The 57,671-nt window shown below is 48.3% G+C and carries 33 protein-coding genes (2 of these 33 running past the window's edge); 13 read left to right on the top strand and 20 right to left on the bottom strand.

What is annotated here, in order from left to right; all coding sequences use genetic code 11:
* The 18 genes from ADIS_RS05585 to ADIS_RS05505 form a co-directional block, all read right to left on the bottom strand.
* On the bottom strand, positions 1–240 hold the 5' end (the start) of the coding sequence (locus tag ADIS_RS05585; RefSeq protein WP_010853395.1) for a glycoside hydrolase family 95 protein. The gene continues 2,178 nt to the left of window position 1, outside the view; only the first 240 of its 2,418 coding nucleotides appear in the window; the start codon lies at positions 238–240; its stop codon lies off the left edge, out of view.
* 197 nt (positions 241–437) lie between these two features.
* Positions 438–3,377: a sugar-binding domain-containing protein gene (locus tag ADIS_RS05580; protein WP_155907151.1), complete on the bottom strand. Its 2,940-nt coding sequence runs from the start codon at positions 3,375–3,377 to the stop codon at positions 438–440.
* 30 nt (positions 3,378–3,407) lie between these two features.
* Complete coding sequence (locus ADIS_RS05575) at positions 3,408–4,874, bottom strand: RagB/SusD family nutrient uptake outer membrane protein (RefSeq protein WP_010853393.1); 1,467 nt, start codon at positions 4,872–4,874, stop codon at positions 3,408–3,410.
* 130 nt (positions 4,875–5,004) lie between these two features.
* On the bottom strand, positions 5,005–8,298 hold the full coding sequence (locus tag ADIS_RS05570; RefSeq protein ID WP_010853392.1) for a SusC/RagA family TonB-linked outer membrane protein: 3,294 nt from the start codon (positions 8,296–8,298) through the stop codon (positions 5,005–5,007).
* 237 nt (positions 8,299–8,535) lie between these two features.
* Positions 8,536–11,124 carry a glycoside hydrolase family protein gene (locus ADIS_RS05565; RefSeq protein WP_010853391.1) on the bottom strand — a complete coding sequence of 863 codons (2,589 nt, stop codon included), beginning with the start codon at positions 11,122–11,124 and terminating at the stop codon, positions 8,536–8,538.
* A 2-nt stretch (positions 11,125–11,126) separates the two neighbouring features.
* Complete coding sequence (locus tag ADIS_RS05560; protein ID WP_155907149.1) at positions 11,127–12,758, bottom strand: arylsulfatase; 1,632 nt, start codon at positions 12,756–12,758, stop codon at positions 11,127–11,129.
* A gap of 86 nt (positions 12,759–12,844) precedes the next feature.
* Positions 12,845–14,266 (bottom strand): sulfatase family protein, encoded by a 1,422-nt coding sequence (locus ADIS_RS05555; protein ID WP_155907147.1) that lies wholly within the window; start codon positions 14,264–14,266, stop codon positions 12,845–12,847.
* Between the two features lie 249 nt (positions 14,267–14,515).
* Complete coding sequence (locus tag ADIS_RS05550) at positions 14,516–16,048, bottom strand: glycoside hydrolase family 88 protein (RefSeq protein WP_010853388.1); 1,533 nt, start codon at positions 16,046–16,048, stop codon at positions 14,516–14,518.
* Between the two features lie 123 nt (positions 16,049–16,171).
* Complete coding sequence (locus tag ADIS_RS05545; protein WP_162141559.1) at positions 16,172–16,849, bottom strand: SGNH/GDSL hydrolase family protein; 678 nt, start codon at positions 16,847–16,849, stop codon at positions 16,172–16,174.
* Between the two features lie 279 nt (positions 16,850–17,128).
* Positions 17,129–18,532: a sulfatase-like hydrolase/transferase gene (locus ADIS_RS05540; RefSeq protein WP_010853386.1), complete on the bottom strand. Its 1,404-nt coding sequence runs from the start codon at positions 18,530–18,532 to the stop codon at positions 17,129–17,131.
* 101 nt (positions 18,533–18,633) lie between these two features.
* Positions 18,634–18,783 carry a hypothetical protein gene (locus tag ADIS_RS22900; RefSeq protein ID WP_010853385.1) on the bottom strand — a complete coding sequence of 50 codons (150 nt, stop codon included), beginning with the start codon at positions 18,781–18,783 and terminating at the stop codon, positions 18,634–18,636.
* A gap of 59 nt (positions 18,784–18,842) precedes the next feature.
* A complete protein-coding gene (locus tag ADIS_RS05535) occupies positions 18,843–19,697 on the bottom strand; it encodes a sulfatase-like hydrolase/transferase (protein ID WP_162141558.1) in 855 nt (284 codons plus the stop codon).
* Between the two features lie 35 nt (positions 19,698–19,732).
* The gene (locus ADIS_RS05530) at positions 19,733–21,289 is read right to left on the bottom strand and encodes a hypothetical protein (protein WP_202900554.1); all 1,557 of its coding nucleotides are present in this window, start codon (positions 21,287–21,289) and stop codon (positions 19,733–19,735) included.
* Between the two features lie 146 nt (positions 21,290–21,435).
* On the bottom strand, positions 21,436–23,463 hold the full coding sequence (locus ADIS_RS05525) for a hypothetical protein (RefSeq protein ID WP_010853382.1): 2,028 nt from the start codon (positions 23,461–23,463) through the stop codon (positions 21,436–21,438).
* A 361-nt stretch (positions 23,464–23,824) separates the two neighbouring features.
* Complete coding sequence (locus ADIS_RS05520) at positions 23,825–27,328, bottom strand: sulfatase-like hydrolase/transferase (protein ID WP_010853380.1); 3,504 nt, start codon at positions 27,326–27,328, stop codon at positions 23,825–23,827.
* A 225-nt stretch (positions 27,329–27,553) separates the two neighbouring features.
* The gene (locus ADIS_RS05515; protein WP_010853379.1) at positions 27,554–28,627 is read right to left on the bottom strand and encodes a methyltransferase domain-containing protein; all 1,074 of its coding nucleotides are present in this window, start codon (positions 28,625–28,627) and stop codon (positions 27,554–27,556) included.
* 1 nt (position 28,628) lies between these two features.
* On the bottom strand, positions 28,629–29,153 hold the full coding sequence (locus ADIS_RS05510) for a hypothetical protein (RefSeq protein WP_010853378.1): 525 nt from the start codon (positions 29,151–29,153) through the stop codon (positions 28,629–28,631).
* 60 nt (positions 29,154–29,213) lie between these two features.
* Positions 29,214–29,642, bottom strand: coding sequence for a hemerythrin domain-containing protein (locus tag ADIS_RS05505; protein WP_035804790.1), 429 nt, complete (start codon positions 29,640–29,642; stop codon positions 29,214–29,216).
* Between the two features lie 250 nt (positions 29,643–29,892).
* On the opposite strand from ADIS_RS05505, the gene ADIS_RS23615 reads away from it, so the two are divergent.
* From ADIS_RS23615 to ADIS_RS05440, 13 genes are all read left to right on the top strand, one after another.
* Positions 29,893–30,078 (top strand): cyclic nucleotide-binding domain-containing protein, encoded by a 186-nt coding sequence (locus ADIS_RS23615; RefSeq protein ID WP_010853376.1) that lies wholly within the window; start codon positions 29,893–29,895, stop codon positions 30,076–30,078.
* A 72-nt stretch (positions 30,079–30,150) separates the two neighbouring features.
* Positions 30,151–30,471, top strand: a complete 321-nt coding sequence (locus tag ADIS_RS23610) for a Crp/Fnr family transcriptional regulator (protein ID WP_010853375.1) — start codon at positions 30,151–30,153, stop codon at positions 30,469–30,471.
* Positions 30,472–30,629: 158 nt separating this feature from the next.
* Positions 30,630–31,613: a DUF4345 family protein gene (locus tag ADIS_RS22635; protein ID WP_081634870.1), complete on the top strand. Its 984-nt coding sequence runs from the start codon at positions 30,630–30,632 to the stop codon at positions 31,611–31,613.
* Between the two features lie 239 nt (positions 31,614–31,852).
* Positions 31,853–32,974, top strand: coding sequence for a hypothetical protein (locus tag ADIS_RS05485; RefSeq protein WP_035804788.1), 1,122 nt, complete (start codon positions 31,853–31,855; stop codon positions 32,972–32,974).
* A gap of 145 nt (positions 32,975–33,119) precedes the next feature.
* Positions 33,120–36,128, top strand: coding sequence for a ligand-binding sensor domain-containing protein (locus tag ADIS_RS05480; protein WP_081634869.1), 3,009 nt, complete (start codon positions 33,120–33,122; stop codon positions 36,126–36,128).
* 105 nt (positions 36,129–36,233) lie between these two features.
* Positions 36,234–36,866: a response regulator gene (locus tag ADIS_RS05475; RefSeq protein ID WP_010853370.1), complete on the top strand. Its 633-nt coding sequence runs from the start codon at positions 36,234–36,236 to the stop codon at positions 36,864–36,866.
* A gap of 39 nt (positions 36,867–36,905) precedes the next feature.
* Entirely contained in the window at positions 36,906–37,916 is a 1,011-nt protein-coding gene (locus tag ADIS_RS05470) for an FAD:protein FMN transferase (RefSeq protein WP_010853369.1), read from the top strand.
* Positions 37,917–38,121: 205 nt separating this feature from the next.
* Positions 38,122–40,902: a helix-turn-helix domain-containing protein gene (locus tag ADIS_RS05465; protein ID WP_155907145.1), complete on the top strand. Its 2,781-nt coding sequence runs from the start codon at positions 38,122–38,124 to the stop codon at positions 40,900–40,902.
* A gap of 110 nt (positions 40,903–41,012) precedes the next feature.
* Positions 41,013–41,888: a tail fiber protein gene (locus ADIS_RS05460; protein ID WP_010853367.1), complete on the top strand. Its 876-nt coding sequence runs from the start codon at positions 41,013–41,015 to the stop codon at positions 41,886–41,888.
* A gap of 10 nt (positions 41,889–41,898) precedes the next feature.
* Positions 41,899–50,487 (top strand): LamG-like jellyroll fold domain-containing protein, encoded by an 8,589-nt coding sequence (locus ADIS_RS05455; RefSeq protein WP_010853366.1) that lies wholly within the window; start codon positions 41,899–41,901, stop codon positions 50,485–50,487.
* 70 nt (positions 50,488–50,557) lie between these two features.
* A complete protein-coding gene (locus ADIS_RS05450; protein ID WP_010853365.1) occupies positions 50,558–51,457 on the top strand; it encodes a hypothetical protein in 900 nt (299 codons plus the stop codon).
* A 7-nt stretch (positions 51,458–51,464) separates the two neighbouring features.
* Positions 51,465–51,851 (top strand): hypothetical protein, encoded by a 387-nt coding sequence (locus ADIS_RS05445; RefSeq protein WP_010853364.1) that lies wholly within the window; start codon positions 51,465–51,467, stop codon positions 51,849–51,851.
* 246 nt (positions 51,852–52,097) lie between these two features.
* Complete coding sequence (locus ADIS_RS05440) at positions 52,098–54,512, top strand: TonB-dependent receptor plug domain-containing protein (protein WP_162141557.1); 2,415 nt, start codon at positions 52,098–52,100, stop codon at positions 54,510–54,512.
* A gap of 208 nt (positions 54,513–54,720) precedes the next feature.
* On the opposite strand, the gene ADIS_RS05435 is transcribed toward ADIS_RS05440, so the two are convergent.
* Both ADIS_RS05435 and ADIS_RS05430 read right to left on the bottom strand, forming a co-directional pair.
* Positions 54,721–56,913 carry a c-type cytochrome domain-containing protein gene (locus ADIS_RS05435; RefSeq protein ID WP_010853362.1) on the bottom strand — a complete coding sequence of 731 codons (2,193 nt, stop codon included), beginning with the start codon at positions 56,911–56,913 and terminating at the stop codon, positions 54,721–54,723.
* A 16-nt stretch (positions 56,914–56,929) separates the two neighbouring features.
* Positions 56,930–57,671, bottom strand: the 3' portion of a protein-coding gene (locus ADIS_RS05430; protein ID WP_010853361.1) for a DUF1501 domain-containing protein. Its footprint extends 713 nt past the window's final position; 742 of the gene's 1,455 nt are visible here — the last part of the coding sequence; the start codon falls outside the window, past its right edge; it ends in the stop codon at positions 56,930–56,932.

The raw sequence follows: 57,671 nt of genomic DNA, 5'->3' as shown, positions 1-57,671 counted from the left end.
TATCCTCTCCAAATTAACATCTCCAAATACCATCGCCCCCAAAGAACCGTTGCCGAGGGGAAGAGCCTTTAGCCATTCCCTTTGATGGGAAAATTTTTCGTTTTCAATTACCTTGGCTGGACTGCTATACCACAACTTTACGTGGTCCTTTGGGCTTTCTTCAGGAGAACAAGAAGAAAAAACGATCCCTGCTAGCGTAAACAAGCCTAGCAGCGTTAGCTTTTTTACTGAATTCTTCATGGTCGCGTTATAGCTGGTTACACTTTGGTTAGTTTATTCATACAATCAATCATGTCCTGTTATCATCTTGTAATCGACAGGTTTTTATTAGCTTAGGATTGCAAGTAGGCACTTACTATTTGCAGTCCCTCGGACCAGATTACGAAAGGGTACCCCGACGGCTAATCAGAGACTTTTTCCATTATCCCGCACACAAATCAGGGCAAAAGCTGTGCGATCAGCGATGTGTCAAGTGCGAATTGAGGTGAAAACGCCGGAGAATCCACATAATGTATTAAACTGTAATACAACTGCCTGGCCTCAGGGAGATGTAGTAGGTTCGGTATATCCACTGCACAGACCAGAACACTGCCTTTCCCCATTTTCATCTCGAATATCATTCCCAGCTTATGGTTTCGGGCAAAATTGTCAATGGTCTGAACCAACGGTCTGTAGTCAGCCGGCGTATCGTCCAGAATTATCGGCCGGGCATTTTTTACCAAATGCCACCACTGCCAATTGCTGTGAAACTCTGTTGGAAAATGGGCAAGCAATGGCGAATCCGGATCACACAAAAAACCTAATGACCCCGGAGCCGGCTCCTTTCCTTGATTGAGCGCAGAACGCAAAAACATGGGATAACTCCAATAGTCGGTTTGAAAGGCACCCCTGATAGAATGGGGCAATCGGTCATGTTCAGGAAACAGGATTACCTTTCCGCCACCTTCCAAATGTTGCATGGCATTTGCATCCAACCTTCTGGAAACCAATGTCTCAGCAGGTACCTTCAAGTCAACCGACTCGGGATACACCCACAGGTCATACGCATTGCTATAGGATGTTCCCTCAATGGAAAGAGTTAGCGTCAATTTCTCGGCCCGGGAAATTTCATTCAGCGGAAAACTGATTTTGCCAACTTCCTGAAGCATTCCCTTTCGGATGTCCCCATTTTGAAGTTTGCCTTTTTTGAATATTCTTCCCGTGCTGCCTATTAGTTCCCAACTTAGGGTGGGGTTGGAAAAATCCGTCTTCCCATAATGGGCTACATCCACTTGGGCGGAGAATGTCTCTGCATTGGTCCATGTATACTTTTCCATTTTCAGCAAAGGCACCACTTCGCTGCAAAATCTCCTCCATTCTTCCGGTTCTATTAGACCTTTGGATTCCATAAATACATTCAGAATACCCACGGGAGCGGTTCCCTGTCCTGGAAAATCCATGATATCCAGCAATTGAAATCCAGCAAGATCGGAAGTACGAAGGGCTGCCTCTACTTCCTCCCGATAGCAAATGGCCGCCAGTTTTCCCGAAGCAGCTACAAACGCAGGGTACTGATCATACATTTTGGCATCTTTTAAACGCTGCTCAAAAAGTTCATAATTCCTCGCTCGGGTGACGCCCGTGAATTTGGGTATTTCCGAAAAATCAGGCGACACCTGATAGGCACCTGTTTCGTGGGCAATCACGGGAACCTCTACGTGTTCGATCGAATGGTCGTAGTCAACCAGTGTAGATGGCGGTAGGTTATCCACATGCCCACTGGAAACGGCTCCGTGAAAATTAGCCCCCCGAACGTGGAGGTTGGTGTCCGTTCGACTGATAACCCAAAAATCATCTCCTTCCGCAAACGACGGCTCCCAATGCATGTTATTGCTTCCCTGGGCGTACAGCCTCCTGTTGTCCATCGTTTTAAATCCTGCCACCAATTCGAACATACCTTGGTTACGCCCCAACTCATTTCCAAGCGTAAAAAGCGTAAAGGAGGGATGATTGCCGAAGTAGCGAAATATCAATTCCGCCTCCTTTTGTAGATAGTCCTTAAGTGTCATGTTGAACTTGGATCCGCTCATCGCGAGGTAATCCGGGTTGTGTACTTTCATGGCTTCCTCATCGTCCATACTCCTGAGATCCATTCCACTTCGCTTGTTTGGCAGTTCTGGTTGTAAATAAACCCCTACCATATCTGCTGCCACCAAAGCTTCCTTTGGGGGAAACCAGGTATGAAAGCGCCAGTGATTGATCCCATAGGCCTTTAACATACGAAACATTTCCAGCCAACTTTCCCGGTCCATTGGGGCGTATCCGGTAAGTGGATAATTCGCACAGTCGATCCGACCACGAAGAAAGACCCGATCACCATTGATAAGCAGGTGCTTGCCCTTCTGGACAAATTCTCTCATGCCGAAATCCGTAAAAGTGGCGTGCTGATACGAGGGTCCGCCGTCATCAACGGACAGCTTAAGGGCCAAGCGGATCAATGCCGGATCAAATTCATCCCAAAGGGGGGCCTCCTCATCAAAATCATAAAAAAACTCCACCTCTTGTCCATCCACAAGCTGTAAATATGCTTGTTCATGTCCTTGAAAAGTAACCGGATTACGGACGTTCCAGCTTGCTGCTTGGACTTGCATCCTGCCGTTGACGGGTATTGAGGTAATGTTTCCAATCTTGGCGACCACCTTTACGCGGTTGTTGGCTACATCCGGATAGGTTTGTACCTGATCTATCCACACCGGATCAGTGGCCTGTAGCTCCAGCCGACCCACAATCCCATTCCAGTTGGTCTGGGTTCGTTCGTCGATGGCATGGGCCGGGCCAACGGGTGGCAAAACGGAATTATCGACCAAAATGGCTATCCGGTTTGTTCCCTCTTTGACGGCGGCAGTCAGGTCAAAAAACTGGGGGCCACTTAAGGTGTTTTCATATCCCACATAGCTATCGTTCACCCACACATGTGTGTCCTTGCTTCGCTCCAGAAGAAGTTGTATTCGCTTACCAATCCATTCCGAGGGTATCTCCACTTCCTTATGGTACCAAGCGGCACCTTTCCAATACCACACACGGGACAGACGGTCATCTACCCGCTCGTCGATGAATTGGCCTTTTTTATTTTCATCCGTCGTGCCCGGGAGTGTAACTGTATCGGCTAGCTTTTTTGAATACCATCGCTCTTTGACACCTACATGATCCGGGTCGAGTGCGAAATCCCAGGTACCGGCCAGTGGTATGACCTCCGTTTGCCCTTGGAAAAAATGAGGCTGGATCGGCGCCTCGGAAACGTCTACGTTTCGCTGACAAGCCGATCCAGCCAATAGAGCAACTAGAGCACCTCCCAATAGAAGGGATTGAGGTATAGAAAACCCTATCCTTTTTATCATATCAAGTATATTGCCAATGGATTTATCCAATTAATAGCCCTGATTTTGACGCATGTTGGTGTTTACGTCGATTACGTTCTGGGGAATTGGGAAATGAATCCGCCAAGGCTCCAGTGTCCTGCCAAGTTCTTTTCCTTTGACCTCCAAGAATCTGCCCGTTCGCCTCAGGTCGAATCCTCTCTGAAACTCGAAACTGAACTCAACCCTTCTTTCGTGTTCGATGGCTTCGGCCAACGTATTGATGTGCGAAGGATAGCCCGGCTCCCCGTAGCCTGGTAAACCAGCCCTTGCCCTGACCATATTGAGGTACTGTGCATCGTTGGTAAGTTCGGCATAGTTCAGCAAAACCTCCGAATAGCGGATGATCGGCACATTGGAACCATTATTAAAGAGATCTCTGAACCCATGGTAGTATTTTGCGGTGTGGGGAGCGAAAAAGGGGCTACCGTTTGAGGGGTTAGTAATGAACATAACCGCTGATATAGATCTCCTAGTGTTGTCATTCGGCTCAAAGGCATCAAACAATCGTTCCTCCACAGCGCCAAGGCCCCAGGTACCGACCGGCTGGGTTTGTCCGGGAAAGGTAAAGAAGGGAACAGTGGGGGTATAGTTTTCTACGTAGTTATGCCAACGGCCTGTAATGCCGTGGATAAACTGAAGCTCCAAGACGCATTCCGGTGAATGCTTGGTGTAGGCATCAAAAACATGGGCATAATCTTCCGGACCAACGACACCATCCTGGTTGCTGTCCAATGAAAATCGCCCACTGTTGATAACCTGTGCCAGTAGTTCTCTAGCCTCGTTGTTTTTTCCATAGGACATATATACTCTAGCAAGCATGGCACGCGCGGCATGACTGGTCACTCGTCCCCTATCTTGGGCCGGATAGGTGGCAGGAAGATTATTTACAGCAAAGCGTAAATCCTCCTCCACTTTTGCGATAATTTCAGCTTCGGTATTTTGTGCAAGTACGATTGCTTGTGTTGGCGTAAGCACGCTCGTTACCAAGGGTACACCACCAAAGCATTGGGCCAGGTAGTAATAAAAACTAGCCCTCACAAATACCGCTTCTGCCTGCAATCGCTCTTTCAAGCCTGGTGTAGTGATCACATTCGACGCAGCCTCAAGCTCTTCCAGAAAGTCATTGACTCTGAAAATGCCATTGTAATAGCTATTCCAAGCACTCTCGATGGGACCACTGGCAGAAAACACATTCATGTCATTGGCCAGATCAAACCAATCCCCGGAAGTACCTACTGTCAGATAAATATAGGAATCCCCACCATAGGCATCCCCATATACATAGGGCAAGGATAAGGGACCCCAAACCGTATATAACTGGTTATATACAGAGTTGGCAGCCATGATGAGCTGGTTTTCATTTTGGTAAAAATTACCAGCTGTGATTAGATGCGGAGGATATTCGTCCAGAAAATCCTGGCTACAGGAACCAAACATGCATAAGGAACCTATTGCTAATATCAATATCTTTTTCATGTGTCTATAGTTTTTTCCTTGATGACCCCATGGAATCCCTGCCTACCGGTAGGCAGGTCGCATAGTGTATACTAACGCCAGTGTTTAACCGGTTAATTGCGATCGATTTCATGAATGTCTAAGCTATTGATTAAAACGATACATTAACCCCCAATGAATATACTCTCGGTATAGGGTATTCAGTATGGGTGAAGCCTCTACGGATATGGTTATTGCCACTACCACCTTGCTCGGGATCATACCCTATGAAATTGTCCCAAGAGAACAGGTTGTTTCCATTGAAGAACACCCTTGCGGTGGCTAACCCGATACGATTTGCAAAATTGCGGGGAAGGTTATACCCTAGTGTTATATCCTTCAGCTTGACATAAGTCGCGCTCTCTATCCAATAACTGGAAGGCTGATTGTTCATACCGGTAAGATCGGTACTGAGCTTATAGTAGTAGGAATCCGGATTTTCCGGTGTCCATGCATCGGCCATAAAGTCAAGAAAATTACGTCCCCCGTGAAACCAAACAGAACGCCGTCTCATCAGATTGACTTTTTCTCCTCCTACCACTGAAACTACCAATACGCTTAGATCAAAGCCTTTCCAGGTCACACGGTTGTTCATAGACCAGATGAAATCCGGCTGGGCGTTTCCTATAAGGGTTCGGTCCTCAGTCGTTATTACACCATCTCCATCCACGTCCCTATACCTGGCATCTCCAGGTTCTGCGCCGGGAAAGGATGGAGTTGCGTCGATATGCGCTTGGTCACGATAGGTTCCAAGGTAGTCGTATCCGAAAAACTGAAACAATGGCTGTCCTACATAGGTACGCACCTGCAATCCAAATGACTGGGCGGGTATCAGGTATTCCTCACCTCCCAGATCCAGTACCTTTCCTCTGTTCAACGAGAAATTCGTGTTGGTAGTCCACGTCACTTTACCCACCGTATTCCTCGTGGTCAAAGCAAGTTCCATCCCTTTATTTTCAACCGTTCCCGTATTTTGCATCAATGAGGTAAATCCTGTCAACGATGAAATGGGGAGGTTTAACAAAAGGTCGGCGGTACGTGAATTGTAAAAATCAGCTACCAAGTTCACCCGGTTGTTAAATAGTTCAACATCAAACCCAACGTTGAACTGCCCGGTCCGCTCCCATCGCAGTTCGGGGTTGGGAAGCGCTGCCTTTTGGAAAAAGGCTGTCATCTGATCACCGATAGGGGCAAATCCCTGGGCCAACGAGGGCACCCACAAATAATCGCTGAAGTTGTCGTTACCTACAAGGCCGTAGCTGGCTCGCAGCTTGAAAAATTCCAGGAAGCTTGTCCCCTTCATAAAGTCTTCGTCACTTACAATCCAACCCGCACCCACAGAGGGGAAGTAGCCAAACTTGTAATCTGTTCCAAAGCGTGAAGAACCATCCTGACGGATCGTAGCCGTAAGTAAATATTTGTCTTTCAATCCGTAATTTACTCTAGCGAGAGATGACAAAAAACTGGTGGTCATCTCAAAATCATTGGCAACGGTAACATCCCTTCCTTGGCTCAAGAAAGGTGTAATGTCGTTTTCATAGTCCCTTCTAGCCGCATTGAATCCGAACCGATTGCGTTTTTCAGCGATATATCCCCCCGTAAAGTTCAGGCTATGATCACCAAAGACTTTGTTATAGGTAAGCAAATTTTCGAAATACCAACCGTCATTTCGATTCATATTTCTTGCCATATTACCTGCCCTCCAGAAATTCTCAGGAAGGTTATTGTCAACGGTAGTAAAAAAGGAACTGCGTCCCCACTCCTGGTTATAGGTAAAACTTGATCTGAAGTTCAACCCTTCCATCAGCGTGAGTTCACCCCAAATATTACCTTGTACAAAGTTGTTTTCACTTCTCTTTATGTCCCTCATGTGAGCATAAGGATTCGCTGCAGTATTAAAGTAAAGCCCTTCAAAATTGCTCATCGCAGGCGTAGTTGAAGGATACCTTGAATCATTGACGATGGTCAGCGGACCACCTGCATACCCTTGCTCGGTAACCTGCGGAAATATGGGAGGAAACTCAATACCATGCTGTACGATCGACCAGTCTTCCGGATCATTTCTTATGTAAGTCAAGCGGTTGTTTATGTTCATTCCCGCTTTAAACCATTTACTGAACCTGTTTTCGATTTTTGCGTTGAGGTGTACCATTTTATGGTTGTGGTCATTGTCCACGATACCATCCTGATCGGTATAGCTTCCCGCAAAATAATAGGTGAGTGTTTCGGTGCCTCCCGACCCGGTCAGGTTGATCTTATGCATGGGTGCATTTCTAAAGGTTACGTCCTGCCAATCGGTGTCGGGCCAACTGGCACGTACATTGGGATCATCCCACTCCTGAGGCCAGGTATACCGAATATGTCCCCGGGCAGCAACCGTATTGGGTGCGTTGGGGTCACCTCCCCTACGAACCACCCATGCATTTTGGGCAGCGGTCATTACAGACTCCATGTATTGCTGTGCGTTCATCATTGGAACTCTCCGAGGCAACTGTTGAACCGACGTCGTATGGTTCACCGTAAAGTTGCTGGATCCGGATTTAGCCCGCTTTGTGGTAACCAAAACCACACCTGCACCACCTCTGGAACCATAAATCGCAGCAGCAGAAGCATCCTTTAACACTTCAATGGACTCGATTACCATCGGATCGATGACCCCAAGATCTGCCATATCAGCCTGCGGCACACCATCGATAACCAATAATGGCAACTGTCCCGCGGAGATTGAATTCAGCCCCCGTACCTGAATTGACGGCCCGGCACCTGGTCGTCCAGACCCTTGCACAATCTGTACACCCGAAATTTGACCTTGAAGGGCATCCCCCAAGTTGGACATAGGCCGGCTTAACACATCGTCCGCATTCAGTGAAGATACCGCTCCAGTGAGGTCTCTCTTTTTGACCGTACCAAACCCAACGACTACCACTTCGTCCAGAGCGGACAATTCCGACTTGAGGGTGACGTTGATCTGGGCACGGTTATCCACCCTGATTCTCACCGGATCAAACCCTATGTATGAAAAAATCAGGGTGCTACCCACAGGTGCTGAGATCGTATAATTTCCGTCCAAATCTGTCACGGTTCCCATGGTAGTCCCCTCCAGCGCAACCGAGGCTCCCGGTAGCGGCTCTCCCGATTCATCGGTTACGGTTCCTCTAACTTGATTATCACTCTGGAACTCGAAAAAATCGGCTTCGATTCCCAGATTTTCAAGTGTATACAGTCCTGCATTCGTATATACAAGACCATAACCCATAGGCGCATTCACCCTTGCAAAAGATGAATTAACAGCAACCAACTGCGCTAAAAACAGTAGAATAAAGGTGAAATATACACCTCGTTTCCCACCATCTACCAATTCCTCAAGCGACAATTCCTCGTCGCCATATTTAGTATTTTTTTTCATGGGGTTATAAGTTAGGTTTTAAATAACACCCGAAAGATAGACCCAATTAAATACATAGTCATCCATTATCTTAACTGATACATATACTATCTTAACCAGGATAAAGCCCAGTTTTTATCCAGAATACACATAGAAGATAACTTAGATAAAAAATTTTAATAATTACTATTAATTCTTTTAAAAAAGAATTGAAGTACCTTTGCATAAAAAAATGCGGCATAGCATGTACATGAAAAATCAATGCCCCGATATCTCCAAAACCCTCATTGAATATGGTGGAAAATCAATTTCTACTTCACCGTGATTAAACGGAATATCGATCGACTTCCCTGTTGCATCATAGTTCCTTAGTGAAAAGGGTTTACTTTTGACCGACTCGTGAGGAAGATTGACCTTTAGTTGTTCCGTACGCCCGTGGGCACTGTTGTTCAATAGAATTATATAGTATACCTCTTCCTCCTCTGCACGAGCTCCTAAATAATCTAAATAGGGACTGGAACCGGAGACCAACTCCTTTTGAAAAAACAGAGAAGCGGATTTGCCAAAAATCTCACCCTTTTGGAAGCCTACTGTCTTGTGCGGCCCTACCTTGGGTGTAAAAAATCCCATCGGAAACGATAGTGCACCAGCACTACGGTAGGCAACTTCAGCTACCAAATAGTCGGTGAGCATGCCTATTTGCCACCACGCATGGTGTGGAAATTTACCTGCTCCGGCATTCATGCTTGCCCAGTAATACGATGCTACCTTATTTTCCGGATGTAAAAAAGCGTCTCGACCCCAGATGGCCGTACGTGCCAACATGGCAAAGTAGGGATCACCTGTAAGTTGGGAAACACGTAAAAACAGCCCGGCATGACTGGCCAGTAAAATGGGGCCTCTCCCGGTCGCTGAACCCAAATTACCACCATGTTCGAACCCCAAACCTACCTGACTGATCGCCCAATCAGGCACCTCACGACCATTGACTACCTTACTTCTTTTATCTGGGATGGGGTGGGTATAGATCGAGGAAGTATAAATGCGGGCTGTGAATACCGCAGCCTCTTTGTAGGTCTCGTTTCCGGTGATTTCCCATAAATCCAACAGGGCCTGGGCAACCTGAGCGGTCGCAAAGTCATTCACAAACCGGGTGTCCCCACAAACACCGGTAAAGTAGCCGTTTTGCACGCCTTCCTCTAACAGCCAATTCGCACCCTTAATGGCAGCTTCGAGGTACCGCTGATCTCCCAAGATACGGTAGGCTACCAGCAACCCGTAGAAGGTAGGCCGGTAATCCTTTAAGTCCTGGTAAACCTCTGTCTTTCCGTCTTTAAGGTAACCGGCTGCCCAGCTGCCATCGGATTTCTGCCAATTCAGCAGGCGCTCCGCTCCCAAACTCAGAACCTCCCTTAGCTCTTCGTCATGGGGGTCAAAAAGCAAAATGTTTCCGAGGTCCAGCATATTATAATAGGTTAACGCTATGGGTTCGGTATGATCTCCCCATTCTTCCACCCACTTATCGCTTTTGCTGAGATAATATTGGCCCTTGATCGCTCCACTGATCTTGCTGCCCTCTCCTTCGATCTGTTGCAGCTTGAAATTCCGAATTAGCGGCAGTCGCTTTGTTTTCAAGTCGGTCAAGTTGGTCAGGTTTGCCATCATCCACATGGCACCGATATCTGAATTCTTGGTAGCATCCCCTGAGGAACTCTCTACACCTCCCAAATAAGATTGCGCGCCAATCTTCATGCCCCCACTTTGCATCTCATTCCACATAGAAGTTTCATCGTCCAAGGAGTAGTCAAGTAGATTGAAAATTCGATGCGTAAGTGAAAGGGACGATTCCTTTAGGGACAAAAAATTCTCCAACTGATAGTCCTGTGTTGCTGTTTGCTTGAGAAGGGAGAACCAATCTTGGTCGGTTACGGTATATTTACAGGTAAAGGAAACCCGATCGCCCGGTGCCAGCTTTGCCGAAGAATGGTTTAGTAAAGGGTAATAGGCCGTTGGGGTCAGCCTCCCATTCCGGTTCATATGGGAAAGCCCCAAGCGGGTATCTAGGTGGGTCGATTGATCGGTTGCCCAGGGATCACGACCGTAACCAGGCAGTACCGAGACGGAATAGCTGACTCCCTGTCGATTACTTAGAATGGAGGTGAGGGTGGTGAGGGTATTTTCCCTTGCTATATAAGGTATAGCGGGCAAACCCTGCGCGTATACCAAGGAAGAAGGAAGATCATCGGTGATTTGGCGACCTTGGTAATGTCCCGGTACAATGCCCCATGCCAATTCGTCAGGTTCGGTATAGAACAAATCCGGAGAGGCCAAACTGTAATAACCGGGTTGAGAAGCTTCCAACGAAATGGTAACGATAAATGCCCCTTCCCTATCCCTGTCGATTTCCCAAGCAGCTTCAACTCGGCCTATTTCCAACTCACGGCTGAAAACCAACGCATTCCCCTCCGACCTTACATTTTCTGGAAAAAAGGAAAATGCTGTGCCCGCCGTATTCAATCGTACCGGATCCAATACCTGCCTCCAGGAAGACTGAATATAGGTGAACTCCTTATCGGGAAAGGGCTTGCCTTGGTTGTTGTAGATAACGGTATCAACCGGGCCTGCGGGTAAGTCCGGACTGAACAATACGGTCATCATTCCAGACGGTGCATTCACGGCAACCTTTCCCCCCGAAGGTTTGGAAAAAAGAACTTCACTGATTTTCCAACCGCTGGAACTCTCCTCCCAAGATAGTCTAACCGGCCCATTTTGGAGCGAGGGGTCGGTGGTACAGGAAACCAAGCATGCTATCAGATAGATGAGAACAAATACAGATCGTTTTTCCATCGCTATCTCCTTACCGGCCATTTTACCACTCCTACCCGATCGGCCCAAGCCTCATATTGGCCCACCATTTTCTCCAGCAGGTCGGGATGCTTTGTGGCAAGATCATCTTGTTCGGTGCGGTCGTTCTCCATGTCATACAGCTCCCAAGCCCCATCAGAACCGCGCCGTTCTACTATCTTCCATTTGCCGTCTCTGAAGCCTCTATTTCCTTCATGTTCCCAACCTATGGGGCTCCGGTTAAAAGTTTGATTATTAAAAATCGGCACCAAACTCTGTCCTTCCATTGGGGTGATATTTTCCCCCTTATACACGGTAGGGTACACACCACCGGCCACCTCCAGCAATGTAGGCATGATATCCACAATATGCCCGAGGTGATCGGACGCCCTCGATGCATCTTTGATACCTGCGGGCCAAAAAGCAATGAGTGGCGTAGAAATCCCCCCCTCGTGTATATAGTGCTTATACAGCTTAAAAGGGGTATTGCTTACGCTGGCCCATTCAGCGGCGTAACTCATATAAGTGCTTTCAGGGCCGGGAAAAGCACTGACGTCGTTGCCCCGTAGGAGCGGTGATCCATCCCGTTGGGTGTCCGGAAAATGCAAAGAACGGGGCCACTTATCGGTAAGTACCTCGTGGCAGCCTCCATTGTCATGCAGAAACAATATCAAGGTGTTTTCCAATTGATCAGTTTCTTCCAACGCGTTCAAAAGGCGACCTATTCCCTGATCCATGCGATCAACCATGGCTGCATACACCTCCATACAGGCTGCCCACCAGTCTTTGTGTTCGGTGTCTTCCCATTCCAATAGGTCAGGGTCTCTGCCTTCTAGGCTCCATTCAGGATGAATCAGTCCCAGTTCCTTCATTCTACGCATTCGCTCAGCCCGAATGCCTTCCCATCCCACGTCATACCTGCCTTTGTATTTTTGGATATCTACCGGAAGCGCGTGAAGCGGCCAATGAGGCGCTGTATAGGATATATAGCCAAAGAAAGGCGACTCGGTGCCCTTTTCGGCATGGTTTCGAATAGCCGAAACAGCGTAGTCACTGATCGCATCCGTGTAGTAAAAAACCTCCGGTGCTTCTACAGGTGTATTGTTCAAGGTAAGCGTGGAGGGGTTATAGTAGCTTCCAGCCCCGTGTATGGTTCCAAAAAATTGGTCAAAGCCCCGTTGGAGCGGCCAGTTGTGCTTCGACGTATGAATACGTTGATCTTCCGTCAGCCATGTTCGCCAGGTGTCCACATGCTTGGTTACATGCCATTTACCTGACACAAAAGTTTCATAACCAGACGCTTTTAAGGCCTCCCCAAGCGTGACACATTGCGCATTTAAATCCCCCCGGTAACCTGGCAAGCCTAGGTCATTGGTCATATCGCCAATTCCAGCTTGGTGGGGGTACAGGCCAGTAAGTAGCGAAGCCCGTGTAGGGCAGCAGCGTGCCGCATTGTAAAACTGCGTGAACCTGATCCCTTCCGCTGCCATTCGATCTAGATGAGGGGTTTCTATCTCTCCGCCAAAGCTTCCCAGATCGGAATACCCCATGTCATCTGCCATGATCAACAGTATATTGGGCCGCTGCTGTGCGATTACCGAAGTGGCTCCAAAAAGCAAAGCTAATACCAACCACATACCTCTGCCAATTATACCCATAACAAATATCCGTTTTTCACAACTGATTTACATAAATCAAAAAGATGCCCTGCATTCCACTCCAATCAGAATCCCTCAAACCAATCGTTTTCGAACAACTGCCGCATTTCTTCCAGTCCCTGCTGATACAGGGGATCGTTGGTGAAATGGGTCGTCTCATACCTATCCTTGTTCAAATCCATGAGGCGTTCTTCAAAGCCCGCCGCATCGTAGCGAATATATTTGAGGCCGTTGGCATGCAAAACCGCCCGGCTTATCTCCCCCTCTATGCCCAAGGATTCACGCCAAGTCGTCTTCTTTCCCTCGAACAGCGGGCGTAGGCTTTTGCCCCTAGCATCTGCCACCGCCGCTACGCCCGCATAATCCCCCACCGTGGGTAACAGATCCAGACCGAGGGAGACCAAATGCAAACTATCCACCTGTCCAGGCTTAATTTGGCCCTTCCACATGGCGGCAAAGGGAATTTTAACGGATTCCTCGTAGAGTACATTTTTATGTTCCAAGCGGTGGGAGCCATCGTTTTCACCATGATCGCTGGAGAAAATCACCAGCGTATTTTTTTCCTGTCCTGACTCGCGAAGGGCATCCAGTATCACCTGCACCTGCCGATCTGCCATTTCGGTCAGGCGGGCATAGGCCCAGCGGTGCATTCTCCATTGCTCCTCGGTATATTCCTCGCGGGCCCTGCGTCTGAAGGATCTCGGATCCCTATCCAAGAACACCGAAATTGCCTTTGCCTCGTCTTCCTGTATGTCGAAATTTGGAGGTAAAGGCGGGCAATAGGTATTGAAAAACGTGTCCCTATCAATCCCCTCGGGGATTCGTAGGGCGTTGTCCAAATTCTCCAGCGCCGCACTGGCGTTTTGTTGAAGGCGCAGAAGGGAAAGTGAATCCGCAAAATCACGGATGGCCATGTAACAGATGTCATGGGGGTTTACTATCGACACCATCAAAAAATAGGGTTTTGATTGGGGTTGCCGGATAAATTGCGCCGCCTTTTCGGCTAACTCGTCCCTTCCGTCTTCCGTCAATATCCTAAAACCCAACCGTTCCGGATGCAGCGGGGCAGGAAAATGCTGCTTACCACCAAGTACCAATTCATAGCCGGCCTCTTTGAGATAAGCCGGTAAACTGGTTTCGTATACCAGGTCCGAAACCTCTGCGATGTTTACCGAAGTTGCATTATTTCGCGCCTGTCTTCTATTCTTGTCGTAAAAATATCCTGGAAACCGTCCCGTTATCATACTGACTCGAGAGGGAGAACAAACAGGATTTGTCGCGTAGACCCTAGTAAACCGGATGCCGTTATTTGCAATGTAATCCATGGCCGGTGTATGGACATACGGGTTACCGGAACTACTCATCATCGACTCGCGTTGCTGGTCTGTAACAATAAAAATGATATTGGGTGCGGTCCTTTGCTCATGGCAGGCCGACAAAACCAAAACCATACACACTCCACACAACAGAAATTTTCTAAACCTCATCGCATTTTGTTTTCGACAAGAGGACTGGGCACCCCCTCAAAACCATAACCAAATTAGAAATTCCTGGGATAGACCTATCATCTATCACAACGTGTTGGATTTTCTGACCTAAAAATACAGGGTAATGGTGGAGAAGGGTTGCATCATGTTAGCCAAAAAATGTACTATTTTACCCCGATGCAAAATTCCATCGACCCAGCATCACCCCATGAATGAAAAAAAGCTTGCCTGCGGCCGGTCATTGTTGCTTCATAACGGATCGGGTAAGGATGCAATCAGCTGGGCATAGAGTCCCGAAGCATAGGAAGAGATGACCCGGTAGCCGCTTTTTTGGAGCTCTTCCCCTCCCTTATTGGACTGCGCCGTGCCCGAAATCATTCCATCCGGGGTCAAATAAGATTTCACTGCATTCTTTGTCTTTATTAGCTGCTTGGTCACATCAGTGGGGAGTATCCCATTCTTTTGCCCCAAAGCGATCGCCGCGGCAATGCCCAAGGAACCGGAAGTATCATAGCCGGTCTCAGGCTGTGCCAAGTAACAATACCAAAGCCCATTCTTTTGCTGGTAGTGCAACGCCCATTCGACTGAAGAAAGGTACAAGCGCTTGATGGTTTCAAGACCTGGCAGGCCACGAAACTCCGAGTGATTATGTAATGCCATCCAACTCCTTACCAAACCTTGCATATACCAGGCCACCCCTCTGGCCCAACTTTCGAAAGAAACCATGCCATCACTCGTTTCCCGTTGGTAAATGTGCCCATTTTTTACCAGTCGATCACTTCGGATCAAGAGATGGTGAATGGCCAATTCTGCCAAATCCTTATGATATCTAGCGGCGGCTGCTTCCGCCATTGGATAGGCTAATGTATAGCAACCCTCTGTGGTCAGGTTGTTTTCCTCCCTAAGATCATTCATGCAGTAGGTAATCAATAGGTCTACTGCCGGATGATCGGGGTACAGTTTGGTAATGACGGCTATCGGTAAGGGGCATTCAATTCCATAGATTAGATCATATAAAATTTGGCTGCGGGGCCCCTCATAGTTAAGCCTTCGATGTTCGTCAAAAAACAGGGCAAGATGCTGGTCAATCACCCGCTTGGCCAATGGATTGGAAGTGCTTTTGAACATGTCATACAAGCCGTCCAGCACGCAGCCCTCCATCCAACCAAACTGCTGAATGGAATTGATGGAATAAAAACTGGAAAAGAAATTATTCAACGTGGGATTGTCGGTGGAATGGGAAAGCAAGTGGGCCGTCAACAGCTGATTGGTTGGATTGTTTGTCCCTCCACTAAAAAACCAAGCAGGCGTACTCCCTTTGACCATTTTGAGAGAAAGGCCCTCTCGACCTATCTTACCATGAAACGCCGGAGGAATAAGCAGTTCAAACACCTGTATCACAATCGGATATCGGATATCCAACGTTCCGATCAATTCGGAAGTCCTTCCCAGGTATACTTCAATGAGCATTTCTTCGCGGATGTCCATGACGCTGCACAACCTCAGTCTAAGCGAGGGATAGGGTACGTCGCCTTCAAGATCAAAAGAAAGGTGAACCGAAGGATCTTCGGTACCTGGCTTCACTGCAAAGGCTTCCCAACCAAACGGAAGTCGCTTGCCTTCGGGTACCTCTATATCCATAGCGGTGATCTGTGAGGCCGGATGATATACCAACCTGGTATTCTTTGAGTGACTTGGATACAGTGAAAATGCATTGGCAGAAACCAACGGAATCGCTGCACTTGTTACCGAAATTGCTTTTAGAAAGTCACGCCTATCCATCACAGTTTATATTTTAACAGAGGTACAATTCACCGTATTACATCTCTCCATGGGATATTTGCCAGAACACCGCTTTGCGGCACTATTGGGAGGGTGGTCTTTCCACCTTCATCACCCCGTTCATCATACGCCAATGCCCTGAAATCCCAACGAAGCCGCCATGATTTCTCCTACCAGGCGGTACCCAACTTCGGTCAAATGAATGCCATTGTAGGTCAAGGGCTCATCCGTACGATTCATAAGCCTTTTGCTTTCGCTATATAAATCTACAAAAGGAATATTAAGTTGCTCGGCCACCTCTGCCATCTTGCGCGTATACGCTTTCAGTTGTCCGTTATGAGCGTCCGGACTGGGAAGAAGACCGCCGATTTCCTCGTGGTAGATGGGTGAAAACAAGATTACCTGAGGAGGTGATTTTCCGTTGTGGGCTTCAGTTGAAATTTTTTGCAGATAAGACCTTAGGTTTTGCTCGAATCCCGGCAGGCCATCCGCTCCCTGAAAAGCTTCGTTCATGCCAAAAAAAGCGAAAATATAATCCGGCTTATGGTAGCCCAGGTTTTCTTCCAAGGAACCAAAATCCAAGGGCCTAGGCTGTAGGTCTACCTCATCCCCACTCCACCCCAGATTGCGGACTACCAGCTTTCTGTCCGGAAAATTTCTGTACAGGAAGGTTTCGAAATAGTTGGTGTTCTGCAGCTGCTCCGCAAAGGTATTTCCTACTATTACGATGCGTCCGTTGGTTGGAGGATCAAAGGCAACCGGCTTGGATCGGCTGGCACAAGAAACAATAAATGATCCCATGATGAACGTAAAAAATATATAGCTTAGGAACTTGTAGGGATTTTGGGCAGGCATCGGGTCTTTTGGGTAGGAAATTAGAATTGCCTAAAAATAAACGAATTATCTCCTTAAATCAAAAATAATATTACCATGGCCGTTAACCGATGTTGAATCGGTCTTGGGGATAGGATTAGGGTTTTCCATGGAGAATCCCCTAGCCTACCTTATATATTGGAAGATGGATAATCCAATGACCCGCTATCCAGGGAGATTCATTAATTTTGCATTTGTTCTCTTGACTTATTCGGCTCCCAAAATCGCTCCATAGCCGCCATAGGGAAAATGCGGATTGGGTAGGTGCTCCTTTAGGACAATCTCCTCCATCTCCCGAACCAACATCGGGTACTGTGCAGAAATATCGACGCTTTCTGAAATATCCTGTGACAGATCATACAATTCCATCTTTGAATCAACTCCATACCGAACGCCCTTCATATTGCCTATACGAACAGACTGCCTAAAGTTGGTAGATGGCCTGCCGTACATGTTAAACTCCCAAACAAGGTATTCCCGCGGTGTAGGAGGCCTGCCAACTAGACTGGGCAAAAAGGAAACACCGTTTGACTGGGCAGGCACTTCTATCCCGGCCACTTCGGCAAAGGTGGGCATGATATCCTGACCGGAAAAAGGTGTTGCTTCCACCGATCCGGCCATCGTCCTTCCTTCCCAATAGGCAATAGCCGGCACCCGAAGGCCACCTTCGTACGTATCTCGCTTTTTGCCGCGTAATTCGCCGGTGCTGTTAAAATAGGTGTGATCATGGCCCAATTCACCATGTGCTCCATTGTCGCTCGTGAATACGATCAGGGTATTTTCCAAAATCCCCATATCTTCGAGCTTTTTCAACAGTCTACCGACCTGCTTGTCAAGCAGGGTGATTTTCGCTGCGTGGGTACGCTCAATCTCCGGCCATCCTTGGTCTGCATAAAGGTCCTTGTTTCGGACCGTCTTCTCGTGTGCGTGGGGAGCTCTATACGACATAAAAAGGAAAATAGGTTCCTCCATGTCCACCTCGTCTAGGTATCCCAATGCGATATCGGTGCGAAATTCATCTAGGCAGTCGTAGGCTGTCTGATCGTAGTAGATGGAATCCTGCTTTCCATTTACCCAGTGCATTTTTTCATCGTACACAATTCCCCCCGGACAAGAACCAAATTGCTCCTGAACCGCAAAATCAAACCCTCTGTGGTAGGCCCAGGTTTCCACATGGCAGTCGTCCAGATGCCACTTACCGATAAATGCCGTTTGATAACCCGCTCCACGAAGCATCTCCCCAAGGGTCAGTTCATCCGCACGCAACGCCACACGATCAAATCGCCCGGTTTCGGGGTTATAGCCGATATTTCCTCGGATGGTGGCGGTGCCAGAATGTTTCCCGGTGAGTATAACCGCACGCGAGGGGCCGCAGATCGGGCTTCCTGCATAAAAATTGGTAAACCGCACCCCCTTACTGGCGAGTTCATCCAACACGGGTGTTTGGATCATGTTTTGTCCGTAGCTTCCCAGCTCACCATACCCAAGGTCATCTGCCAAAAGGAAGACAATGTTGGGCTTTTTCGGCGAAGGAGTGCGGGTATCCTTTTTAGCACAGGATATAAACCAAAGGGAAAGGAAAACAGCCAGAAAAAGGCCAGCATTCTTCATAACGGTTCAATCAGGTAAATCAAGACAGCTTTTTAATGGGATTGCTACCCAATTAAGTAGCGACTTTAAATGGATGTGACTTATGCTGGAAAAGCACTGTTTTACTCCTCAGAAGGTAAATGACGATTCAAATCCTCCTCCCATTCATCCAAGAGCGCCTTCATCCGATCCACCAGCTCCGGATATTCCGCTGCGTAGTTTTTTTCTTCGGGATGTTCATCATCCAAATTTGCCAAGTAAGGTGATTCCATTTTTTCTTCTTTTTGTGGATGCGGTGAAAATTCACCGGTGGTATCTCGACCATTAAGTATTAGCTTCCATTGTCACTCATGAAAATAATCAGCGTGTTCTCCCTCAGATTAAGGTCTTCAAGTTTATTCATAACCTGCCCTATCAAATCGTCAACTATAGAAACTACCGTGGCATAAGAGCGACGGGGCTCCTCTAAACCTGCATTCTTTGCAACGAAAGCCGAGTCGGGCTGCTCTGGGTAATGGGGCAAATTGAAAGCCATGTATAAAAAGAAGGGATCGTTTTTGCTCGCATCAATAAACTCAATAGCCTTTTCTGTCATCATAGAGGGAAAATAGGTCCCTGGAGCAAAAACCTCTTTGTTATCAGACCAAAGGTCATGAAACCCCTTGCCATGCAAAAAATAATGAAAGTAGTTATCAATAAAGCCACTTCTGTGTCCAAAAAATGTATCAAACCCCTGTTCAAGTGGTCCATTCTCTAACGAAGCTCCCAGATGCCATTTACCGAAAAGTGCGGTTCTGTATCCGTTATCTTTCAATACTTCGGCAATGGTCACCTCATCAAGGGGCATGTTTCTGCCTTTCTCCAAGTCATGTGGGTTGTTTTGGGTCCAGTCTCCTATCCCTGACCGTTGGGGATGCCTGCCTGTAAGCAAAGCAGCCCTACTGGGACAGCAAACCGTATGGGCATAAGCTTTTGTGAAACGTATTCCGGTACTGCCCAACCTGTCAATATTCGGGGTAAACAGGTCATCGGCTCCATAACAAACTGCATCAAGGGTACCTTGGTCATCGGTAAAAAAGATGATCACATTGGGTTTTTTATCCTCTGGGTGGCTGCAAGCCTCCAATAAGAAAAAACAACATAGTAAACCAGCTAGGCGGGACGAAAGGAACCTACACTCTTTCATAAATTTTACCTGTTTGTTAAAATCTTTGTTTAAGCTCATTCCAATCCCTGCTGGGTCACAATGGGCACATAGCCTACCTCAAATCCAGCCGGAGGCTGTACGATCAGTGCCGGATCAATGTCCGCCAGTTCTCCGATCAATGGCGGAGGAAGGTATTCTCGCTCCTTCGTCCAATGCCTGTGAAGCAACTCTGCTCGCCGTTGCATTTCCTCCCGCTCCTCTTTGGTAAGATCCGCATTCAGCAGGGCCGGCTGATCGGCGAAACGGTACCAATAATAGGTAACGGTACTGCCATCCCCTAATTTCGACTTAAAAGGACCAGCTACCGGACCCGGGGTCTTCCAGCTGCTTTCCGGCTCTACCGGGGTAGTATAGGGAAGGGCATTTCTTTTGTCCTTGCTATTAAAGTCTACGGCATGCAGTCCCGTTTCAACAGGTACATCCTTAGGGGCCACGGCTACCCACTCTCCCTTGTCATCCTCCTCCTTTTTCACCAGCTTATAGTATTCCGGAAGTATCACCAAGGAGCGGGAGCCAACGTCCCTTTTTGTGACTAGGTCTCCCGCCCAATACACCCTCAGGGTAGCCGAATCTGTGACGCTGGCATCCAAATACGACGTAATATTCATCAAGGCACGTTTATCCTTCTCGATATGTTCCCCAAAAAAGCTCCAGTTTGACCTGACTCCCTGTTTGAATCGTTGCATGGCTGCCTGCTCCGTGTTGATTACACCACTGGCAACCGGTCCGCCTTTAAACCAAGCTTCCACATCATCCCAGAGTGCCTTCTTCCTGTAGACCATTAGACGGTGCAATAAGTCCGACACCCCGTCTGAACCTACCGGGTATTGTGTGGGTGCGGTTCGGGCGAAGACCTGGCCTGTGGCATCGGTAGCCTCTTTCGAATAGATGTGCTGGGTCTCCATTTGAAAGGGTTTATTGGCTTTTGAGGGTCGCTGATCTAAAAACAAACCCGCTAAGCGCGGATCCTCGGCAGAGGCCTGCGTCCAGAAATAGGGGGTGAAGAAAGCTACCGGTCCTTTGAAATTACCCGTATTGAAAAATAAGGTCCAGCATTGATTTCCGGTTGGAACCGCTGTGCCGGCTGTCGTTGTCTTCGGCTCCATAAGCGGCAAAGGCAGGTACCCACTACCGAACAGCTCACCGGAAGTTCCCTGTTTTAGGTTGAGCCCATCTGGAGGCCACAATACCCAGGGGCTCAATTGCGCCACGCCGTACTTCCCTTTCGGATCGTCCCAGTCTCTGCCCCTTCCTGCTCCGGGCCCATTCGCCCACCCGGCAAAATTCAACTGCACACCGCCCATAATAAATTTGGGCGTTTCCGTCGCAAACTCGGTATCCCGCCACCATCCCAGTCCTCCTTCGATGTTTGTATAAAACCGCTCTATCGGTAGGGGGCCATCCTGTTGCGGATGCATCCAGGTACCAAAGAGTCCCGACTGAAAGCTCCTCCCCGGATATTCCTTGACCAGTGGCCATGCCGCCATATACATCGAATAGCCCGCGTTGTAGGATTCGTCTACCTCCTCCAGTTGGGTAATCAAGTAGCCACCTACATGTATATCACGCATTGCCTGCCCCTGATTGGTTTGTTGTGCGGAAACAAGGGCCATGGACAAAAAAAGCAAGGACCAGACCGCTAAAATTCCCCTGGTTACTATTCGACCATGCATCCTTTTTATAGTTAAATTATTTCGGTTTTTACAAAGCTTATCTCTTATCGAACCTCCAAGGCCTTTCGTGTCGCTTGAAGGAGTGGCTCAGCACTAAGGGGTTTCCCCGTTGCTTCTATAATCCACTGATCGGGCGTAAGTTTACCAATCTTGCACACCCGAATCAGCTCCTCCGCAAAATCCCCTCCTTCAAACTGTTCTTCCAACTGCATCATGACAATATTGCCCAAAGGATAACTATGCAAATACAAAGCACCGGAGATAAAATGATTGTAAATCGCAAAGATCGGCACGTCCCTGACCCCAAATATCTCTGCAAAATATTCGTTCCAAAGTCCCTTGGCAATATCCATGGTAGCTTCTTTGAGCTCTTCCATAGTGGCATCCGGGTGAAGGTACAACCAATTCCATACCCTGATCTCATGCAAGGCTACCGCTCCGATCTCACATACAAACCAAAATGCAGCCAATGCATTCTGACTCTTTTCCCGGGCACTGTATTCCGCATTGACACCAAGCGCAACCATGCTGCGATAGGCCAATAAGTCCGCCATGGCCTCTGTATAGGGGCTACTCGGAATACCCTTCAAGGAATAATGGTCGGTAATGTACGTGCTGACAATTTGCTCGATGTTGTGCCCGATTTCATGCATGGCTACCCGATAGCCTTTGTAGTTAAGTCCATCCTTTTCAAACCGTGTGCGAAGATGCGCATTGGCGCCGCGCATTTGGGGGCCGTTGGCATGCCCCCCCGACGGGATGGGATCCACTACGATGCGACTGCCAATGAAATCAGCCTCAAACCTGCTAAAGCCGACTTTTTGAAGAATCGCAGGGATGTCCTGCTGAAAGGCCATCGGTGTAGGATACTTTTGACGGAGCACTTGATCTAGCTGATCCATATCGTGATCCGGGGTGTCATTGAAGTTGGTAAACCAGATATCGAAGGGTTCCAGCTTTCTACCCAGATTTTTCTCGATCAAGTTGGCAACTGCCTTTTTTTCCGGTGCCCCAACCACCGACTTAAGGAGTGAGACGATTTTCGCTTCCGAAAGCTGCACATTGTCAAATGTGCGGGATAGGTAAGTTGACCCTGCGGCATATTTGCTGTCCTGTCGCATTTTAGAGGTCATATTGTGATGCAAGACCTGGTATCGGGTATCTGCCTCAGGCGTAAAACTGACTTCAACAAACCGGTTTTCCTCTTTTTTATATACCTTATTTGCTTCGGGTTCCCAATAATAGGGTGTTTCACCAATCATACACGCAGGTATGGTTTGGTGAATGATATGCATCACAATGGTGTTTAGGGTGCGCTGGCTTTGCAGCGGATCCTTTCTGGAATACAGTCCTTTGATCTCATCTCGGAGTCCATTGTGGCTATTCAGCCGTGTGCCGGGAGGAAAAAGCACCTCCATTGTAGGTGAAAGCACCTGATCCATGGAGAGGATATAAAGCGAGGTATAATCCCGCAGTTCGTCAGGTAACCTGAGCGCTTCGGGCTCCTTCGTCGGGTCCACCCTAAAATCAAAACGATCTCCCAACCGAACCATGGCCCATTGCTTGCGCGTCCACTCCGGGCCAAACTGTTCTTTTTCTTCGTGGGTGTAGTAGGGGAAATTCAAGGCGATTGCCAGGGCGAGTTTATTCTTGAAAAAATCCGGTTGAAAGTTTGCCCCTGCAACCATCCGGTCAAGCTCAGTAACCGGACGCAACATCGTGGTGAGCGGGTAATCCAACACCAAAGATAGTTCCCGTCGGTAACCGTTAATCGCCTCAAATTGGGCCTCTGCAATTTCAAAAGCCTTATCAAGTGTTTCACCACTTGGAATAAACTGCTTCATGCAGAAATCATGAAAAGCCACATGATCCCCATCTGCCTCCATCCACAAGGAACGCAGGTGATCCACCCCGCGGGCCAGTCGGTCAGCTTCCGTTTGCCCAAGCCTTTGTACCAGTTCCTCTAGCAATTCATGCTTTTCCAATTCGGAAATAACTGTCGCCGCTTGCTGACCATTACCGGAAAGGACGGCAGAAATAACGACAAAGAATACCAGTAGGAGATTTTTCATAGTTTGATCTAAATCCATACAATAGCCCAATAGCAGCTCAGGCTACACACGGACCCAGACGGTGCTTTGGTACCCCTTGAACAACCCAAGGACCGCACACGCAGGACGCCTAATTTACCTACAGGTAACGCGAAAACCTACCGGCTTTCCCCCCTGCAAATACAGAGAGTACCTGTTCAGTGACATGCTGCATCTGCGACGCCTTGGGAAGATCAATCAACTATTTTCCATCCAAAGTTATCTCCTAGAAAGTCGGTTTCTTTCCAAGATTTTAACCAAACCATGTGCTATTTTACCTCATACCAAACCCATTGCTGGAAATTCAGGAATCAGTAACCTGGCACGGCTCTAAAAAATGTCCTTAAAAAGAATTCACTTGCAGTTCCACCTCGTTGAGGCCGGGAGAAAGGCGGATGGACTCAAACTGTGCATTGACCTTTTCTCCATTTAACGAAACGGCATCGTTTGCACCGTAAGATAAGATCAGATCCGCAGATACATTGGCCGGCAGCTCAATGGTGTACGTTTGCAGGCGGTTGTTTACCCTCCTGTAGCTTGCCTTAACCTGTCCCGTGATAAAAGGAACGGTAATTTCGGTATGTGTCAGGTTGCCCAACTGGGGACGAATTTCCAACCTGCCAGCTCCGGGCGTCCTGGGAATGATGCCCCACATTTTCCGTGCAACGATATTTCCCGGCACCGCACCCCAGGCATGGTTCCAATCGGCATTGGGCTTGTACTTCATATCCCATGCCTCTAGGGTCATCGTAGAACCGATCGCGATCATGTTCCACCAGCTTCGATCGTGGGTGGCGGTCATCAGTTCCAATGCATAATCGGCCTCTCCCGCATTATACAACCCATCCATCAGGTACTGGGAACCATATACACTACAGGCCATTCCGCGGGATTTGATAAACTCGACCACCCTCGGGATATGTTCGGTTGGTACCATGTTAAATGCCAACGGCATCATATTGGCATGAAGTGAAGAATGATCGGTTCCTTCTCCATCGACGTAGATACCTCTATCAGCATCCAGTAGCTTTTCCGTCACGGCTTTCTTTACTTTGGCCGCCATATATTCATATGCCAACTCTTCTTCGGTCCTTCCCAGTAGGCGCGCAAACTCCCCCATTATCTGAAGGTTCCTGTAATAGAGTGCGTTAATCACGGTATTGATAGGCCTAAACACAAACCCGTCCCGTTCCCCCTCGGGGGTTGCCAATTGCCAACCCGTGTCTTTTTGTGCCGGAGGCCAATCGACAATGTCAGCCAGCTTTACATTCGGATCTTTGAATCCGAGCTTCTGCATAAACGCTGGCGTAGCCCGCTCAGAACTGATCAAACCATCCTCCCTTGCCAACTCCATCAGCGTTTTGTGTTTCAGCTCATCGTAATACCTTTCTATCAGCTTCGTATTTCCGGTATAGAGGTAGTCCTCGTAAAACATCAGCGCCACATGCAGCTGCCACTCGGTGGGCCAAGTTGGGTACTCCATAAAATACTCGATGCTCCTGCGGGCTATCGGGTACTCCCAGTCTACCGCATAGTGGCTCAACTGGTTGATATAGGCATCTGCCTCGTAAGGTATTCGCTCCCTGTCCCCATCGATGTAAATACCCGCAAAGGATGTTGCTTTCATGGAATATTTGCAAAGATCCCAGACTTGGTTCAGTACCGTATCCGAACTGTAAAAACTGCTTTGATCCTCCTCAAAATAACCGAAGTAAGCCTGACGGTTAACCTCGATTGGTTGCTTCTTGGCCACAATCTCCGCATAGCGAAAAGGCAATAGCACCGGGAAAGAATCTGGCAAGGCCACCGCGGCCGGGCCGGTATTTCGTTCATCCGGGGGGAGCTTCAACTCGTAGCGCCTTCTTCCGGGACTAACGCCAACCTGTACCTCTTGAAATCGGATATGCCCCTGGGGTATAGTATTGATTCTTCCTGCGTCCAATTGCTCTCCAAGACGAACCGTCACCGTCTCTCTCCTGTCCGCTTCGTACACAAAAGACAAATTGGCAAAAGCAGCCTTTCCAAAATCCGCAAACCAGGTTGATTCGTCGAGTTTACGGAGCGTCTCAGGTGATGTGTTTTCCAACAAAAATCGGTTTGGCGTAGTCAGCTGCCCGCTGCTGTTGCCCACCCGAAATGCCATGGGCTCGGCATAGCGGCCGGTTCGGTTATCCCCGTCCCAAAGCCGGACTTTCCAATAATATAGTTTTCCTTCTTCCAATTCGGGTCCACCATACCGAATAGAGGCAGATTCGCCGCTGATGACCTTCCCACTATCCCACACATCTCCGAGGTTCTGATCACTTTTTAGCTTTGAACTACTCACTAATACCTGATAAGCCGACTGAAAAACCAAGCCAGCCGGCACTTGCCAGCCGAATTCGGGCTGCTTGCTGCCTATCACAAGCCCTGTTGTGTTCCGGATTGTCTCTACGTGCAAATTCATTGGCGCAGCGGTACTTTCGTCGGCAAGATCCACAATAAGCCGATCCAGTGTTTTGCGAAATGTGGCCATTCTGGCCGCGTGCTTCGGGTCCTTTGCGAGGTTATTGGTTTCCAGAGGATCCACTGCCAGATGGTAAAGCTCCTCTACCGACTTGTCGTTTACGTACCGGAAATACTTCCATTCGGCCGTACGCAGGCCCTCACTGGGGGGAATATTCTCAAAATCCCACAAGTGCTCGATTAAAACCGTATCTCTGTTTAACGGCTCTCCCTTTATGACGGGGAGCAGACTTTTGCCTTGGTAGTTTGCAGGAATGGAGACACCCGCAATATCCAAAATAGTGGCAGGGACATCCACATTGGCGGCTATTTCTTGGGAATCCACGTGTTTTGTAAGGCGTGGGTCATAGACCATAAGGGGTACCCGAATGGAATTGTCGTACATCAACCACTTTCCGGCCAATTGGCGCTCTCCGATAAAGTAGCCGTTGTCCCCCATGAAGATAATAACGGTATTCTTATCCAATCCTTTCGCTTCCAGCAGCTGCCGGATCTTGGCGATTTCCAAGTCTATACCGGAAATCATCCGGTAATATCCCTTCATACTATGTTGGTACTTTTCGGGCGTATCGTAACGCCAAGTCCACCGCAATCGGTTAAAGCCCCTTCGCACAAAGTCCGGCTGTGCGAGAAAATACCTATCATCCGCCAGGTCTGGTCCAGCGACCGTCACATCACTAAGCAGGTGATCAACTTCCGGTTGCCAAAAATACTGCAGCTCGGCCGGGTCATGGGCATGGGGCGCACTAAAGGAAAGAGAGAGGCAAAACGGCTCCTCCGGCCTGGCCTTTTCGATGAACTCCAATGCCTGGTGTCCGGTGTAGCGGGTAAGATGAACCGTATCTCCATCAATTGTCTTGAAAAAGTATCCCCGATGGTCCTTGAACTGACCATTACGGTCGTAGGAATCATATTCATCAAACTGCCCTGCCAGGTCTTTATGGTTGACACCATATTTGCCATAAAAGCCTACCCGATAGCCCGCTTCCTTTAAAAGCTTTGGATAAGCGGTTTCCATAAATTCGTTCTTAATAGGGCCGCTTTGAAAATTATAGGCATGGGTACGCTCATAGAGACCGGTAAAAATAGTTGCCCTACTTCCTGCACAGATAGGCGTAGTGACCAGTGCGTTTGGAAAATAGGAGCCTTCCTCAGCAAGCCGGTCCATTTCCGGAGTCTGCACGTATTCATTACCGGCATGCCCCAAAGCATCCCAGCGTTGGTCATCGGTAAGGATGAAGATGATATTGGGTCGTTGCTTCGCTTGGGTGGGTGTTTGCGCTTGGCTTATTATCGGGCTAAAGGCTACGATAAGCAGCAGGGTACAGCAGGTTTTGAGCATGAAAATCGCGGTTATTCTACGGGAAGTCAAGTGATGTAAACACTAATAGTTCAAAACTACAATTTTTATGTTAACAAGCAAGCTTAACTCTAACCATCGTTTACCTCGCAATCTAATCCAACTTATCCACGCAGCGTCGGTTCACTGACCTACTAAAAGCAAAAACATTACCGGGAGAAGTAAAAAACCGGATAGTGAAAAACTATACTATCCAGTTTTGTAGAACTATCTCCCCACCACAAAATAACAATTCATGGGGTCGTGGGGGAGGCGGTTTTCAGTGATTTGGCGGAATCCGGCCGCGCGAAGCATGCGGTTTGCCTGTTCGGTTCCCCACATGGTACCCAGGCCCATCCCGCCCTGCGCCAGTGAAACGGAGGTACAGTGCAGCGTAGAAATGCTGTACAACAATCGTCCGAAGGGATGGTCCAGGTTATTGGCCACTTTTTCCGACGAATCGATATCCTGCATCAAAAAAACGCCGTCATCCAGGAGGCAGTCATACACCGTCGCCAATACCAAATCGGGCCGGGCCTGATCATGAATGGCGTCAAAAGCGGTAATTAAATCAAACTTACCCTCCGGACAGAAGGTGGTCAGATCCGCCTGGATAAAGTGTACATTGTTCAAGCCTTTCTCCCTCACCCGTTGCCTCGCCGCTGTCAAAGGCGCTTCGCAAAGGTCAATGCCCAAAAACCGGGAATTGGGAAAGGTTTCGCCCATCAATACCATGGCTCTGCCAGAGCCGCACCCAATGTCCAGCACGTCGACTCCCGATTCCAGCCTTTCCAGGAGTCCGGGCACCAAAGGCAGAATATGCTCAAAAAGGGCTCCCAAAATAGTCTGACCGCTATCCTCCGCCATCACTTCGTGAAACCTACCGTACTGCTCATAAGGAACACCGCCCCCCTGTTTGAAGCATTGGATCACTTGCTGCTCCACGCCGGCCAAGACGGGGATGTATTGGGCAAACAACGCCAAGTTATCGCCTGGAAACTTCCTGCTCAAAAACTGGGCGTGCTCCGGGGGCAGGTGAAAATAGGTGGAACTGATATCTACCTCCACAATCCTGCCCGCAGCCATGGCATAAAGCCATTCCCTGACATAGCGTTCCAGAAGGCCAGTACTAGCTGCCAATTCCAAAGAGCTGATCGGAGGCACACCTACCATGGCATCAAACAACCCCAACTGATGCCCCATCGAAACCAAGATGCCCAACGCACCCTGATTGATCATTTCAATGATGGACCCTGCAAAGCCCTCGGCTTTTGCAGGATCCATCTCACAGGCCATACACATCTCAGCGAACCAGTTTAATGACCAGACCCACGCGCATCAGTTCCCCCTCGTCACCCAGAAAGGTCATGTCCCAGCTCCAGTCCAGCTGCAGCTCTTGCATCGTAAGCTTCCTTAGGTTGAAAAAGAACCCATTTTCATACAGACCGGGAACCACCAGCTTTAACACTGTACCCTCGTTTTGCAAATGCCAAATTCCCTGCAGCTGCTCACCGGCTACCGTCGCAGAAAGTTGGTCGGAACCGGAAAAGACCAGCTTGGGAGCTACCCCGTCTATAGGCCCCAGAAAATTATCTTGGAGGTACTCCAGTGTAGCACGCTCTGCTACAGTTTCATGTACCTTTAGAACCTCCACACCAAATTCCTGTTTGGTCTTCTCTTCACCATCCACCGTTAGCGCCAGGAACTGGCCTTCGGCAGCCTCCCATTCCCCAATTAGGGGACTCATTGCGGGAACAACGTCTTCCTCTTGGCATGCACCCAAGAGGAATGCGCCCAAGAGCCATAGTTTTACAATATTCGATTTCATTTTTATCTGATTAGTTAACGTTTACTGGCCGCTACCAACCGGCCATCTCTTAATTAATGTTCAGTGTACCAGTGCCCCTTCTTCCAAGGATTCCCTCAGCACGGTAAATGGCCTAGGATCCATTTCCTCACCAATAACCTCCATAAGTGCTTCAAAAAACACCTTGGGCGCATTGGGATCGCTCCCCGGCTGGAGCGCGTTGACCTGGGTTTGAAGCTGTGCGACGAGACCTTCCAGGTATTCGTGTTCTTCATGGTTTTCCTCCGTGCTTCCGGGACACTTTTTCTCCAAATCCGGCAATATCATGTGATCTTCCACGTGGGCGTGTTGCTCCAACAGAAAAAACAGTTCATTGGAAAGCGCCTTCAATTGGTCTACTTCTTTGGGAAGGGTATTGTCCAGGTTGCCGGCCAACAAGGAAACCTTGGCAAGCAGGTACCTCAATCCTTTATGAGGCAATAAGTAGGGGTTTAATCTCATCTTTTCCATGTGTATTACGTTTGAATGATTTTTCTCCCTTGATGGCATTTATGCGAGTTGCGTTGCAGGGGTGGCATGAAAACCACATGATGATGTGATCCACGGGCAGGGAAATCGTTAATTTGTTGATAAATCCTAGCTACCTGAATTCAACGGTTATGGAATAGCGCTAAAAAATAGATAAATTAAGGCCTCCAGACTGAACAGCCCTAGGCCTGGGTCTGCAGCTTTTACCGCAAAAACCAACCAACATCAACCCATGACCCATACAGACTTCCTGAAAAAGGTTACACTGGCCATTTACCCGCTGACTAACGAAGAGTGGCTTGACTATCTGGAGGTATGGAAGCCCTACTCCTGTAAACGAAAAACCTGCCTCACCGCCGTAGGACAACGGGAGGACTACCTGTATTTTATCACAGAGGGCCTGCAACGGATTTTTTAGGAAGATCAAGATAAGGAGGCAACCCTGGTCTTTACCTATCCCCATTCCTTTGGCGGCATCCTTGACTCCTTTATGCTGGGGCACCCCGCTCGCTATACCTTTGAATCCCTCACCAACTCTTCCTTTTTACGGATCTCCCGGGAGGAACTGGAAAAACTAACCGAAAAACACCAAAGTATCTCCAAATTCCTCCTGCAAGGCGTTTCCGCTGCACTTTCGGGGGTATTGGAGCGACAGGTGGAGCTTCAGACCTTCAGTTCCGAGGAGAAATTCCGGAAGTTGCTTCAGCGCAGTCCCCACATCCTGCAGCTTGTCCCACATAAATACCTAGCCAACTACATCGGTATTGACCCGACTAATTTTAGCAAATTGATGAACAAGGTTAAACTCTGACAACGCCCTTCTCCGAAAGAAGCACTAACCTCCGTAGCAGGGGCATAGGTCGACCAATTCCCCAACCTTTTTTAGGTACAGTGATCGCAATCTTGGCAAATACCAAGAATTACCCCGCCCCGCACGCCAACTTTGCAGCGTAAATAAACACAACTTATATGCAAACGACTAAAATTTTAATGACATGCTCCAGAGACTTCATCCTATTTTCGGGAATGGCCCTGCTTTCGGTAAGCCTAATGGCTTTTGCTTCTCCCCAGGCGGTGATGGATATGGTACAGGTAGACCTTTCCAATACGGATGCGTTCAGTTCCATCCGGGGTGTCTACGGGGGCGTAGGACTGACCATCTTTATTACGTTGGTATATTTGGCCCGTAAAAACCCGATACAGGGATTGGGATTTCTGGTTATGCTCTGGGGATTCTATGCCCTTTCACGGGTATTGACAATCCTGATCGAAGGAGAACTGGGACCATTTGGTAGCCAATGGCTTTTCATCGAAACCATTCTCTTCGCTACGGCCCTGGGATTGCTCACGGCCCATAAAGTAGTGGCCAAAACAGAAGCATTGACCTATGACTCGCAGAGTAAGACCGATTGGATATCCAAAATGGAAGCCTTGGTGGAGGAACAATTGCAAACCTCCACCGAGGTTTTTCAAAACCTCCCGGAAGAAATCCTTCTATATTCCCAATCGGGCGAATGGTCGGTAGCCGGGTGTCTGGAACACCTAAATACCTATGCGGCGCATTACCTTCCACGCATACAGGGAAGATTGGCACCCGAGCCGGAAAGTCAATGGAATGCGCCGGTACGAAAATCCTGGCTGGCCTCCTACTTTATCCGCATGATGGAGCCCAGCGAAAACGGAAAAAAATACAAGGCCGTCAAAAAACACCAGCCCCAAAGACACCGAGAGGATCCCTACCAATCGGTTGCCACCTTTATCGACTCTCTCGAGACCGTGCAGCAGATCCTATACGTGGCAACCAATACCAACCTCAACAAGGGACGGGTGGCCACGTCGATTTCGCCATTAGTCGGCCTAACCCCCGGCGAGGCCATCGAGTTCCTGCTGGTGCACAACCAACGCCATATCGCACAAGCCAAGGCACAGCTCGCAATGTTTCCAAATCGATAAGCCCCGATATATACCTAAAGTGGATGTTATGGGTAATGGCCTTGGCTGTTTGGCTTTTGAAATCCAAAAAAACGTTGGCACTGAATACTTGGAACAATACACGCTTTTGCCCTGAGATCTTAGTAGAACGAAATTTTGGTTGAGAAACGCAGGTCAGCCTCGTTCTACTAAAAAAAACTCCCCATGCAACCTGTCGAGGGAAAACACCATCATAGGCAAAAACTAAACCAACGAACAACATGACTAAGTTACTTGCAGCGTGCTGCACGGGGGTGCTCTTGGCAAACCTTTCTTCCTGCGGAGAGAGACAAGATACGCTGCCCATCGAAAAGACAGCATCTGTCGGCTTTGCCCAGCCACACAGCAACCTATATGAAAACACATCAGAAGGAATTGAGGTCAAAGTCCACCTGACAGTGCCCGCATCGAAGGCAGGCAGCATCGATATCCACGTGATCGATGACCAGCCCACCCATCGGTTTAGGACCGAACCTCCCTTAGATGAAAGGGGAAAACTGACACTCCCGGTTGCACTCGGAAGTACGGAAGTGTCCTTCAAGGTACTGCCCGTGGATGACCACCTTTACAATGGAAACCAAGAGACCACCTTTCAGATACGGAACCTGACTGGAGAACTGGTGAAGGGCAGCAACCTTTTCACCTCCATACTCCTGATCGACAACGAATTGACGGGTTCGTTGAGGTATTTCGAAACCGAAGGCTTTGGATTCCACCGGCAAAACTATGAATACTCCCACCTTGGACACCTCAATAAAATGGGGTGGGTCTCTATCAGAAACCAAACCACAGAGGGAGAGTACAGGTACATTTACGATGATTTTGAGAGAATCATTCGCATCGATGGAGAACCCGGAAACCATCGGCAAATTTTCTTCTACGAGGGTGGAAAGCTAAAGCGAACTGAGCGAATGGATTCCAGCGGAGTCTTGGAGTTTGACGAGTACCATGTAGGAGACGATGGGATACTGACGGGAATCCAACACCACAGACGCATGCCGGATGGCACCACAGCGATGAATGGCTACACCGTATTCACCTATTTCAGCAGTGGAAGTGTACACACCATCACCACCTATGCCTTTGAGTGGCCTGCAACCTACGTCGTGACCAAAAAAATCACTTACTCCGACTACCAGCAAAAAACCAATCCCTTACCTTACTTTCAGGGCATTCCCGGCCTCGTGTTCCAGCCGGCACTTCCACAAAAAATGGTGATCGAGGAACACGGAACCACCTTCACCTATCGATTTGAATATGCGTTTACCGATTCTGACAACGTTCGGCAGCGAAGGACCCTTGGCCCTAGCGGCGTGGAAACCACCAACTATTACTATTATTAAAACCCAATGATCACCGAGGCAGCTCTACCTAAGGGCGGTCTTTTTCTTTTTTGCTAAAGGGAGAAGTTTTGCACCACATAAACATGTGATTTTAACCAGCCTGCCGAAATATTTCCGACATCAGGTTGTATTTTTATCCTACAAAATGAAATCTACAAGCGCTCTGTTCCTTTGTTTTTGGCTAGTGCTGGCTTCAGCGGCCAGTCCACTACGGTTTTTCGATCGAATTACCGTAGAAGACGGGCTGGCTTCCAACAACGTGTATGCGGTCTGGCAGGACAAAAAAGGCTACCTGTGGATAGGGACATCCAACGGCCTTCAGCGGTTTGACGGAAACTACTTTCTAACCTTTGGCATCGAGAAGCCACACAAACTGCCTGCCCAGCCCGTCAGGCAGATCATGGAGGATAAAAAGGGCAGGATGTGGATCCGCTATGGCGACGCATACGGCATCTACAACCCCGCTACACTAAGTTTCCAAGCGGTTCCCTTTGAAAAAAATGAAGTTCGGTTTCGGGGAGAAAAGCTATGGATGGATGAAAAGGGAAATATCTATGTCCTGCTGAGACGGAATAAGCTCCTCGTATACGACCCCCTGCGCAACCTATTTACGGAAGACAACCTACCGGTCAAGCTTCCGCCCGGCTACCAGCCCAATACGATGTTCGAAGATGCGAAAACCGGGTATTACTGGATAGGCTGCGAGCAGGGTATGGCCGTGTATGACCCCAAAAACAAAAAAATCTACCACAATGAACACAATCCCCTCCAATTGCCCTACCTAAACGATCCCTCCATCCGCAGGGTATCCCACTATCACATCGACAGCAAGCGAATCCACCGGATGGTGTATTGGAATCCCGAACAGTATTTTGTGTCTTACGACGAACAAACCCGTACTGCCCATACGGGATCCGAATCATTAAATCAAATTCCCAGCAGGGTCTACCGGGAGACCTCTTCGCTCTTGGAAACCGCTACCGGGGAATGCTGGTACTTTGGTGTCAATACACTTTACCAATACAAAGACGAGGACAATGCATTTGATTCCTACCAGACCGCCGCGCTCAGCTTTTCAGAAGTGTACCACATGTACGAAGACAAAGAGGGGGGCATCTGGATCGCAACCGATGAAGGCATCTACCACAACGCCAACTACTCGCCCGAAATCACCTACCGGGAATTCAATGAGGGAGAACCCCAGCACCTTTTCTTGTCAATCAGCGAAATCCACTTGAAGAACGCTTCCAAAAAGGAATATTGGATCGGTAGTTGGGGACGGGGCCTCGTATTTCTGGACGAGGATTTGAACGAAATCCAAGGGCCAAACCTGTACCACAACCTGCCAGACAGTACGGCCTACAAACAGCCGTGGTGTTTGTTGCAGGAACGAAACACGGGGCTGGTTTGGATAGGGGCACAACTGGGCATCCTGCAAGTGGTGGATCCCGAATCAAAGCAACTGCAAAACTTGACACTGCCGATATTCAGAAACGCAACTATCCGCAGCATATCGCAGGATGGTTGGGGCAATATTTGGTTCACTACCCAGCGGGGAGATCTGATCCGGTACCGAGCAGGGCAGCCACTCGAAAACAGCTCATTTGAACTGATCCGAGAGTTTCATGGGTTTTCTTTTGCCCATACAGTGGATAAGGAAAATCGGGTTTGGGTTTGTACTTCCAACAATGGGGTGTTTGTGGTAGACGGGGAAACCGGCGAAACGCTCCGCCACCTGGATGACCGGATATTATCTTCCAACAAGCAGGAAAAAATGCTACAGTTAAACGATAGCATTTTCTTTTTTGGGTATGACCTCCTCAATGCCTACAATGCAAATTCTGAGGAAAACCGGGTTCTCTCCTACTCAGAGGGCTTGATCAGCAACGACATCCTCCACATGCAGGCAGACCGGGAGGGTTTTTTGTGGATATACACACCAAATGGTATTTGCAGGTACAACTACTTTCAGAACTCTTTTACCCACTACGGCAAAAAAGATGGTTTCGGCCCCTTGGAACGTGACGGATACGGAGGCACCCTGACCACAGAGGGCAAAATCATATTCACCGGCTACCATTCACTGGTCAGCTTCAATCCCAGTCAGTTTAACAGTTCTATCAAACCGGATCGGCCTTCCCTGACCAACATCAAGCTATTTGATCATTTCCTGTTCGTGGACTCGCTGAACTCCGAAACCAAGCGAACCTTTGCGCACGATCAAAATGCCTTTACCTTCTATTTCAGTACGCTCACCTTCACCAATCAGGATAAACTAAAATACTTTCACCGCCTTTCTGGAATTGACGAAGACTGGCAGTATAGCGGACAGTCCAGCATGGCGGTCTATTCCCTATTGCCACCTGGCGACTACACCTTGGAATACCGCAGCGAAAACGAGGAAGGCATGGCCTCCACCATTGGCTCCTTCTTTTTCCGGATCACGCCACCGTTCCACGAATCCTGGTGGTTCCGGCTGCTGTTGACCATCACCGTTCTTTTTATGCTATCCATCATGTACCGATTGCATATCAATCGGATTTTGGCGGTGGTCAAAGTGAGAAACCGGGTTGCCCGAGACCTTCATGATGACATGGGCTCCACGCTGAGTACGATCAATATCTTGAGTACGATGGCCAAAACCAAAATCCAAACCGACCCCGCGAAGGCAAGCGAATACGTGTCCAAAATCACCGACAATTGTCAGCGAATGATGGAGGCCATGGACGACATCGTCTGGAGCATCAAACCACAAAATGACAGCATGGATCGGATAATTGCACGGATGCGCGAATTTGCCAACCAAGCCCTCGAAGCCAAAAATATCGATTTTCAGATGGAGGTGGCAGAGGAAGTATTCAAGGTAAAATTGCCAATGGATGCGCGGAGAGACCTTTTTCTGATATTCAAGGAGTCGGTTAACAACTTGGCAAAATACGCCAAATGCACCAAAGCCCATATCCGATTTTCTTTCAAAAAGGGTAAACTGCAGGTATATATCAAAGATAATGGGCAAGGATTTGACTTGGAAAAAGCGGATGCCGGCAATGGACTCAGTAATATGAAAAAAAGAGCCCAAAACATGGGTGGGGAATTAAAAATCATATCCCAGAAAGGGGTGGGTACCGAAGTGCTGCTGACAGTGGGAATTTAGATCTAATGCGTACGATATAGGATCCCGTTGGCGCCAAATACCACCCCATTGTGTGATTGAACCTGCGTTCCAAGTCACGTATATTTGTCTAAATACGAAATTGCTATGATAAAAGTAATGATATACGAGGACAATACTCAGCTACGGGAGGGGCTGACCATGTTGATAGATGGCAGCGAAGGCTTTCAGGTGCTCGGAGCCTTTAAAAACTGCTCCAACATCGCCTACGAAGTAGGAGCCTATAAGCCAGATGTGATCCTGATGGATATTGATATGCCTTTGGTAAATGGCATTGAGGGGTTGAAAATTATCCGTCAGTTCAACACCGATGTGAGCATATTGATGTTGACGGTCTTTGACGACAACAAAAATATCTTCGAGTCCCTGCAAAACGGTGCCAATGGCTATCTGTTAAAGAAAACTTCACCTGCCAAGCTATTGGAATATATTCAGGAAGCCGCCTCGGGTGGTGCGCCTATGACCGCCTCTGTGGCTGCCCAGGTCTTGAAAATGTTTTCCCAAATAAATATCCCCGCGGAACACGATTATAACCTTTCCGAGCGGGAAAAGCAGGTATTGCAGCTACTGGTCAAAGGATACTCCTACAAGATGATCGCATCCGACATGTTTATTGCAATGGATACCGTCCGGAGCCATATCAAAAAAATCTACGACAAACTACACGTAAACTCTAAGTCGGAAGCAGTTGCAAAGGCCTTCAGAGATCGCATCGTCTAGTTCGTCCTCCTCGATTAGGACCGGTAAAAAAGCAGCGCTATGGCATCCAAAACAAAAAACTGGGTCATTCTTGGCTTGGCCTTCGCCTTATCTGCGACGATAGCCTGGAAAATGACTACCCAAGACTCAGGGAGCTACTTCTTTATGGAAGGACGGGCTCTGGGGGTTTTTTATTCCCTGTCCTATCTGGGAGATGCCGAATTGGAAAACAGTCTGGACTCTATCATCCTTGTATTCGACCAAACCCTCAATTACCAACGCCCCGACGCTGAAATCTCCCTGTTTAACCGCAACGGCTTTGTGGAGTTTAAAACGCCCGTCCTCTACCAAGCCTTGCTGGAATCCCAACGCTATTCTGATACCTACCAAGGGGCTGTTAACCATTTTATCTTGCCACTGATAACCGCATGGGGACAGGATTTTTCAAACAAACGCCTGATAACGGATGAACGAATCGCCGAATTGATAGCCCTATGCCAGCCGGAAAACTTCGAGCTGACGCCGGATTACGCAAAGGCCAAAAAAGAGGGCGTTATGATCAACCTGAGCTATATCGACAAGGGGTATCTGATCGACCATTTGTCGGATTTTTTACTGAGCCGGGATGTAAGGCATTTTCAGATCGAATTTGGAACAGACGCCATTTCCTACGGAAAAGGCCCAGGAAACAGGAACCACCGACTGGTCATCACCAATCCGGAGGGCACCGACGCATCCAAAACCCTGATCAAAGAAACGAAGCTTACCAACAGGGCCTACAGCAGTAGCGGCAACTTCGAAAAGTTTTACGTAGATGAACGGGGCTTCAAGCACTCTCACCTGCTGGATCCCCGTACTGGGAGGCCCATTGAAAACAAGATCCTATCTGCCCACATCAAAGCCCCCACCTGCACACAGGCGGATGCCCTGGCCACCATCTGCATGATCCTCAGCTTAGAGGAATCGCAGCACCTTATCACTTCAGACCCCACCCTGGAGGGGATGATCGTATTCAACGAAGCCGGAACCCTACAGACTTGGAGATCCAAAGGGTTTGAGTTGGCGGATTGAAATTATCCAAATTAAATTGTCTACAACCTGTCAGCCAGCACCTCAACATACTTTCTTACATCGATCTAGAATTCAGCATTGGTCACAACCAATTATTCTAATAAATAACCCTTTTTCGTTGCAATTCCATTTTTTTAATTTGAAATATTCTATGTAATTGCGTACCTTGATTTGCCATTGGTCAGACAACCAGGCGATTAATACCATGCATACCAGTCATTTTTACCATAATCAGGGAAGGAAATGTTTTTGGATCATTTTAGGATTGGTTCTACTTGTTTTCCAATCTGCTTATTCCCAAGACATTGGTGTAAAGGTTAGGCACTTCTCTAACGACGAAGGATTGCTGACTCCAATGGTTAATGAGATGCATTTATCAGATGACGGCTACCTTTGGCTGGCTACCCTTGGCGCGCTGGTTCGCTTTGACGGTACCGACTTTAAAGCTTTCATGCCCACAAACGCGGAACCTAAGTCCATCAACTTTACCAGCCTCGCCTTCGACGAAAAAGGAAAGGTATATGCGGTCGGAACAGATCCCCTAAAACAGCGGCGTCTTTACTCCCTATCCCATGGAAGCATTCACCTGCAACCCGTAAAAATGGGCGAAGTCTTCCCAAAATCAATTCGCGCATTGATACCATCGGAGGCGGGGGAATTTGCATTGGTAACAGAAGAGGAAAATATCTTTATTTTTGCCGAGGGAACGATAACCAAGGTTTTCAGCTCGCCATTACTGACACCAATCACCCACCTAAAGCCAACTCCTGAATATTTATTTATAAAGACCATCAGCGGCGAGATATACCGACTCGATCGCAAAGGCAACGCCGTACGGGTACCCCCTTCGGAATTTGCCCAACAAGTAGGAAATCAATTTCAAGTTGCATCCGTGGACATAGATCTTACATCCAAAAATATAGCCGCTTCCGACTGCTTTTTCCCGACTCAACCGAGTTTAATACCTAGGGCTATCGACCCCATCCTCGAAAATGCCATTTTTGCCTTTCCGTTTCCCCGTGCTCATTTAACTTGGATCTTGCAAAAAAAGTCTATCTCACTTTTTGACGGAATGGATCAGAACTGGTTGGATTTTTCCACGTTATTGGGGAGTTTCCCAAAAGCACAAGGTATCAAATGTGCCGTTATGGATCCGAGCGGACAGATTTGGTTAGGTACAAATGATGGCATCATCGCGATCAAGCCTACCTTTTCCTTTTCCCAACATCTATTTACTGATAGAGATGCGAAGGGAAATGCCTATAGCTTTCGAGGGATTACCGAATGGAAAGGAAGCCTTTACGCAAATAGTTATTCGGGAATAGTAAAACACTCATTTTCAGACCAAAATAGCAATTTACTTCAACCAAAAATTAAATTCAATCACCTCCTTGCCGCTTATTCAGCCACGGACACGGCACTTTGGATGGCCGACGGGCAACAATTGTATCGGTTTTACGATACTGACAGTGAACCAGTGGTATACAACCTTCCACAGTCCGATTCCTTTCCTTATAATAGCCTCGAAATATGGAGTATGCTCCAGGATCAAAAGAAACGCCTATGGTTGGGCACCAGTGTTGGACTGGCGGTGTTGGACAGCTTGGAAAGTAAGATACGTTTTGTTGAATCAAAGGATACCACCGCAAAAATCAACCATATCTCCCAAGCCAAAGACGGACTTTTGTTGTGCAGCAGTTCAGGGATACAATATTTTGATTTCGCCCATGGTTTCGATGCGGCTGAACACCAATATAAAGATCTCCAAACCCTAACCGAGGGAATCCCTATCTACCACCTCTGGGAAGATGAAGTAGGCACCTTTTGGCTGGCTAGCCACGGAAAGGGATTGTTGCAATGGCGACCGGGTGAGGGTGATATGAAAATCTGGGATGAAGGGACAGGATTGGGAAGCAACCACTTCCATGCGGTGTATGAGGATTATCGGGGTTCCCTATGGCTTCCGTCGGACGACGGATTATATGTCCTTGATCCGAAAAGTGGTAGAGCTATTCGTTTAACCAAGCAAAATGGGCTAACGGACAGCGAGTTCAACCGGATTTCCCATTATAGGGACGAAAAAGGCACCCTCTATTTTGGTGGGGTAGCAGGCATAAACCGGATCACTCCCGTTGATTTTTACCGATTCGTCCCGGACACAGTAGAACAGCTGGGTTGGGATTCCGCAAACCTGCTTTACATTGACGGCAATAATGCCGAAGCCATCCAATCCTTCCCGGTGGCAAATCACCCAATAGAATTGGACGCATCTGTCACAAACGTGAATGTAAAGCTGCTTAACCTAATGGACTTTACGCTATTTGAATACACATGGAAATCGGCATCCGACCATTGGGAAAAATCCCACGAGCCAATTCTGCATATTTCCCATCTTCCGTCGAGGTCGGATGAATTATTGGTAAGGGCTTTTGATGACTTGGGAAACTATGCTGGATCAATAAGTATTCCATTTAAGGTGCGGCCGGCGGGCTGGATCTATACGATCATCTCGATACTCCTCGTATGTATGGTTGTCTCCATACCTGGTTGGATAGCCTACCGGCGTTGGTTTGCCAAGCGGATCTTGACCGACAACCCATACAGCAAACTGACAAACCTTCCGGCAGAGTTGGATACAAAACACGTTGACCCATTCATGGAGAAAATGGAGGAAGTACTCAAAGAAAATATCTCCTTGCCGGAGTTTGGAGTCTCCCAACTCAGTGAAGCACTTTGTCTAAGCAGAAAAAGTCTCTATCGTAAAACCAACCAACTGATCGGGAAAAACCCCAACGATTTCATCAAGGAAAAAAGACTGGAATATGCGCGAAAACTTCTGTCCATTTCCGAGCTCAATATATCGGAAATTACCTTTAGGGCAGGTTTTAGCTCCAGCAGCTATTTTTCCAACTGCTACAAAAAACATTACGGCTTGACCCCCAAGGAACACAGAAAGCAGATTTCCGCAAAATCCAAGAACGTTTAGTGTTAAAAAATCCGGACTGTATGTCCCCATTCTTATATTTTTTGACCCAAAATCAACACTTTTTTGACTTCGAAACGCCCACATTTACGGGGTAATCCAATTGATTTACCATGAAGAAGGCCTTACTGATTTTACTGTTGACAGCACATTTTTTTGCTGCCTATTCTCAAATGATCGCCAATGAAGCGGGGATCGGCATACAGGGAATAGCTCGGGATGCAAATAACAATGCACGTTCCAATGAAAACATCACCCTTAGATTTACGCTCTATTATATCTCGGAGGACAACGCCGAACGTACCATTCTAAGCGATAACGAAACGCTACAAACGGATGCCTTTGGGGTTTTTTCCTATGTATTGGAGGTCGACCGGGAGCATTACCCGCTTCTAGCCTATTACGAAGCCTTTCTGAAGATTGAAGAAGGCCCGACTGTCATCTCCGACGAAAAACTCAAACAGGTTCCTTATGCCTTGAGTGCCGGAAATGGTGTTCCCACGGGATCGATCATGCCCTTCATAGGAGAAACCGCCCCCCACGGCTGGGTATTGTGTCAGGGGCAGGATATATCGAATGTACCGGGTTCGGCCCGGTTGCGAAACCTTCTCGGCACTGCCATGGTACCCGATTTAAGGGGCATGTTTTTACGAGGTACGGGACAAAACCCGACATTTGGAAGATCAGGACCGGGCTTACTGCAAACGCAGGAGGATCAACTTGGTGCCCACACTCATGAAGCTGGTGAGGATATGGAAGCCACGGGTGGACAACATCAGCATAACTTTAGGTCGGATGGTGCGGCCATAGGCACCGGAGCGTTTCGTTCCATAAACAACTACATACGCACCAATGGAGGCGACATGACTAACTTTTTCACCCAAATGGACGGCGCCCACACGCACAAAGTGGAAGGCAATACCGCGGAAACCGGTGGAGAAGAAACCCGGCCCATGAATATGGGGGTGAACTATATCATCAAGTTGTAGGGAAAAAAGCATGAAACGGCTCTTTTTCATATTGCTTTTGTCGGGTTTTGGTGTTGGATTGGCCTATGGACAGCGGGTACAGGTGAAGAACGTAACCGCTTCGCAGGTCATCCAAAATCAAGGGTATACGCTGCAGGTGGGGATTCCTTTTATGGGAGTCCATAAACAGCGATCCGAACGGCCATTTGCCCCCTTCGATATACGTTTCCCCTGGGACATTTTTTACCAGTATCAAACCTTTGCGCCGGAATCCTTCGATGTATCTAAAGGCTACTTCGGGGATAAGGTAAGGCTCAACTGGGAATTTCTCAATAACCAAGACCAGATTACCAGTGTAAAGATCTTTCGGAGGAGATATAATGACCAAGCAAGCGGTTCCTTTCAGCTTCTTTCTAACCGACCGGGAGCTACCACGGAGTTTGAAGATGAATTTGCAGAAGGAGGCATACTTTATGAATACAAAATTCTAGCCGAAGGCATTATGGATATTGAGATGCCCTTTGTCAATTTCATCACAGGGATAGGTTTCCGATCCCCTACCGCCACCGTTACCGGAAACATCTCCTTTGAGGGTGGAAACCCGGTAGCCGATGTGACTGTTTTTGCGGAAGCGACCGGAACACCTATCAGCACAGGCAGTGCCCTGCAAGTTCCGGCAGACGGGATGCTATCCCTCGATTTAGTAAACCGCCCCTTGGAGAAGGCATTGGCCGTACAGGCCTGGATAAAACCACTTTTCAACGGAAATGCGGGGAGAGGTAGGCTTTTTCGCATGCAATACTTTGACGAAACATTGGATGCTTACTTCGAGTTTGACGCTGCCGCCAACAGCCTGCGTATTTCAGTGGACGGCAGTACTTTTGAGATAACCAATCACCTACCCTCAGGCACAATCGACGCACGAGGCACGGACGTACTCATTCCTGTAGCAAATTTTTCGAATCTGTTCACCCACTTTACCATTTCGCTGAGGGAAAATGAAGATCCGGAATTATACCTGAACGGCCGAAAAATAGGGAGTGACTACCTGACCCTGGTAAACACAGCAGAACGGCTGTTGGATACAACCTATGCCCAGGCTCCCATGCAGATCAGCTTAAACAGGAGTCCCGTGGTACTGGATCGTGGAGGGAACCAAGTTAAGTGGCAGGACATCCGAATGGGCGGAGAGGTCGAGTTGATTCTAGATGAAATCCGGGTCTGGGACAACCGGGAAAACCGCCTCGATTCAGCCAGAATTCGACAAGATTACAAACGATATATCGGAGGCAACGATCGGTCTCTAGTCGCTTACATCCGAGCCAACGAAGGTACGGGACAATTTGCCTACGATCTTTCAAGGACTGGGTTTGATTACAACAAAAATGATATACGCCTATATACGGACGTCACACCGGAATCGCAGCGTCCATTTTGGGTAAGTGGCAGCGGCAATATCCCAAACAGTGACCAATTGGGGATTATGGGTATTACCAACAGCAATGGGAACTACGAGATAAACGCCATTGCCTACTCCGGTACCGGTGAATCATTCAATATCACACCGGTCTTTGGTCAACACAGATTCGAACCCGGACAGCAGATGGTATTTCTGGGGAGAGGTTCTGAAGTAGTAAATCGCATCGATTTCAAGGACATCAGCTCATTTATTTTCCGAGGAAGGGTGCTTTACGACACCAGAGGGGTCTTCCCCTCCTTTGTAGAAACAAATGGAGGCAGCTTTGAAAACCTCAACGATGGGATCGAGTATGTGACCAACCCGGGAATCGTAGATGAAGGATACAACTATTTCGAAAAAGGGGGGCTAAAGTACCCCAAAGGAAGGTATTGGTACAACGACAACGGTACACCGGATGATTCAGACGATGACTATTTGGAGGAATTTGCGTTGGTAAGTCCCCAGGATTTCAGCATTCTGATAGATGGAAGGATCGTTATGGGGCCCAATAACCGCCCGGTAAAACCCAATCAACAGGGCGAGTTTGAAATCAGGGTTCCGATTGGAGACCATGCCATTTCAGTGGAAAAGGCCGGTCACTATTTCTTGTTTGACGGTAGGTATCCAGCCGATGAGGGTGTGTTCAAGGAGTTTTTTGAAGACGCCACGGAAACGATCTACTTTATCGACACGACCCGAGTCACCGTGGTGGGCAAAGTTGTGGGAGGCAGCGTGGAAGCCGAAAAACCCGTAGGCTTTGGTGACCAAGGCATCCGTAAAGAAGTCTTTATTGATTCACAGGGGTTTGAAAGGGAAATCCAACTAAGTACTACCAACACCATCGGCCAAGCCGAATTGGCGCTGGATCACTTTCCGGGGGGAAGCAATCCGACGGAAGAAACCCGCATGCGCTTCAAAACCCACCCGGAAACCGGTGAATATCGGATAAGTGCATTGCCCCTCGCCTATCAGATCAACCAACTGACCGGCCTGCGGATACCTTCAAATCCTTCTATTTCGCTGCTGGAAGCAAATGAAGAGGTGAATTTTGAGCAGATCAGAGAAGGGATTGTTCCGGAATTTGTATTGGGAGATGGAAGTACCATAATGGGAGATCCCTACCAGTACGAAAAAAGCTTTATCTATCGCACAAATCCTATCCTTTCGGTGGTTGACCAAGAATGGGATAAAGAAATCGCTATAAATGATTCAACGGTTATAAGCACGGAGGGTTTTTCCATTCCCATTTACAGTCAGTTCAACCCTAATTTCAACAACAACTACTCGATCATTCTCCAAACCTATGAGACATACACCAACTACGATGGAGATGACCCGATCGAATACCGGGTTCCCACGATCGACGGGGAGTTGATCGTAAACAACAACCTAGCTTTAGAAAACTCCGAAACCATCAAACGGGACGAAATGGATCCTAGTACCATTATTTATAGTTTTAAGGCCGGGTTGCCTTCGATTGCGCCGCCGTTCACCCGATCCATAAACATCGTATACAGAGTGAATGGCGTTGACTACGCAGCAGAAAACTACGAAACAGAGGGTATCATCCTCGGAGGAGTATCAGATGGAAGCCAAACTTTTTTTACCGAGCCCCCCAAAAAGCCGGATATCATACTTAGGGATCCACCAGGATCAAACAGTTCTGCTACCATCGAGTCCGGCCAACGAATTACCATGGTGACTTCGTACGACAATAACTTTGGCATAGGGGTTGCCCAAAATATCAAGATAAGAGGCGGAATCGAGTTTCAGGCCGGCGGCGGACTCGCTGGTCCGGTCATTACCGCAGAAACAATTAACAGCTTAGATTTTGGTTTCCAGGTGGACACGTATTCCAGTGATGGAGCCAGTCTGACAAAGACCTATACCTTTAACCAAACCATCTCTACTAGCGATGATCCCCGCTTTGTAGGTGCCGATGGAGACCTCTATATAGGGCAGGCGGAAAACATCTTTTATGGAACCTACGATGATGTTCAGCCATCGCTGACACCCGTCGGAGACTCACCCTTTCTCGAATTCACAAATGTTGAGGGGGAAAAGGTGTTCATCAGCAAGCAAAAAGCGATGTACTTCAATGCAGTACCCTCCAGCACCTTCTTCGTGTACAGCCAACACCATATCGTCAATACCCTGATTCCGGAACTCGAACTGATTATTTCCAATATTGACAACGGTATTATCACAGAAAACAGCACCGGTGTCAAATCCCGAAGCTATTACGTAAGCCAGATAAACACCTGGCGAAAATTCATCTATGACAATGAACGCACCAAATACAGGGCCTTAAATGAAACAGATGCCCTAAAAGCCGAGGCCATGATTGCTGTAAACCAAAATATATCCAAGCTGGACTCATTGATTCGGCGATCAAGCGTAGGAATAGGTGGTCAGAGTGCCCCTTTTGACTTTAAGGTTCGATTGGAAAGAAAGTTAAGGGAAGCAGAAAAGCTTAGAGGTCTCGTGGAAAACAACCATCGGGTCAACATTTCCTTCGATAGTGGATCGGGAGAGATAACCAGAAGTGTGGAAACAGACTTGATCAAGCAAAGACAATTCGTGTATGAACTGCAATTCGACGAAAGCATCGAGGTCAACCTTGGAGGCTTGATTCAAGGGGCTGGTATCATCGCTACTACCCGGGGTTTTGCATCCCAGAATCTGACCGCAGATTTTGGCATCGAAGAGGAAGAAACCGCCAAGGTCTCCTTCACTCTCAAGGACAACAACATCGGAAATGTGTTGAGCGTAAACGTTGTCAATAGTTTTGACGGCAATGGCCCGGTGTTTACCACATTGGGAGGCAACACGTCCTGTCCGTATGAAGGCGAGGAAAGATCCCTTTTTTACCGGCACCGGGATCATAGTCCGGCAAAAAACCAATTTAACCCACTTCCTGCCGAGGATCGAGAACCCTTAAGTTTTGCAACCCGCGCAATAGAACGGCCACAGATTAGCGTAGAAATAGCCGATCTTGCCAACATTCCGGAGACCAGAAATGCGGAATTCAAACTCATCCTCGAAAACAACAGTGCCGCGGGCATAGACAGCTATTTTGAACTCATCGTCGACAATACCACCAATCCCAACAACGCCCTTTTCAACCTAAACCAAAACGGTACCGTGGTTTTTGTACCCTACGGGCAACGGGTAGAATACGCACTTACGCTCGGCAAGTCCATCACGGATGTCTACGACTACCGGGATATCAAAGTGGTCCTACAGTCGCTTTGCGATCCGGTAAACACGTATGATGAGCTGTTTATCTCCGCCCAATTTGTCCCCTCCTGCTCGCAGGTGACCATATCTTCTCCGCTCGAAAATTGGACATTTAACAGGGAAACTGCCTTTAATCCAGACGGAAGCAGCAATCCACTACTTATCAACCTTGGTGAATACAACCGAAACTTCAGTGGATTTGAGCGGATAGACCTGGAATATCGTCCTGTAGGGTTTCCTACCTGGACTCGGCTACACACTTACTATAACCTAGCGGAAAGTTATGAAGGGGCACAGGCAGCAAACAGACCAAATATCAGCCTAATTTCCACCCCGAACTTAACCTTTGCCTTCGACATTGCAGAGAGAGGCCTTTCCGATGGTTCCTATGAAATAAGAGCCCGTAGTACCTGCACCAACAATACCGAGTTTACTTCTGATGTCATCAATGGCCGCGTAGATCTAAATGCCCCACTGCGCTTCGGCACCCCTTCTCCCACGGATGGCATTCTATCGATAGGATCAGACCTAAAGGTTAGGTTCAACGAACCAGTGTTCTACAACAATGCCGTCTCGTTAGTGGAAATCAAGGGACAGACCAATCAACTTCCTGTCAACAACGATGTGTCGCTTCGGTTCCAAGGGCAGGGGAATGTTATGATTCTCGAAAAGCCCCAAATCCTCGATGAAGATTTAACGCTTGAGTTTTGGATGAACAACGCCACCACGTCACCCAATGCCACCCTGTTTTACCAAGATGGTGGTCTGGAGATCAGATTCGAAAATGGACTACTGGCCTTTACCCTTGGGAATACCACGGTCAAAGGTTCAATTTCCAACGACGGTCTGTTTCATCACTATACCTTCACCCACGACAACAGCAATGGGGACCTCAAAATCTACGAAGAAAGCAAGGTAGTCGCATCGGGCAAAATAGCGCTAGGAAGCAGTATTGCCTCCGATAACCCCATCATCGTAGGAGGAAACAGCTTTGTCGGAAATATCCACTCCCTCAAAAGATGGCGTAGGGCACTTTCACTCCAGGAAGCCTTTGCCAATAGGTTCAACAAACTGCTGGGAAATGAAGCCGGCCTAGTGGGTTATTGGCCGCTGGATGAAGGCAGGGGGACGGTCGCACACGACCTTGCGAGATTCAAGCATGCGCGGGTAGAAACCGGTTGGGATATACATCCAAAAGGCACGGCATACCACTTCCAAAATGGACAGTACATGACCTTGGATAACGTAGGATTTGTACAATTGACCCCGACCATGGACGCTACGATTTCCTTTTGGGTAAAAACCTCCACGACACAGGAAAGCACCCTTTTTTCCAATGGAAGAGGTGACGGGAGTGAACCTGTGCAAAGCAACGGCTACGCAAACAAGTGGGCCATTAACATGGATTCGGAAGGGCGGCTGTTTTTTGCAAGCGAAGGACTTAACCTTCCCCTTACGACTACCTCGATCGCAGACGACACCTGGCATCATATCACGCTTTTGCTAAACCGCTCGGGCAATTTACGAACATTGATCGACGCAAGGGAGGTTTCTGCCCACCTTTCCACCGGCATCGGGGGCTTCTCCGGCAACCGAATCTGGATCGGTGCCCGAGGAACCTTGGGTATCGATGGATCGGAGACCGTTGACCGCCCCTTTACCGGGCAGGTGGATGAGCTACGGGTATGGAACACCCTACGCAATGTAGAGCAAATTGATCGGGATCGGTATTTTGAAATCGAGGAAGGATCTATTGGGTTGCTGCTTTACGCAAGGATGAATGCGCCCGATCCCTTGAACAACAACGGCCCACGGTATTTCCATGCGTTCAGTAACAATACCGTTATTTCCACCCCTGCCCTCTTAAGCCAGGGAAACGTAAATTACTCTGCGGACGGCCCTCCCATTAAGCCGGCTAGAAGTATCGTGAGGTTTCAGGTAAATCAGGTCATAAACGGAGATGAGATGATCTTGGAACCTGTAATCAATCGATGGGCTGAAATCGAAGGACAGGTATTGGACATTACCGTTCACCGTATGTTTGACGGTGCCAACAATCAACAGCAGTCCCCCATCACCTGGACCGCCTATGTGCAAAAGAATGCGGTGAACTGGTTCGTAGAAGGGCATGCTGAGCCTGTAGACCTCGTGAAAAATGTAGATCAAGGTCTACAGCTAAACCTTGTCGTTCAGAATCGGGGAGGTACGCCCCAACCTTACCGCTTTAGCGGCATTCCTAGGTGGCTAAGCCTTAGTAGAACTTCCGGAACCTTGGCCCCTATGGGACAGGTAACGATACAAGCTACCATTGCGCCGGAAATGACACCCGGAATATATACGGAAAACATGGCTCTGGATACAGATTTCGGCTTTGCACAGACTCAAGTATTGAATCTTCGCATACTCCCCGAAAGTCCTGGTTGGGAAATAGACGAGGCTAGCTTTGATTATACAATGACCTTCATAGGCAGGATTAAACTGCATGATGTATTCAGCCGGGACGAAATGGACCGGGTAGCGGCCTTCTACCAGGGAGAATTGCGCGGAACAGCCTCATTGGATTACGACCCCGCCTACGACGAATACTTTGCCTTTCTCACCGTTTACAGCAACGAACTCTTTGATGAGCCCCTAAATTTTAAAATCTGGAGTGCTAACCGGGGCAATATATACGAGGCTACCCTGGACGAACAACTTAGCTTTCCCTTTGCCCTCAATCAGGTCGTAGGCAGCCTCCAGTCGCCGGCGATATTCGCCAATACCGACGCAATGGAACAAACCATCCCGCTCAACAGCGGCTGGACTTGGATAAGTTCACGCGTGCATGATCCGCTTTTTGGAAATCTCAACGGACTTACGGCCGAAATGAATCTGCACACCGATGACCGGATCCAAAGCCATTCACCTGCTTTGCTCGAAACCTACTTCAGGGATGAAATCAATCCATCCAACAGCACATGGGCGGGTACTGTAAGTGCTAATGGTGGGATTCGGGCCGACCGAATGTACAAAGTATATCTACAGGAAGCACAGACCTTGCCGCTTCGAGGCAAACCGGTTGATCTGTCAACGTGGAACTTCATCATACAGCCAAACTGGAATTGGTTTCCCTACCCCTTGGGACAAAACACACCGGTAAGGGAGGCATTGGCTACCTTCCAAGCTCAGGAAGGAGATTTGATCAAATCACAGACACAATTTGCCATATACGACTCCCGAAACGGCTGGAGTGGAAACCTAACGTTCCTTCGCGCCGGCAGAGGATACATGCTACAAGCGAGCAACGGTCAGCGCTTTACCTATCCATCCATCTTCCATGGGAATCAGCGAACACTGACGGACCTGCCGGAATCATTGGAAGTTTACGAAGAAGAAGCAATCCCCCAGGCATGGGCACAGCTTCCTGAGACGATGAACGCCATCGTGCAGCTACCGGAGAGCTACAAAAGCGCACGGGTGTACGATCTGAAAGGTAAGCTGCGGGGCGAGGCCATCCCAATCGAACAACATGGAAAATCCCTTGCGTTCCTAACCATTTATGGAGACGAAAAAGAAACGCTCACCTTTTACGTGGCAAAGGGGAATGAAGAACATCAGACCAACAGCAGCTTCGATTTTGAAGGGAATACGTTGCTTGGCACATTGACACAACCTTTAGTTCTACACCTTGCAGACCGCGAACTCGCTGTTTTCCCCAACCCATTCACGCGAGGGTTTGAGCTGCGATTTCCAGCTAGGGAGGTTCAGCGCACGGTGATCGAGCTGTTTACCATTGATGGACGAAAGATCGAGGAAAGACAATTCGATGCCCAAATAGGTAACAATCGCGTTGAATTCCAGCCATCAATATCCAGTGGAGTTTATATGCTCAGATTGCAGGTAGACGGAAATGTGTACCATAAAAAAATAATCAGACAGTAATACCATCCTACCAAGAAAAAAATGAAAAAGGGGTCACAAGATATAGCAACTAAAAATCAATTATAGACAGATGAAACCGCTGACCAGCTTACTTGTAACCATATGGCTGTGGATTCCATGCCTGGCACAAAGCCCTGATTGGAACGTCGCAGAGCAGGATTTTGAGCATACCATGTCGCTCGTGGCATTCCTCAACCTAGACGGGAGAACCCTCGAGGGGCTCGGGAATAAGGTGGCCGCCTTCGTGGACGGTGAGTGCCGGGGGGTAAGCAGCCTAACAGAAGTAAAAAGCCATCAGGAGCACCTAGCCTACCTAACACTCTTTGGCCATTCGAATAATGAAGTAATGACCTTTAAAATCTACGATGCCACAAACAATCAAGTAGTAGACGTAGATCAGCCGTTGGTGTTCAGGATCAATTCCCACCGGGGAAACCTACTTCAACCCTACAGCATTGCCCAACCTACCCTGCGTGCCTCAGCGTCTATCACTGAGGTCACCTTGTCAGGCATACCCCCCTTGGAGAAATCCAACGAGAACGCGACGATCGTTTTTAGGGTAGACCATAGCACATCGCTTGGACCCCATACGCTGCTTTTTGAGCCTGTAGAAGGGGCACAGGTATTTTGGAACAATCAGCCCCTAGCCTCTGGTGACAATCAACTTGACTTTTCACAGCCAATAACAATACAGGTACGGTCAGAAGACCGCTCCCTACTACGAAGTTGGACCATTGTAATCGAACGGATGGGCGATTTACTGGTATACAAGCGAAACCTCAGCTGCCTTGAAGCAGGCGCGATAAAAATCACCGGCAATCGGGATGGACAATCGTTTTCGCTGGTTCGCGCAGGACAGGTAATTAGTACCCGACCAATGGTAAATGGAGAGGTCCTTTTTGAAAGCCTTTTCCAGGGAGAGTACATAGTTCGATCCGACGCGTTTGAAAAACAGGTATTTATAGAATAGCATGAGTATGAAACCGATCTATTTAGCACTTGTCGCTGCGTTTATTCTAGCTGCCCCCTCGTGCACCCAGGAAGACGAGGTGATCATTGAAGCATTGGGAGTGGATTTTGGATACCAGTCAGGGGAACCTCTTCGGGAAGGGGACTGTGTGGATCCAACGCGAAACTTTGCTGTGTTGGTTCATGCTACCATGGGCAATCACGGTACCCTGAGATCTCAGGATTTCGATGTTTTGGTAAACGACATCCTCTACAGTGTTACGTTCAGGGGCGAAGGAACCAAGCTCATACCCATTGAATTAATTGTCGGGGAAAATACAGCCAAGGTGCTTGGAACCCCTTATGAAGCGAACATATTTATCTCTCCCCCCATGGGATTTCAGTTAGTGGAGTGAACCTGATAGATTTTATTTTTTGCTATACCCGCGCTTAGCGTCTCAATCTCCTCCTAGCCACCTTTCTATGGAAAAACCAACCCTTCCCCGGCTATTCAAACGCGCTTCCAAGTATAAGAGACGGCAGGTCTGACAAAACAATGTACCGAAAAGACGGCTGAAAGTTTACGTTTGCCGTTTACTTATGTAGAGGAACGCTGGATCACTATGGAAAAACGCCTGAAAATATTCGCAAAATTGGTTTTGATGCTATCGGTATTATCACTGGTCGTCGGGGCTTCTATCCCAAAGAATGACCCTGATATTACACTCAAAATAAGAACCTATCTCAACACCTTTCGAATAAATTATGCGCCCGAAAAAGTCTATATACACCAAGACAAAAACCTATATGTTGCAGGCGAACTGATATGGCTAAAAGGTTATATACTTGATGCGGCATCCCTTTTACCCACGCAGAAAAGTGCCGTTTTACACCTGGAACTACGGAACGATCGTGAGGAAACGGTCATGAAAGCGACGCTACCTATTGAAGACGGAATGGCAATAGGCGATATGCAGCTAGGAGAATCGCTGCCTGCGGGTACTTACTTCCTGGTAGCTTACACCCAATGGATGCGGAATTTTGGATCAAAGGATATGTTTCAGCGAGAACTTCAGGTTCTACAAAAAAAGGGTGAGGTTCAGACAGAGGCATCTCCCTCCGGACTGCCCGATCTACAGTTTTTTCCAGAGGGTGGCCATTTACTGGCCGGTCAAACACAGGAGGTGGCATTTAAAGCCGTTGGACCGGATGGAAAGGGGCTTTCGGTAAAGGGACAGGTTTTTGACCAAGATGGCAACGAAGTGGTAGGGTTTGAGGATTTTCACCAAGGTATGGGCAGCTTTCAACTCGCCCCTAAAGCAGGCACTCGGTACCACGCCCTCATCATCGAACCCGTGCATTTGCAGCAGCGGTATCCCTTTCCTGATCCAATTGAAAAGGGCATCCTTTTGCAGGTCGATGAAAACTCCGACAATGAGCATATCCTCATCAACCTGCATTCCCTCAATGCGGGAAGTCAGAATCTGAGTTTACTAGCCATTGCCGGCGATAACTTAGTGAAAGCTACAGATGTTTTTGTGGAAGAAAGCAGAAAGGTTTCCCTTTCGTTGGTCAAAAATGATTTTCCCATCGGAGTTGCCAGTCTTGTCCTGATAGACCGTCAGGGGGTGCCACTTGCAGAACGGCTGCTATACATCGAAAAAGAAGAACCGGCCATGATCTCCATTGGAATGGACCAATCAAATCTCGATTTTAGAGAGCTTGTAAACCTGCAACTCACCCATACTGGAAGTGAACCGGCGGAAAAACTCGATCTTTCGGTTGCCGTAATCTCCGAAGACCAAGCAGGATTCCACAGCGAGCAGGAAAACATAAAAACCTACCTGCTTCTCAGCTCGGATCTGAAAGGCCATATAGAAAACCCCTATTATTATTTTGACCCCGCCAACGCCGACCGAAAAAAAGCCCTCCGCTACCTAATGATGACCCAAGGCTGGCGTAGGTTTGAGTGGAACACCCTGCTTGAACAAAGGCTTCCCGAAATACGACACAGCAGCGAGATGGATTTACAGCTATGGGGGCGATTGACGCAGGAAAATGGAAAAGGTATTGACCGAGGAGAGGCATTGCTGTTCCTCCAGGATCGGTATCAGTCATTTATCACGACCGAGTCAAACCAACAGGGATATTTTGCCTTTCAAGGTTTCTATTTTCGGGATACCATCGACCTTGTCATCCAGGGATCCGACCGAAGGGGAAACCGGAGCGGGGTTCAGGTAGAGATTATCGACCATCTGAGTGGATTGGAACCCCCCATCTACACGTTGAGGCTACCAACCGGAAAGATCACCGACATTCCCGGAAACTACATTTCCACAATGCAGTACCAATTTCAGGCAAGTGAGTCAGCACTTTCGGGTATTGCTCTGCGCGAAATCATGCTGGATGAGGTAGTCGTAGAGGGTCGGGCTGAGGTCAACGAGCCCTTTCGTCTACACCGCCGGGCTGATGCCACGTTTACCCGGGAGCAGCTTCCGATAGCACCTTCTGGAAACATACTGGAAAGTCTTCAGGGTCGTGTAGCGGGGCTTCAAATCATCCCAAAAGGGGGCTTTGAATTCCGTGCGGTGATACGTGGGCAGGGATCTCCCCTATTTTTGTTGGATGGTGTGATGATTTCCGAATCAGCCGTCCAAGGTATCAGCCAGTTTGATATCAGCCGAGTCGAAATTCTAAAAGGGCCCGGATCCGCAGGAATCTATGGGGGACAGGCAAGCGGAGGTGTGATTGCCCTGTATACACGACGCGGTGGAGAAGATACGGAGATCGACCCCGATAGTGGCAGGCATATCATTCGCTATCGAATGGGTGGGTTTACCAGGGCAAGACAGTTTTACGTACCAAAATACGACGGAAGTGAAGGCGGCTATTATCAGTTTCCTGACCTGCGAACCACCATTCATTGGGAACCCTCGGTTCGTTTGGAAGCAAATGCCCGGCAAACCCTTTCCTTTTTCACCGCGGATACACCGGGAACCTATCGGGTCATCGTTCAGGGAATTTCTGACAAAGGCTCCCCGGTTTACGCCACCCATTCCTTTCAAGTGGGAAATTAAACGAGGCTGTCCGAAAAGGATAGTATTTTTAAACTGCCCGATTTCCGGATATTCAGGAAAGGGTTGATTATCCAACTGTACATAAAGTGAATGTTTTGAGCAAGTGCCTTGGTTGTTTTCCAGCAGGAACAGCGTTTTCCACCCTACAAGTTGAGCCAAATAGGTCATCCTGCTTGGCTACACTTGTAGGGTTGTTTTCTCAAAAAAATCAATTGACAAACATCTCATCCACCAGCAAAAGCGCGGCCCTGCCCTTTCTAGGACTCCAATCAGGAATACTGGCCACCGGTTTTGCAATCACCTTGAAAAATGTGCCTTCAAACGTAGGAACCTGAAGCGAAAGATCATCTATGTATGGCTTTCCAAGTTGTGTTGGCTGTTTTGGCTGCACCCTACCTAATAGACGGAGCCTGTCGGGATGGTCACCTCCCCATAGTTCGATGGAAGTAGGGGGGAAAATAACCGTTTCCGGCTCTACAAGTACGCGCATGGCAATACTGCTTACTGGAACGGGTTCCTTGTACTCAAGAAGGAGTTCCAAATCGTTATTTAGGAAACCCGCCCAGTTGTTTGCCCAAGCAGGGCTGTTTGCATTAAAGGAACCCATTTCCCCGTCAAAAAAGGTCTGTGGCCCGTTCGCTGGATGAACTCGGTTAAGCCTGGAAAGCAGGTAGACCGTATCCGGGTTGTATTTGTTTTGGTATACGCGGAGGATCGCAAGGTCACTGCCCAACCATCCTTCTTTAAAGGCCTTTGCTTTTATTACGTTGCCCTCACGCAGCACCTTCTCTCCCGCCTTATACACCATTCCAGTAAGGCTATCCGGTTCGGTGCCATCCAAGGTATACCGGATCATCACGTCCCGGATCGGGTGCCCCAACGCCAAGACCATGGAGTCACCAAAAATAGGCGATGGAGTGGCCAATACGGGAAGGTTTAGCTGCAGCACATCCATGTCCCGGATTTCCCTTCCGCTAAGAATACGGATAGTGGGAAAATCCCTCTCCAACTGATCCAGTTCCTGAACGGAAAGACCTGTATCCCAAATATAAAGCGTCTTTAAACCTCCCGAATTTCCTAAAAAGGCCCGAACTCCCGCATCATCTACGGCGGTTCCTGATACGGAAAGATGATGAAGATTGGGCATATCCGCCAGTCGGTTTAGCCCTGCCCCAGATATGCTTGTAAAATTGAGGTTTAGCCGGTTGAGGTTTTCAAACTGCGCTACGATGGACAGATCCTGATCCGTAACCGGCATCTCACTTAGATTTAGGTAGACAAGCTGCGTCTTAACCTCCAATAGCTCCTCAAGCACATTGCTGGAATATTCCGCTTTGGAAAAGACCCGTGCATCCAATGCCGGGGAGTCCTTCGAAAGTGGCGAAACGGACCGAAACGCATGGTTCAGTTTGTCGATTGTTCCCTTGGACGCTGGGGCAAAGGTATAGTCATCCACCTGAGAACCTTGGGTGAAGCGGATGCTTGCCAGCTGAAACAACTCGTTTTGGGGTTCAAGCTGGGCCACACGGGTTTCAAAGTTGGCATCCTGAGCTATCCATAGCTCCAACAACCGGATTTCTTCTTCTGTTAACTGGGTCTTCCCCTTTGGAGGCATATGTTCTTCGTCGTCAAGTGGCAGGTAGATCCGCTCCAGCATCAAGCTGGCATCGGGATTTCCTGCCAGCATTAAGGGGCCGGATTTTCCACCTCTTAACAGACCCTCTTTAGTTGTCATGATCAACTCTCCTTTGGACTTTCGCGGATTGTGGCAGGAATTGCATTTTCTTTCCAGTATCGGCATCACCATGTGGTCAAATACGACCGCATCTTCCAATGAAACCGTCTCTTGCCTCGCTTCCGCGATCGGAGCAAAAAGAAAATTCTCTCCGTGTGTAAGGGTTGCGCCCCAGTGGGAAGCCACCACCAATAAGACAACCGAAAGGGACAAGGCTATTCGGGTAACCTTGGGGTTCAGCGAAAACTCTCCCCGCAGAAAATAGAAAAGTCCCAGAAAAACAGCCAGTGCCGAGCCACTCCATTTATGCTGTACTACCAAATCGCCCGTATATCCCTCTTCCAGAGACAAAAACAGCCCCATAATCGCAGTAAACAGGGCGCCCAGCGCGGTGGCCAGCAGCAATATGCGGGATACTTCTCCTAAAATCGGGTTGCGCTGGTACACTTCCTTGGAAACGAACAGTTCCATTACCAATAGGAGAACCAGCAGAACGATGGGGAAATGGAGCAAAAGCGGGTGCATCCGACCCAGCGGGCTCAACCAAAGGGGTATCTGTATATACGACTCAAAGAAAAGAAAGAATAGCAACAAGACATTGCCGGCGAACAGCACGCCTTCGGCAGCCCGTTGCAGGGCGATGGGAACGGATCGGTTTTGGGTCACTTCAATATTTTATTAATTATGCGATCAAATCTTTTACCACATGCCCGTGCACATCGGTAAGCCTGAACCTTCTGCCCAGGTGTTTGAAGACAAGCTTTTCATGGTCAAGCCCCAGCAAGTGCAGAACTGTCGCCTGGAAATCGTGTATATGTACGGGATCCTTCGCTACATTGTAGCCGAGCTCGTCCGTTTCTCCGTAAACCAACCCGGGTTTCACGCCTCCACCGGCCATCCAAATGGTAAAGCAACGCGGATGATGGTCCCTACCATAATTGTCCTTTGTAAGCTTTCCCTGACTGTAATTGGTACGGCCAAACTCCCCTCCCCAGATGACCAGCGTCTCGTCGAGCAATCCCCGCTGCTTTAAATCCGTGACTAGGGCGGCAGAGGCTTGGTCGGTGTCTTTGGCCTGATGACGTATTTCGTAAGGAAGGTTATCATGTTGATCCCAGCCCTGATGGTAAAGCTGCACAAACCTAACCCCACTTTCCGATAGCTTTCGGGCCATCAGGCAGTTGGCTGCGTAGGTGCCTGGTACCAGGCAATCCGGGCCGTAAAGTTTGATAACACTGTCGGGTTCTTTGGATAGATCCAAAATTTCCGGAACAGCCGTTTGCATGCGATAGGCCATTTCGTATTGCTTGACCTTAGCCGTAATCTCCGGATCACCGAAGCGGTCGTAAGCCAGCTGATTCATATCGGCAAGGTTGTCCAGCATCGCCCTTCGTTCTTCCCTACTCATACCCTTTGGATCTCTT

Origin of the sequence: Lunatimonas lonarensis (assembly GCF_000390185.1) — a bacterium.
GTDB lineage: Bacteria > Bacteroidota > Bacteroidia > Cytophagales > Cyclobacteriaceae > Lunatimonas > Lunatimonas lonarensis.
This window is presented reverse-complemented; position numbering and strand designations above follow the sequence as displayed.

What these genes read in the sequence shown, in the direction of transcription:
- ADIS_RS05580 (WP_155907151.1), bottom strand. Translation starts at nt 3,377, where the DNA reads ATGATAAAAAGGATAGGGTTTTCTATACCTCAATCCCTTCTATTGGGA.
- ADIS_RS05575 (WP_010853393.1), bottom strand. Translation starts at nt 4,874, where the DNA reads ATGAAAAAGATATTGATATTAGCAATAGGTTCCTTATGCATGTTTGGT.
- ADIS_RS05570 (WP_010853392.1), bottom strand. Translation starts at nt 8,298, where the DNA reads ATGAAAAAAAATACTAAATATGGCGACGAGGAATTGTCGCTTGAGGAA.
- ADIS_RS05565 (WP_010853391.1), bottom strand. Translation starts at nt 11,124, where the DNA reads ATGGAAAAACGATCTGTATTTGTTCTCATCTATCTGATAGCATGCTTG.
- ADIS_RS05560 (WP_155907149.1), bottom strand. Translation starts at nt 12,758, where the DNA reads ATGTGGTTGGTATTAGCTTTGCTTTTTGGAGCCACTTCGGTAATCGCA.
- ADIS_RS05555 (WP_155907147.1), bottom strand. Translation starts at nt 14,266, where the DNA reads ATGAGGTTTAGAAAATTTCTGTTGTGTGGAGTGTGTATGGTTTTGGTT.
- ADIS_RS05550 (WP_010853388.1), bottom strand. Translation starts at nt 16,048, where the DNA reads ATGGATAGGCGTGACTTTCTAAAAGCAATTTCGGTAACAAGTGCAGCG.
- ADIS_RS05545 (WP_162141559.1), bottom strand. Translation starts at nt 16,849, where the DNA reads ATGGGATCATTTATTGTTTCTTGTGCCAGCCGATCCAAGCCGGTTGCC.
- ADIS_RS05540 (WP_010853386.1), bottom strand. Translation starts at nt 18,532, where the DNA reads ATGAAGAATGCTGGCCTTTTTCTGGCTGTTTTCCTTTCCCTTTGGTTT.
- ADIS_RS22900 (WP_010853385.1), bottom strand. Translation starts at nt 18,783, where the DNA reads ATGGAATCACCTTACTTGGCAAATTTGGATGATGAACATCCCGAAGAA.
- ADIS_RS05535 (WP_162141558.1), bottom strand. Translation starts at nt 19,697, where the DNA reads ATGAAAGAGTGTAGGTTCCTTTCGTCCCGCCTAGCTGGTTTACTATGT.
- ADIS_RS05530 (WP_202900554.1), bottom strand. Translation starts at nt 21,289, where the DNA reads ATGCGTGATATACATGTAGGTGGCTACTTGATTACCCAACTGGAGGAG.
- ADIS_RS05525 (WP_010853382.1), bottom strand. Translation starts at nt 23,463, where the DNA reads ATGAAAAATCTCCTACTGGTATTCTTTGTCGTTATTTCTGCCGTCCTT.
- ADIS_RS05520 (WP_010853380.1), bottom strand. Translation starts at nt 27,328, where the DNA reads ATGCTCAAAACCTGCTGTACCCTGCTGCTTATCGTAGCCTTTAGCCCG.
- ADIS_RS05515 (WP_010853379.1), bottom strand. Translation starts at nt 28,627, where the DNA reads ATGTGTATGGCCTGTGAGATGGATCCTGCAAAAGCCGAGGGCTTTGCA.
- ADIS_RS05510 (WP_010853378.1), bottom strand. Translation starts at nt 29,153, where the DNA reads ATGAAATCGAATATTGTAAAACTATGGCTCTTGGGCGCATTCCTCTTG.
- ADIS_RS05505 (WP_035804790.1), bottom strand. Translation starts at nt 29,642, where the DNA reads ATGGAAAAGATGAGATTAAACCCCTACTTATTGCCTCATAAAGGATTG.
- ADIS_RS23615 (WP_010853376.1), top strand. Translation starts at nt 29,893, where the DNA reads ATGACCCATACAGACTTCCTGAAAAAGGTTACACTGGCCATTTACCCG.
- ADIS_RS23610 (WP_010853375.1), top strand. Translation starts at nt 30,151, where the DNA reads ATGCTGGGGCACCCCGCTCGCTATACCTTTGAATCCCTCACCAACTCT.
- ADIS_RS22635 (WP_081634870.1), top strand. Translation starts at nt 30,630, where the DNA reads ATGCAAACGACTAAAATTTTAATGACATGCTCCAGAGACTTCATCCTA.
- ADIS_RS05485 (WP_035804788.1), top strand. Translation starts at nt 31,853, where the DNA reads ATGACTAAGTTACTTGCAGCGTGCTGCACGGGGGTGCTCTTGGCAAAC.
- ADIS_RS05480 (WP_081634869.1), top strand. Translation starts at nt 33,120, where the DNA reads ATGAAATCTACAAGCGCTCTGTTCCTTTGTTTTTGGCTAGTGCTGGCT.
- ADIS_RS05475 (WP_010853370.1), top strand. Translation starts at nt 36,234, where the DNA reads ATGATAAAAGTAATGATATACGAGGACAATACTCAGCTACGGGAGGGG.
- ADIS_RS05470 (WP_010853369.1), top strand. Translation starts at nt 36,906, where the DNA reads ATGGCATCCAAAACAAAAAACTGGGTCATTCTTGGCTTGGCCTTCGCC.
- ADIS_RS05465 (WP_155907145.1), top strand. Translation starts at nt 38,122, where the DNA reads ATGCATACCAGTCATTTTTACCATAATCAGGGAAGGAAATGTTTTTGG.
- ADIS_RS05460 (WP_010853367.1), top strand. Translation starts at nt 41,013, where the DNA reads ATGAAGAAGGCCTTACTGATTTTACTGTTGACAGCACATTTTTTTGCT.
- ADIS_RS05455 (WP_010853366.1), top strand. Translation starts at nt 41,899, where the DNA reads ATGAAACGGCTCTTTTTCATATTGCTTTTGTCGGGTTTTGGTGTTGGA.
- ADIS_RS05450 (WP_010853365.1), top strand. Translation starts at nt 50,558, where the DNA reads ATGAAACCGCTGACCAGCTTACTTGTAACCATATGGCTGTGGATTCCA.
- ADIS_RS05445 (WP_010853364.1), top strand. Translation starts at nt 51,465, where the DNA reads ATGAAACCGATCTATTTAGCACTTGTCGCTGCGTTTATTCTAGCTGCC.
- ADIS_RS05440 (WP_162141557.1), top strand. Translation starts at nt 52,098, where the DNA reads ATGCTATCGGTATTATCACTGGTCGTCGGGGCTTCTATCCCAAAGAAT.